The sequence below is a fragment of the Paracoccus luteus genome, from assembly GCF_004522155.1.
Taxonomy (GTDB): domain Bacteria; phylum Pseudomonadota; class Alphaproteobacteria; order Rhodobacterales; family Rhodobacteraceae; genus Paracoccus; species Paracoccus luteus.
This window is the reverse complement of the sequence record NZ_SDEA01000004.1, coordinates 167,908-223,487: the sequence shown is the minus strand read 5'-3', so window position 1 is coordinate 223,487 and position 55,580 is coordinate 167,908. Positions and strand designations below refer to the sequence as shown.

The window sequence follows — 55,580 nt, the reverse complement described above, 5'->3', positions numbered from 1 at the left end:
GCGTGGCGCCACATCTGGAACGCGATCCACAGCAGATAGATGCCGCCCAGGATCTTCAGCGCGACGAACAGCGACGGCATCCAGCGAAACAGCACCGTCAGCCCGAACAGCGCAAACAGGCACCACAGCGACGCCCCGACAGCCAGCCCCATCGCATAGGGCATCGACGCGCGCCGCCCGCGCGACGCGGCCGACTGGCTGGCCGCGATGATCGCGGGGCCGGGCGAGACGATGGCAAGGCCCAGCGTGGCCACGAACAGCGCCAGCTGCGGCAGGGTGATCGCGTCCATCGCGGGGCCTTCGGGGTGCTGCGCGGACCGGCGTCAGTCGGCCTTGCGGTTGGTGACGGCGTCGATGTCGGGCGCGTCCACCGCTTTCATGCCGACGATATGATAGCCCGCATCGACGTGATGCGTCTCGCCGGTGACGCCGCTGCCGAGGTCGGACAGCAGATACAGCGCCGACTTGCCCACGTCCTCGGTCGTGACGTTGCGGCGCAGGGGCGAGTTCAGCTCGTTCCATTTCAGGATATAGCGGAAATCGCCGATCCCCGACGACGCCAGCGTCTTGATCGGCCCCGCGCTGATCGCGTTCACGCGGATGCCGTCCTTGCCCAGATCCTCGGCCAGATAGCGCACCGACGCCTCGAGCGCGGCTTTCGCCACCCCCATGACGTTGTAATGCGGCATCACCCGTTCCGCGCCGTAATAGGTCAGGGTCAGCAGGCTGCCGCCATCGCGCATCAGGGCCGCTGCGCGCTGCGCCACGGCGGTGAACGAATAGACCGAGATGTCCATCGTCATCATGAAGTTGTCGCGCGTGGTGTCGACATAACGGCCGCGCAGCTCCTCCTTGTCGGAAAAGCCGATGGCGTGGACCAGGAAATCAAGCTGTCCCCACTGGTCCCGCAGGGCGGTGAACAGCGCATCGACCGACGCCATGTCGGCCACGTCGCACGGCAGGACGGTGTTGGACCCCAGCTGCTGCGCCAGCGGCGCCACGCGCTTTTTCAACGCCTCGCCCTGATAGGAAAAGGCCAGTTCCGCGCCTTGGGCGGCCAGCGCGCGGGCGATGCCCCAGGCAAGCGACTTGTCGTTGGCCAGCCCCATGATCAGCCCGCGCTTGCCGGCCATCAGCCCGCCGTCCGTCCGTCCGCTTGACATGCAATGATCCCCGCGTCTTCAACCTTTGGTGAGGATTAGGGCAAAGCCAGCGGGGCATCAAGATGACCGACCAAGAAGCATTGTTCGCCGGCGACGATCCCTTCGCCCTTGCCCGCGCGTGGCTGGCCGAGGCGCAGGCGGCCGAGCCGAACGATCCGAACGCCATCGCGCTGGCGACCGTGGACGCGGACGGCATGCCCGACGTGCGCATGGTGCTGCTGAAGGACATCGAGCCGGGCGCATTCGTGTTCTATACGAACTATGACAGCGCCAAGGGCCGCCAGATCGCGGCGTCGGGCAATGCGGCCTTTGTGATGCACTGGAAATCGCTGCGCCGCCAGATCCGTGTGCGCGGCCCCGTCGCGCGGGCCGAGGGCGCCGAGGCGGACGCCTATTACGCCAGCCGCGCGCTGCAATCGCGGATCGGCGCGTGGTCCAGCCGGCAAAGCCAGCCGCTGGAAAGCCGCGCGGCGCTGGTGGCCGAGGTGGCGCGACAGGGTCTGCGTCACGGGCTGAACCCGCCGCGGCCGCCGTTCTGGGGCGGGTTCCGCATCACGCCCGTCCAGATCGAGTTCTGGGCCGACGGCGCCTTTCGCCTGCACGACCGCTTCCAGTGGCGGCGCGAAAGGCCGGGCGCGCCGTGGACGGTCACGCGCCTGCAGCCCTGAGGGTGATTGCGTTTGCGCGCCCGCCCGGTCAGGCTTGCGCGCAAGGCAGCAGGGCAGGGGACGCGGCGATGCAGATGACTTGCTTTTCCCGGATGCGGGCAAACGCGGCCGCGGCCGCCCTGGCGCTGGCGGCCGCGGGACCGGCCGCCGCGGCGACGGTCTGCGCGCCCGGCACCGCGACGATCCTGCCCCCGACCGGGGACACCCCGCTGGCGCAGATCGCGGTCGAGATCGCCGACACGCCGCAGGCCCGCGCGCAAGGGCTGATGGGACGCGAGGCGCTGCCGCAGGGACAGGGCATGCTGTTCGTCTATGAGACGCCGCAGCCGACGGCGTTCTGGATGAAGAACACGCTGATCCCGCTGGACATGCTGTTCTTTGACGCGACCGGCGTCCTGCGCCGCATCCATGCCAAGGCCCGGCCGCACGATCTGACGCCGATCTTCGGCGCGGCAGCGGACGATCCCGATCCCGACCGGCTGCTGGTCCTGGAACTCGCCGGGGGCGAGGCCGCGCGGCTGGCCCTGACCCCCGGCGCAAGGCTGGCCCACCCGTCCGTTCCCCAGCAAGGCGCGGTCGCGCCCTGTCGGTGAAGTTTCCGCTTTCCGACCGCGCGCACCCCGCCTAAAAGGGCGGCGGTCCGGGGCGTGGCGCAGCCTGGTAGCGCGACGGTTTTGGGTACCGTAGGCCGGAGGTTCGAATCCTCTCGCCCCGACCAATGTTCCAGACAGATGCGGCATGTTTCGGCGGCGCGGTCCGACCGCCGCCTGGCTGGGTGGAAACCCATGGAAAAGGCGCGCCGGGTTTCCCCGGCGCGCCTTTTGCCTTTCGTCCGCCCGCTGCGCCTACGTCCTTGGCGCGGGTGTCGCCTCGACGGGGGCGTGGGCCGCGGGCTTCTTGCGCCCGAACAGCCGCAGCACCCACACGAAGAACACCGGCACGAAGAAGACCGAGAACACGGTCGCCGCGATCATGCCGCCGATGACCCCGATGCCGATGGCGTTCTGGCTGGCCGAGCTTGCGCCCGTCGCCGTGGCCAGCGGCACCACGCCCAGCGTGAACGCCAGCGAGGTCATCAGGATCGGCCGGAACCGCAGCTTCGCGGCCTCAAGCGCGGCGTCCCGCAGTGACTGGCCCTGCGCCCACAGTTCCTTGGCGAACTCGACGATCAGGATGGCGTTCTTGGCCGCCAGGCCCATGATCGTGATCAGGCCCACCTTGAAATAGATGTCGTTCGGCAGGCCCGCCAGCCACGCGGCCGCCACGCTGCCCGCCACGCCAAGGGGCACGGCCAGCATGACCGACAGCGGGATCGACCAGCTTTCGTAAAGCCCGGCCAGCAGCAGGAACACAAGCACGATGCTGAGCGCATAGAGCAGCCCTTCCTGCGCGCCGGCCTCGATCTCCTCCAGCGACTGGCCGGTCCATTCATAGCCAAAGCCCTGCGGCAGCGTCTGGGCGAGGCGCTCGATCTCGGCCATCGCCTCGCCGGTGGTGAACCCCGGCCCGGCGTTGCCCGAGATGCGGGCGGCCGGATAGCCGTTGTAGCCCACGACCTGCGTCGGCCCGTTCTGCCAGTGCACGGTCGCAAAGGACGAAAAGGGGACCATCCCGCCGTTCACGTTGCGCACGGTCAGGTCCAGCAGATCCTCGGCCGCCATGCGCGCCGTTTCGCCCGCCTGCACCACGACGCGCTGCAGCCGCCCCTGGTTCGGGAAGTCGTTGACATAGGACGACGCAAGGTTGTGCGAGATCGTGGCGTTGATGTCGGCGAAGGTCACGCCGAAGGTGTTGGCCTTTTCGCGGTCGATGGTCAGGATCACCTGCGCGGCCGCCGGCAGCCCCTCGACGCGGGCGCCCACGACGACGCCGGTTGCGGTCGCCTCGTCGATCAGCTGCTGGGTGGCGGCCTGCAGGGCAAGCTGGCCGTTGCCGCCACGGTCCTGCAGGCGGAAGCTGAAGCCCCCCGCGCTGCCCAGGCCCTGGATCGGGGGCGGCGACAGTGCGAATGCGCGGACGTCCTTGATGCCGAACAGCTGCCCGTTGGCCCAGTCCGCGATTTCCTGCGCCGACTGGTCGCGTTCGGCCCAGTCCTTCAGCGTGACGAACATCAGCGCCGCGTTGGTGCCCGACCCCGAGAAGCTGAAGCCGCGGATGGCGACGACGTTCTCGACGCCCTCGTGGCTGCCGAAGATCTGCTCGGCCTTCACGATCGCCTCGTCCGTGCGGTTGGCGGATGCGGCGGGCGGGGTCTGCAGGTCCACGAGGATGAAGCCCTGGTCCTCGTTCGGCAGGAACGAGCTGGGCAGCCCCGAGAACCCGTAGGCCATCGCGCCCACGATCCCCAGATAGACGACCATCACCAGCCCGCTGCGCCCGGTCATCCGCCGGACGGCGCCGGTATAGCCGCGCGTGGTCGCGTCAAAGCCGCGGTTGAACAGCCCGAACGGGCTGAAGCGGCCACGCTTTTCATGGTGCCCGGCGGCGATCGGCTTGAGGAAGCTGGCGCACAGCGCCGGCGTCAGGCTGAGCGCGAGGAACGCCGAGAACAGGATCGCCACCACCATCGTCAGCGAGAACTGGCGGTAGATGATCCCCGACGATCCGGGAAAGAACGCCATCGGGATGAACACGGCCGACAGCACCAGCGAGATGCCGACGATGGCCCCGGTGATCTGGCCCATCGCCTTGCGCGTCGCCTCGCGCGGGGGCAGGCCCTCGGTCGCCATGATGCGTTCGACGTTCTCGACCACGACGATGGCGTCGTCGACCAGGATGCCGATCGCCAGCACCATCGCGAACATGGTCAGCACGTTGACGGAAAACCCGACCGCGAACATGACCGCCAGCGTCCCCAGCAGCGCGACCGGCACCACCATCGTCGGGATCAGCGTATAGCGGACGTTCTGCAGGAAGATGAACATCACGACAAAGACCAGGGCCACCGCCTCGATCAGCGTCACCAGCACCTTCGAGATCGACTTCTCGACGAAGGGCGCGGTGTCATAGGGGATGGAATAGTCGATGCCCGGCGGGAAAAAGGCCGCCAGCTCGGCCATCGTCTCGCGCACCTCGGACGAGGTCGCCAGCGCGTTGCCCGTCGGCGACAGCTGGATGCCCACCGCGGCGCTTGGCTGGCCGTTCAGGCGCGAGGAAAAGCCATAGCTTTCGCTGCCCACTTCCACCTGCGCGACATCGCCCAGCCGCACGGTCGAGCCGTCGGGATTGGCCCGCAGGACGATGTTGCGGAACTCGTCCGCCGTGGTCAGCTGCCCCTTGACCAGCACGGTCGCGGTCAGCTGCTGGTTGATCGGGTTCGGGTCCGCGCCGATCTGGCCGGCGGCCACCTGCGCGTTCTGGGCGTTGATCGCGTTGGTGACATCGGCGCTGGTCAGGTTCAGGCCGGTCAGCTTGTCGGGGTCGATCCAGACCCGCATCGAGCGGCCGGCCGCGAACAGCTGGGCGTTGCCCACGCCCTCGATCCGGCGCAGTTCGCCCAGCACGTTGCGGGTCAGATAGTCGCCCAGATCGACCTCGTCGCGGGTGCCGTCCGACGAGGTCAGCGCGACCATCATCAGGAACCCCGACCCGGCCTGCTGGACGGTGATGCCGTTCTGCACGACCGAGCGCGGCAGGCGCGGCTCGACCCGGCTGACGGCGTTCTGCATGTCGACGGAGGCGGTCGCGATCTCGGTCCCGGCGGCGAAGGTGGCGGTGATCGTGATCATCCCCGACGCGTCCGAGGTGGATTCGAAATACCGGATCCCGTCGATGGTGTTCATCTCTTCTTCGATGGGCTGGGCCACGCCCTCGTACATCTCCTCGGGCGAGGCGCCGACATACATCGCGCGCACGGTGATCTGCGGCGGCGCGATGGACGGATACTGGCTGATCGGCAGGCCGGGCAGCGCGAGGATTCCCGCCAGCGAGATCAGGATGGCGATGACCCATGCAAGGATGGGCCGGCCGATGAACAGCTGTGCCATGTGCCGCCCCTCAGTTCGCGGCGGCGGGCGCGGGCGCCTCGTCCGACGGTTGATCGGGGGCGGGTTGCGCAGCGGGATCGGCCGGCGCATCGGTCGCAGGTTGGGCCGGGGCGGGTTGCGCGGCCGGTGCATCGGTCGCAGGCGTGGCGGCATCCGGCGCATCGGTCGCCGGTGTCGCGGGCGCTGCCGCGCCGTCGGGCGCGGCGGGCGTCGGCGTCGGATCGGCCGGGGCCACAGGCTCGGGCGCGACGGTCGCGCCCGGATACAGCTTCTGCGCGCCTTCGACGACCAGCGTGTCGCCGCTTTCCAGCCCGCTTCGCACCAGCCAGCGATCCTCGAGCGTGGCGCCCAGTTCGACCGGCCGCAGATCGACGGTGTTGTCGTCGTTCAGCACATAGACCTGCGCGTTGCCGCGCCCGTCGCGCAGCACCGCCTTTTGCGGGATCGCGACCGCGTGTTCGTTCACCGCCTGGATGATGCGCACGCGCACATACAGCCCCGGCAGCAGCTTGCCGTCGGGGTTGGGGAACTGGCCCCGCAGCGTGACCTGGCCGGTGGTCTCGTCCACGGCGGCTTCGGAAAACAGCAGCGTGCCCAGTTCCTCATAGGCGCTGCCGTCGTCGAACAGCAGCTGCACCGTCGCCTCGCCGGGCGCGGTGGCGGCCAGTTCGCCCGCGTCCAGCGCCCGGCGCAGGCGGAACAGTTCCGACGTGGACTGGGTAAAGTCGGCATAGACGGGATCAAGCTGCTGGATCAGCGCAAGATGCGGGCCGGCGCTGCTGACCAGCGCGCCCTCGGTCACAAGGGCGCGGCCGATGGTGCCGCTGATCGGCGCGCGCACCTGCGTGTAATCCAGGTTCAGCTGCGCCTCGGCCAGCGCCGCCTCGGCCAGCGCCACGTCGGCCTGGCCCTGCAGCACGACCGTCTCGGCGCGCTCGAACTCGACGGCGGCGGCGACGTTGCGGTCGCGCAGTTCGGTCTGGCGGCTCAGCTCGACCTCGGCGCTGGCCAGCGTGGCCCTGGCGCGCGCGACCGCTGCCTCGGCCGCCCTGACCTGCACCTCGAAGGGGGCGGCATCGATGCGGTATAGCACGTCGCCTTCCTTCACGGCGCTGCCCTGCTCGAACACCCGCTCTTCCAGGATGCCCGACACGCGGGGCCGCACTTCGGAAATCCGGGTCGCCGAGACGCGGCCCGGCAATTCGCTGATGATCGGCAGCGCCTCGGTCTGCACGGTCTGCACGCTGACGGGCGTCGGCGGCATCGCGGGTTGCTGGGCGCCGGCAGGGGCAGCCAGCCCGCACATCAGCATGGCGACGACGGCCAGGCGGGGGACGGGTTTGGTCATGTGTGGCTCGCTTCCTTGTCGGCGGCCTCGGGGACGGGCGCCAGATCGTTGAGATGGTCAGAGAGGCGTTCGATGATCGGCACCAGCGATTGCAGCCGCGCGGTGTCGTCGGGGCACAGCGCCTGTGCCATCAGGTCGGCGCGCGCCCGGTGGATGCGGTCCAGCGCCTCGCGCCCCGCGCGGCCGATGGCGATCATCCAGACGCGCCCGTCGGCCGGGTCGCGGTGCCGCTCGATCAGGCCGGCGGCCTCGAGCGTCTGCAGGCGGGGCGTGACGGTCGAGACCTCGACCCCGTGCAGCGCGGCGATGTCGCTGATGCGCATGGGGCCAAGCGTGTGGACGTAATCCAGCAGCGCCCACGATCCGGCGGGCAGCCGGTGGCCCGTCCCGCCCGCGATCTCGGCCACGATCCGGCGGTTGCCGAACCGTATGACCAGCGACCACAGCGCCCGTTCAAGCCGTGCGGTGTCCGAATCCGTCTTCACCCGTTCGCCTTTCGGAAACCGGGGCAGGGCCGCGGCTGCGGCCTCCCCAAGGGCGCAAATCTAGGGGCGCAGGGCGGAAATGTCCAGATGCTTTGGACTATCAAAGTAACTCGGGGGTCAGTTGGACCGCCACTTGAAGGGGCAGGGGCCGCAGAACCGAACGCTGCGGCCGTGCCGCCCGCTGCCGTTCAGGCCGCGTCCAGCGCCGCGACGATCTGGGCGAAATCCGCACCCTTCAGGCTGGCGCCGCCGACCAGCGCCCCGTCCACGTCGGGCAGGGCAAAGATCGTGGCGGCGTTCGACGGCTTGACCGACCCGCCATACAGCAGCCGCATGCCCGCCCCGTCGCCGAACCGCGCCACCAGGGCCGCCCGCATCGCCGCGTGGACTTCGGCGATCTGGTTGTCGGAGGGCGTGCGGCCGGTGCCGATGGCCCACACCGGTTCATAGGCGATGACGGTGTTGTCGGCGGTGGCGCAGTCCGGCACCGAACCGGCGAGCTGGCGCGCGATGACGTCCAGCGTCTCGCCCGCGTCGCGCTGCGCCTCGGTCTCGCCCACGCAGACGATGCTGCAAAGCCCGGCGCGGTGGGCAGCGGCCGCCTTGGCGGCGATGGCGGTGTCGGTTTCGGCATGATCGGCGCGGCGTTCGGAATGGCCGACGATGACATGGGTGGCGCCCGCGTCGCGCAACTGCTCGGCGGCGATGTCGCCGGTGTGCGCGCCGGCGCCTGCTGCGTGGCAGTCCTGTCCGCCGACCGCGATGCCGCCGCCCTTGATGCGCGCGACCATCGGGTGGATCAGCGTCGCGGGCGGGCAGATCAGGATTTCGCAGGCGGCGTCGGGGCAGGCCGCCGCCAGCGCATCCAGTTCGCCAAGGCCGGCCAGCGACCCGTTCATCTTCCAGTTTCCGGCGGCAAGCTTGCGCATCGTGATCTCTCCCCTTCGGCTGCCCGCCGGGCCTAGCCTGCCTGCGCGGGGCGGATCAAGGGGGCGTCAGCCGGCGGGTCAATCAACCGGCGGCGGGCGCGATCGGTTCGAAGCGGATCGACTCGCCGCAGCCGCAGGTGTCGGTGACGTTGGGGTTCACGAACTTGAACCCGCTGTCCAGCAGCCCGGTCTGATAGTCGATCTGGGTGCCGAACAGGAACATCTGCGCGGTGGGCGCGATCAGCACGCGGGCGGCGCCCTGTTCGACGACCTCGTCGCCGGGGGAGGCCGCGTCGGCCAGTTCCATCGTGTATTCCATGCCCGCGCAGCCGCCTTTTTTCAGGCCGATCCGCAGGCCCTGCGCCTGCCGTTCGGCCATCAGCCGCGCGATGCGCGCCTCGGCGGCCGGGGTGATGCTGACGGGGGGCTTGCCGGGGATCGAGAACATGAGGGGGGCCTTTCGCGCTGCCCTTCAAGATAGGGACGACGCGGCGCAGTCTCAAGTCGTGGCGGCCTGCGCCGCGCGCGCCTTCGTGCGCCCCGCTCCGTGCCCCGTTGATTTGTTCAGCCGGCCAAGATGCCTCATCGTCCGACCGCTGCCAGCCGCGGCAGGTCTGCCGCGCGTGCGGGATGCCGGCGGCTGGTCCTGGCGTTCAGGGAAGCGGGATGAACTCGTCGCGGTCGTCCGGGGGCAGATCGAACCGGCCCTCGCCCCAGCGGGCGGCGCGCCATTCCTCCTTGGCGGCCTGAAGCCGGTCGCGCGACGAGGACACGAAGTTCCACCAGATATGGCGCGGCCCGTTCAGCGTCGCGCCCCCCAGCGCCATCAGCCGCGCGCCCTGCGGCCCGGCGGCCACCGTGATCCGGTCGCCGGGGCGGAAGACCATCATCTGGCCAGCCTCGAACAGCTGCCCCGCGATGCTGACCGATCCCTCGGTGATATAAAGGCCGCGGTCCTCGTGATCGTCGGGCAGTGGAAAGCGCGCGCCGGGCATCAGCGTCACGTCCAGATAGAACGTCTCGGAATAGAGCGTCGCGGGCGCCTTCTCGCCATAGGCGGTGCCCAGGATCAGGCGCGCATCGACGCCGTCGGCCGTGATCTGCGGCAGCGCGCCCGCGCCATGATGCTCGAAGATCGGCTCCATCTCCTCACGGTCCTCGGGCAGGGCGATCCAGGTCTGGATGCCATAGAGGCTGTGCGGTCCCTGCCGCCCCGTGGCGCTGGTGCGTTCCGAATGGGTGACGCCCTTGCCCGCGACCATCCAGTTGACCGCGCCCGGCAGGATCACCTGATCGCTGCCAATGCTGTCGCGGTGGTGGAAGTCGCCGCGATAGAGATAGGTCACGGTCCCGAGGCCGATATGCGGATGCGGGCGGACGTCGATGCCCTGCCCGGTCAGGAACTCGGCCGGGCCGGCCTGGTCGAAGAAAATGAACGGGCCGACCATCTGGCGTTTCGGCGCGGGCAGGGCGCGCATCACCTCGAACCCGCCAAGGTCGCGGGCGCGCGGGATGATCAGGGTCTCGATGGCGTCCACGCCGACCTCGTCGGGGCAACCGGGCTCGAATGCGGGGTTCCAGCTCATCTGTCGATCCTTGTGACTATGGCGGGCAGTCAGGATGATATTCGTTCTTCTGAAACGATCAACATCCAAGGCGTTCTTGCTGGCCGAACGCTGCTTTCGGGGGGAAACTGCTGGACAAGCGCCGGCGACGATCCCACGCTGGCCGGGATTTCCCTGCGGGAGCGCGTTTCATGACGACATTCCGCCCAGGCGTTGACGCGGACGAGGCTGGCCGGTGACGACGGGCATCCACCACGTCACCGCGATCACCGGCAACGTTCAGCGGAACGTTGATTTCTACGCGGGCTTTCTGGGGCTGCGGCTGGTCAAGCAGACTGGCGGCTATGAGGATGCCGAGCAGCTGCACCTGTTCTATGGCGACCGGCTGGGCAGCCCCGGATCGGTCGCCACCTTCCTCGTCTGGCAGGACGGCGCGCGGGGCCGCGTGGGACTGGGACAGGTCAGCGAGATCGCCCTTGCCATCCCGCCCGCCAGCATCGGCGACTGGCTGCAACGCGCTATGGCCGCCGGGGTGCCCGTCACCGGCCCTGCGCGCGAGTTGGGCGAGACGGTGCTGCGCCTGCGTGACCCCGACGGGATCGTCGTCAAGCTGGTCGGCGCGGACCTGCCCGCCACAGCGCCCTTGCCCGATCCGATTGCGCCGACACGCATCCGTGCGGTCACGATCCTGACCGAGGATGCCGCGGCCACGGCCGGTTTTGCCGCACGCTTCGGCTATCGCGTGGTGCTGCGGGACGGCCCTTTCACCCGGATGCAATCCGACACGGACGTGATCGACCTGCGCCAGTCGGCGGGCTTCGTGACCGGCGGTCCGGGCGCGGGGGTGATCGACCATGTCGCCTTCCGCGCGCCGGACGCGGATGCCGTGCGACGGATTCGGCTGGACCTGCGCGGCCATGACGGCGCGACCAACGTCCACGACCGCAAGTATTTCCTGTCGCTCTATGTGCGCGAACCGGCGGGGACGCTGTTCGAATACGCGACCGATGGCCCCGGCTTCACGGTGGATGAAGACCCGGAGCATCTGGGCGAGGCCCTGATGATCCCGCCCCATGACGCAGCCCGCGCGGAGGATCTGCGCCTGATGCTGCCGCAATTCGCCCGGCCGGGCGAGGAAAGGATGCCGATGCGCGATCTGCCCTTCGTTCACCGCTTTCATGCCCCCGACGATCCCGACGGGACGGTGGTCGTGCTGCTGCACGGCACCGGGGGGAACGAGGCCGACCTGATGCCGCTGGCCGCGCGCCTGAACCCGCGCGCGACGCTGCTGGGGGTGCGGGGACGGTCCACCGAGGAAGGCATCACCCGCTGGTTCCGCCGCTTCGATGCCGTGACCTATGACCAGGACGACATCCGCGCCGAGGCCGAAGCCTTCGCCGGCTTCGTCGAGGGCGCGGTCAGGGGCTATGGCCTCGACCCGGCGCGAATGACCTGTCTTGGCTATTCCAACGGCGCCAATCTGCTGGGCGCGATTTTGCGGCTGCATCCGGGCGTGATCGGCCGCGCGATCCTTCTGCGCGGGATCGAGGTGCTGGAGGACGCACCCGCCGCCGAGCTGCCGGGCACGCAGGTGCTGCTGCTGACCGGCGCGCGCGATCCCTTCGCGCGCATGGCCCCGGCGCTGGAAGCCTCGCTGAAGGCCGCCGGCGCTGATCTGGACGCGCGGCTGATCGACGCCGGACACGAACTGTCTGCGCAGGATCTGGACATCGCCAAGGGCTGGCTTCTCACACAAGCCGGGACGGCGGGCGGGGCGACGCCATGATCCCGCCGACCCAGCGCAGGACCCCGCTGATCCTGCCCTTCTTGGGGCCGTTCTACGACTGGATCGCGCGGCCGCTGGCCTATGTCGCGCTGCGCGTGGTGGTCGGCGGAATGCTGGTGATCGAGGGATGGCCCAAGATCACGGCGCCCTTCGCGATGGCGGGGTTCACCGAAGGCATCGGCCTTTATCCCGGCTGGCTGTGGTCGGCGGCGCTGGCGGTGCTGCAGTTCGCGGGCGGGTTGATGATCCTCGCAGGCTTCCTGACCCGGCCGGTGGCGCTCGCCAGCGCGGTGATGCTGGCGGTGACGCTGTGGTTCCATGTCACGCATCCCTATGGCGCGGCGATCCTCTCGCCCGAGGGCGTGACCGCGCTTGGCGGCAACGCGGCGCTGTTCACCGCCGACGGGCTGCGCAACCTCGGTGCCGATGGCGGCGCGGGGTTCCTGCACCAGGTCCAGTTCAAGGCCGAGGGGTTCTCGGCGCTGTGGACCGTGGCGGCGCTGCTGCTTGCCGCCTTCGGCGCCGGTCCGCTGTCCGTGGACCGCACCCTTCTGAAACGGGAGTTCTGACATGGCCGACATCACCATCACCAAGGAGGACGGCGCCCGCCGCGGCCGTTATGCCGCGCGCGTTGGCGGCATCGATGCCGAGGCCGAGCTGACCTTCACCCATCGCGGCCCCGGCATCATCAGCGCCGATCACACCGGCGTGCCGGACGCCCTGGGCGGCCAGGGCGTGGGCAAGGCGCTGGTCGAGTTCATGGTCGAGGATGCGCGGCAGGCCGGGTTCCGCATCATCCCGCTGTGCCCCTTCGTGCGCAAACAGGCCGCGCGCCGCCCCGAATGGGCCGATCTGTTCACCACCCAGCCCGCCACAAACCCGTAAGCACATGATGGCCAAGTCCTGGCCGAACCGCTGCGCGACCCGGCGACCGATTTCCTGCTGACGCCCGAGAACTGCGCGTCGGCGGTGATCGACGATCCGGCGACACAATACGGTCGATGCGCGGACTTGGCGCATCATGACAGCTGCCGGGGCAGGGGCAGGCCGCCGGATCGCCCCGGCGGCCTTGGTTTCGTCAGATCAGACGAGCGGTTTCAGCCCGGCCTCGATCTGCGCGCGGCGCGGTTCAAGGAAGGGCGGCAGCGACAGCGCCTCGCCCATCGTCTCGAACGGCTCGTCCACGGCAAAGCCGGGGGTGTCCGAGGCGATCTCGAACAGGATGCCGTTCGGCTCGCGGAAGTAGAGCGAGCGGAAGTAGTAACGCTCGACCTCGCCCGAGGAGGGGATGCGGAACCTGTTCAGGTGCTGCGCCCAGTCGTGGATCGCGGCCGCGTCCGGCACGCGGAACGCGACGTGATGGACCGCGCCCGCGCCCTGCCGCGCGACGGCCAGGCCGGGCTGCACAGCCACGTGCAGTTCCGCCGCGGGGCCGCCCTCGCCCATCTCGAAGACATGGACCTGCCCCTGCCCGTCGAGACTGGCATAGTCGCGGACGCGGCGCATGTTCATCACCTGCGTCAGCACCGCTTCGGTCGGCGCGAGGTCGGGGACCGAGATGGTGATCGGCCCGAGGCCGCGGATCTGGTGCTCGGCCGGGACCGGGCTGCGGTGCCACGGGTGGCTTTCGCCGAGGCGGTCGGCGGTCAGGCGGAAGCGCTTGCCCTCGGAATCCTCGAAGTCGAGGCTTGCGCGGGTGTCCAGCGTCGCGATCTCGCCCACGGTCAGCTTTTCGTCACGCAGCCGCGCCGCCCACCAGTCGAGGCTGGCCTCATCCACGCGCAGCCCCGTGCGGCTGATCGAATGGGTGCCGCGCCGCTCGCGCGCCACGGGCCAGTCGAAGAAGGTCAGGTCCGTGCCGGGGCTGCCCGCGCCGTCGGCGAAGAACAGGTGATAGGCCGAGGTGTCGTCCTGGTTGACGGTCTTCTTGACCCGCCGCAGCCCCAGCCTCTCGGTATAGAAGCGGTTGTTGGCGGGCGCGTCGGCGGTGATGGCCGTCAGGTGGTGGATGCCGGTGAGTTGCATGTGGAACTCCTTTCGTTGCAGCCGATATCGGGGCGCGGCGTGCAAGCTGCCAGTCTGCGCGGGACGAAGCCGGCGTTCGGTGATTGCGAACGGCGGATGCGTCCGAAGCGGGCGGCGCCGATCCAGGAAATCTACACCGCCTTAAGGCACGCGGCGGATGGCTTCACCGACCGTCTGCGCGGAACCCGGCGGCGCGGGGTTTTCAGGCGCGCGGCGGGGCCGCTGGTGGCGGGGCGGGCGCGGATCGCGCCGCGGCTGCCCCACCGGATCAGCGACACCTTGCTGTTGCAAGACCACGTCCGGTACAAGCCCGTCGGGAACCCAAGGTCATTTCTCCCCCGACGTGCCGCGCGGGCTGGACACCTCTCGTGACAGCTCGATCAGATCGTCCAGATCGCGCCGAAGCTGTTCCAGCGCGAAGCCGATGCCGAACAGGCGGCCAAGATCGGCGGTCGGCAGGGTTTGCGTCAGGCCGGCGCGCTGCATCTCCTCCACGGCGATCCTGTAGTCCCGGACGGCCGAGGCGAGGGTGCTGAAGTCGTCCGGCACGTCCTGCCCGGCCAGCAGCCGGCAGATGCCCTGCAATGTCGCCGCGGCGCTCTCGACCGCGTGACGCCACGAGGCGGCGGCGCAATCGTGCAGGGCGACGTTGCCCGCCTCGCGCGCCGCGCGGCGGATCATGTCCACGTCATGGCGCACCCGCCTGAGGGTCCGCAACAGCCGCTGCCCGTCTGAAACCCGGGCGAGCCGCGCGCGCCTCTCGTGCTCGGCCTCGGCCACGAAGGCGTCAAGACGGATGAGGTTTTCCCGGATCTCCCCGGCCCTCCGGCCAAGCTCGGCCTGGCACCGGGCATCCCGCGATGCGAGTGTGCGGAGCTGTCCCGCCAGCAGCCGCGCCACCTGGCCCCCCGTCTCGACAACCGATCGGGACGCGCGGGCGGGCATGACCAGGATCGACACAACCAGTCCCACCGCGCATCCCAGGCCGACGCCCAGGATGCGGTCGGCGGCAAAGGCCAGCGGGCTGGTGTCAGGGTCGGGTCCGCCCAGAAGAACGATGGCCGCGGTGACGGGCGCGATCCGGTATCCGGGGGAAAGCGCCGCCAGCACCGCAAGAGGCGCCAGGGCGATCGCCAGCGTAAGCGCGCCGGACAGCGGATCATGCGCCAGGACCGCAAGGATGATCAGGGCCGCATAGACGCCGCCGGCCAGCGATCCGACGAACTGCTGGGTCGCCATCTTCAGCGAGCCGCCGACATTGCCTTGCGTCACCATGATCGCGGCAATGACCGCCGGAAGCGCCACCCGAAACCCGAGCGCATGGGCCGCGCCCAGTGCAAGGACGCTGGCGGTGGTCGTGCGCAGCGCATGGACCAGTTGCCAGCGATGCCGGGACAGCCAGCGTCTCATTTCGACTCAGGCGCCATGCAAGCGCCCGCACGCGGGTCAGGTCTTGTCGTGCCAAGGCTCGGGGCCGGATCGGTTTTCATCCTGGACCTTCTGAAGCGGGAGTTTCGCGGCAAGCCAATGGAATGCTCGCAGGGTTGTCGGTCTGCTCAGGCGATCAGCCGTCACGCTGGATTCGCCAGAGCTTACCCTCAACCCGTTTGCGCGACAGAGCGAGTGACATGATGTCGAAGAACACACAATATGGCCGCGAGACTCACGACTGCGAGCGGGAGGCATCGATGTTACTCAGCATGCATGAGCAGGAGCGGCTTATGGTCTACACGGCCGGCAAGCTCGCATTGGAACGCAAGGCCCGCGGCCTGAAGCTGAACCTTCCGGAAGCGACCGCGCTGCTGACGTCGTTCCTTCTCGAAGGCGCGCGGGACGGCGAGACGGTGACGGATCTGATGGAATGGGGGCGCAATGTCCTGAGCCGGGACGATGTCATGGAGGGCGTTCCCGAGATGATCGCCCAGATCCAGGTCGAGGCGACCTTTCCCGACGGGACCAAGCTTGTCACCGTGACGGAGCCGATACGATGACCAGAAAAGGCAATCCCTTCGCGGAGCTTTTGTCGGAAAACACGGGCGGCCCGAGGGCCAGGCACCCGACCGACGATCCGGGGCACGACTATGACCAGACAAGCGCCGAGGCCGAGGAGCGGACCAGGTCGTCCGGGGTCAGTTCCCCAAGCGAGCCACGCCGGCCCGGCGGCAATACGCGGCAGGCCCCCCGCCGGCATTCGGACGCGCCGCTGGATGACGAGGCCGAGCCGCTTATCCCCGGAGAGATCCTGTATTGCGAAGACGACGTCGTCATCAACGAAGGGCTGGAGGTCACGACCCTGCGCGTGACCAACACATCGGACCGACCGATCCAGATCGGGTCGCATTTCCACTTTGCCGAGGTGAACGCGGCGCTCGACTTCGACCGGGACGCCGCTTGGGGCAAGCGCCTGGCGATCCTGTCGGGCGGGGCCGAGCGGTTTGAACCTGGCGCGGTGGAGGAAGTGAAGCTGGTCCCGATCAGGGGGCGGCGCGTGGTGCTGGGCCTGCGCGGCCTCTGCGGCGGAGAGCTGGACAATGCAAAGGGTTGATCGTCGCGAATATGTCGCGTCCTACGGACCAACCAAAGGCGACCGGATTCGTCTCGCAGACACCTGCATCGTCATCGAGGTCGAGGAGGATCGCTCGGCCGGCGGTGACGAGGCCGTCTTCGGCGGCGGCAAGTCGATCCGCGAGTCGATGGGGCAGTCGGCCGCGACCCGCGCGCAGGGCACGCCGGATCTGGTCATCACCGGCGCGGTGATCCTCGATCACTGGGGAATCATCAAGGCGGACATCGGCATCCGCGACGGGCGCATCACCGGCATCGGCAAGGCCGGCAACCCGGATACGATGGACGGCGTCGATCCTGCGCTGGTGATCGGCCCCTCGACCGAGATCATGTCGGGAAACGGGCTGATCGCCACCGCCGGGGCGGTCGACACCCATGTGCATTTCGTCGGGCCGCAGATGCTGCAGCTGGCGCTGGCCTCGGGCGTGACCACCGTCACCGGTGGCGGCACGGGCCCGACGGAAGGGTCGAAGGCCACGCTCGCCACGCCCGGTTCGTGGTGGATGCAGCGGATGCTGGAAGGGTTCGATCCCTGGCCGGTCAACGTGCTGTTTCTCGGGCGCGGCAACACCATGTCCAAGGAGGCGATGTGGGAGCAGCTGCGCGGCGGCGTCGGCGGCTTCAAGGTGCATGAGGACTGGGGCTCGACCCCCGCGGTGATCGACGCCTGCCTTTCGGTGGCCGAAGAATCGGGCGTGCAGGTGGCGATCCACTCGGACACCCTCAACGAGGCCGGCTTCGTCGAGGACTTGCTTCGCGCCGTCGCGGGCCGCACCTTCCACGCCTTCCATACCGAGGGCGCGGGCGGTGGGCATGCCCCCGACATCATCAGGATTGCCGGTGAGCGGAACGTGCTGCCCGCCTCGACCAACCCGACGCGGCCCTTTACCCGCAACACGGTGGCCGAGCATCTGGACATGGTCATGGTGGCCCATCACCTGAACCCGCAGATCCCCAACGATCTGGCCTTCGCCGAAAGCCGCGTTCGCGCGGGCACCATTGCGGCGGAGGACATCCTCCAGGATCTGGGGGCGATCTCCATCATGTCGTCGGATGCGCAGGCCATGGGGCGTATCGGCGAGACGGTGATGCGGACCTGGCAGACCGCGCATCAGATGAAGAAGCTGCGCGGATCGCTGCCCGGCGACGGCCGCGCCGACAACCACCGCGCGCGGCGCTATGTGGCGAAATACACGATCTGTCCTGCCGTCGCGCATGGTCTGGAGCGCGAGATCGGCTCGATCGAGGTCGGCAAGAAGGCCGACATCGTGATGTGGCAACCGGCGCTGTTCGGGATCCGGCCTCATACGGTGTTCACCGGCGGCATGGTGGCCAGCGCGGCCCTTGGCGATCCCAACGCCTCGATCCCGACGCCGCAGCCGGTGCTGGCGCGGACCGGCTTCAACGTCCATTCCCCTGCGGCGGGGGCGACATCGGTCGCCTTCGTGTCGCAGGCGGCGATTGACGACGGGTTGCCGGACCGGATCGACACCAATCGCCGCTTCATCGCAATCGAGAACACACGTGGCCGCACCAAGGAGGACATGCCCGAGAACACCGCAATGCCGCGCATCGAGGTCGATCCCGACACCTATGCGGTCAGGATCGACGGCGAACTTGCCGATCACGAGCCTGCGGACGTGGTGCCGATGGCGCAGAGATACTTCCTGTTCTGAATGGAAAGCCTCGGGTCGGGAGGACAGGCGGCGCTTCTTCTGCTTGCCGACGGGCGCTTGCCGGCGGGTGGCTATGCCCATTCGGGCGGTCTGGAGCCTGCGGTCGCCGCGGGCCGGGTGGCGGATGTGGCCGGGCTGGAAAGGTTTCTGATCGGGCGCGTTGAGACTGCCGGATCGATCGCCGCCGCCTTCGCAGCCGCAGCTTGCGCGCGCGCGGGACGCGGCAACCTGTCTGATCTTGCCGAGTTGGAAGCGGAACTTGACGCGCGCATCCCGTCGCCGGAGCTGCGCAAGGTGTCGCGCGATCTGGGGCGTCAGCTTCGGCGCGCCATGAACGGCATCCATCCACACCCGCATTTCGCGGCACTCGGGGCCGCGCCGCATCAGCCCGTCGTGATGGGCGTCGCGGCGGCGGTTTTCGGCTTGGGGCCGCGGGCCGCCGCACTGGCGATCCTGCACGAGAACAATGCCGGGGCGGCGGCGGCCGCCGCCAAGGTCATGCGCGTCGATCCTTTCGAGGTGCATGCCATCCTGGCCCGCATGACGGATCGGCTGGACTGCCTGGCCGCCGAGGCGGCAAAGGCGGCGGACGGCCCCACAGCCGACCTGCCCGCGTCCGGCTCGCCGCTGACGGATATCGCGGCAGAGCATCACAGGAGAAGCGATGTACGCCTCTTCGCTTCGTAAGGCGGCCTCGGGACGCCCGGGCGCGATGACCGCCCGCGCGGTGCTGGCAAGCGAGCTTGCCGCCAATGGCCGCGGCAGCCGGGTGAGAACCCTGCGCTCGGACGGCCCGCTTGTGCTGCGCCCCTGCCACCCCAAAGGCCCCGAGCCGCTGACCGACCGCAGGCACGACGTCGCGCGTGTCGCCCTGGCGGCAGGAACTGCCGGACCGCTCGGCGGTGACAGCTATGCCCTGGATGTGCAAGTCGGGGCGGGCAGCACGCTGGTGCTGACAGAAATCTCGGCAATGCTGGTCCTGCCTGGCCCGAGGGAAGGCCAGTCGCGCATGTCGATCACGGTGCGGGTGGACGACGGCGCGACATTCGTCTGGTGGCCCCAGCCGATCATCGCGGCCCGGCGCTGCGATCATCGCCACGATGTGCGGATCACCCTTGCCGAAAGCGCGCGCATGATCCTGCGCGAGGAGATGCTGCTGGGCCGCCACGGCGAAGCGCCCGGCGATTTCAGCGGCCGTCTTCGCATCACCCGAGGCCGCGCGGCGCTCTACGATCAACAGCTGCGCTTCGGACAGGCCTGGGATGGTTGGAACGGCGCCGCCGTTCTGGGCGATGCGGCCGCGGTCGGATCGATCGTGGCGGTGGACCCGTGCTGGACGGACATGCGCCCTCCGGCCTTGCCGTTCCACAAGGACGCGGCGCTGATGCCGCTGGCTGGTCCCGGCGTCGCCATCGGCGCGGTGGCGCCCGACAGCCTGGCGTTGCGCCATCTGCTGACACGCGGCCTGCACCAGCTCGGCCCGCCCTGGGCAATCTGACATGAAGGAGGACGAGAGATGACCGACGACAGGCAACCGCAAGAAACCCGCGCGCTGCGGCTGGGCGTCGCCGGCCCCGTGGGCACGGGCAAAAGCTCGGTGATCGCCACGCTTTGCAGGCACCTGCGCGACGAGTTCGCGCTGGGAGTCATTACCAACGATATCTACACGGACGAGGACGCGCGCTTCCTCAGGTCCGAAGGCGTTCTGCCTGAGGAACGCATCCGCGCTGTCGAGACCGGCGCCTGCCCGCACACGGCGATCCGCGACGACGTGACGATGAACCTGATGGCGGTCGAGGATCTGGAGCGCGACTTCGCGCCGCTCGACATCGTGCTGGTCGAAAGCGGCGGCGACAACCTGACCGCGACCTTCTCGCCGGCGCTGGTCGATGCGCAGCTTTTCGTTCTGGACGTGGCCGGCGGCGGCGACGTGGCGCGCAAGGGGGGGCCCGGAATCGCGCGCGCCGACCTGCTGGTCATCAACAAGATCGATCTCGGGCAGCATGTCGACGTGGACGTGGCGCAGATGGTCGCCGATGCCGAGAAGGCGCGGAACGGCGCGCCGGTCCTGCCGCTCTCGCGCAAGCGGCCGGAAACCGTGGAAAAGCTGTGCGACTGGGTGCGGCAACTGCACGCCTCGTGGACCGCCGGCGGTCACACCCCCGTGGACCCCGGCCCGATGGCGCCGCATCATCACGCCCCCGGCGACACCCACGATCACGATCACGGACACCGGCACGCCCCCGGCGACACCCACGATCACGATCACGATCACGATCACGATCACGGTCACGGACACACGCACGCCCACGGACACGCGCATTCGCATTCCCATTCGCACGACTGAGGATGCGACGCCACGACCTGCACTCCCTCGAGAAAGGACCATGACGATGAAACGACTGCTTCCCGTCCTCTGCCTCGGCCTCGCGGCGACGCCCGCGCTGGCCCATCTTCCGCATGGCCAGTATGGCTCTGTCGCGGCGGGCTTCTCGCACCCGCTCTTCGGGCTCGATCACATCCTCGCCATGATCACCGTCGGCCTCTGGGCCAGCCTGCTGGGCGGGGGGGCGATCTGGGCCGTGCCGGCCGCCTTTGTCGCGGTGATGATCGCGGGGTTCGGTCTGGCGCTGACCGGCGTCTCGCTGCCGCTGGTCGAGCCCATGATCCTTGCCTCGATCGTGGTGCTTGGCCTCGTGGTCGCGATGGCGGTGCGGCTGGACGTGCGGACCTGCGCCGCCATCGTCGCGGTTTTCGCGCTGTTCCACGGCTTTGCCCACGGCACCGAGCTTGGCGGCGCGGGGTCGCTGCGGTTCGGAACGGGCTTCGTGCTGGCGACGGTCTTGCTGCATGCCGTCGGCGTGGCGGTGGGGCTGGCCGCAGCCCTGATCGCAAGGCGCGGCGACGCGCGCGGCCGGGTCGTGACACGCGGCCTGGGGGCCGGCGCCGCGCTTGCAGGCGTCGCGCTGGCCTTCGGCTGAGGGCGGAGACGCCGGGACTGGCCGCGCGGCAAGCCGGTCGGCGTCCGATCGGCCGTCCTCGCGGGCGACCCCGCGTTCGGACGCGCTGTGAAAGATGCGGCCGACGTCCGGTCCCGGCAGGAAAGGAAATCCCGCGCAAGGGCAGTCCGCTATCATCCGCTTGGACCAATGATTCACCCCGCCTCCCCCCGAGGTCTGGGTAGCCCGGAACCAACAGCAAGGCTGGGCGATTAAGCAATGTTACAGCCAAGGAGATCCGAGATGCGTATTTTTGCCGCTGTCCTGCTGGGGGCCCTGCTTCCCACCACCGTCCTGGCCGCCGACACCCCGCCGCCTGCGGGGGCAATGAAGCTGTCTGCCGTGCTTGCTGCCCTGGAATCTCGCGTGGGCGACCAGCTTGCCTATATCGATGAGGCCGATTGGGACGACGATGGTTATTGGGAGGTCGAATACCGTGGCGCCGACGGAGCCGAGGTGAAAGTGAAGCTCGACGCGATGACCGGAGAGCCGCGACCCTGAAGCTGTCCCGTGTCCCTGCCTTGCAAGGCGGCGGCAAGGAACAAGGCGGATCGGGGCGGATAGTGTCTGCCCCGGTCTTCTTTGCGGGCCCGCACAAGACGTCTGGCGGCGCTGCTGGATGGGGTGAACGGCCCTGTCGAGGATGATGAAGTGTGGCGCTTTCGAGCCGATAGCCGAACATCTTCGCCATCCCGACACTGTCCGCCCCTGTCGGCTTGCCAACGACGTGACCTCGAGGGTCCAGGTCTCGGATCGCTTCCCTCGGCAGCCGCTGCTTCGCGCGACGACATTCTCGCATCCGGCCTTAACCCCCCGCGGCCACGCGGTGCGGCTGGGTGGATTCCAAGGCGACCTTCGCCCTGACGCGATCAAGGTTCCGATGCCCAAGGACGCGGCCTCAGCCCGCAAGTCCACACGAAACGACCGTTCCGCAAGCCGGCGGGTTCATGGATCAGGATTGCAGCACATGCCCGAAGCATCAGCCACCCGGCGCGGACTTGTCGTTGCCGGCAAGGGGGACTGATGCCCGCCACCACTGATCTGACCCTGACATTCCGGCGCGGCAGCCCTGACGACATCGTTGCCCGGCTGAACGACGGACATCCCGCGGACGTCGCGACCGTGCTGCAGCCGTTGCAGCCGCAAAGACGGTGGGAAATCCTCAAGGACGTCAGCCCCGACCGGCAGGCCGACGTGCTCTGCTATCTAAACCCCCGGTCCCGCGCGGCCATGATCCAGGTGATCCCGCAAAAGGATCTGGCCGCGATCCTTGCGGAAATGGACCCGGACGACCGGGCGGACGTCTATCATGAGCTGCCGGCCGGGTTACGCGAAGCGGTCATGCCGGCGCTTGCGCAGGCGGAACGCGAGGATGTCCGCCGGCTTGCTTCGTTCAAGGAGGGCACGGCGGGCGCGATCATGACCTCGGCCTATGCGGCGCTTTCGCCGGAACTTGACGCGGCCGACGCCCTGACCATGCTGCGCCACGAGGCTCCGGCAAAGGAAACGATCGACCCGGCCTATGTTATCGACGCGGACCGCAGACTGCTGGGTTCGGTGCGGCTGCGCGATCTCATCACCGCGCCCCCGGGCGGGACTGTTTCCGATCTCATGGACCGCAACACCCATGCCGTGGCGATAGACGAGGACATCGAGAATGCCGCGCGCCTGATCGCGCGCTATGACATCGTGGCGCTGCCGGTGATCGACAGCGAGGGGCGGCTTGCCGGCATCATCACCCATGACGATGCCCTCGACGTGATGGAAGCCGAGGCGACCGAGGATTTCCACAAGGTCGGCACCGTCGGGAAGATCGGCTCCAGCGTCGCGGATGCAACGATCCTGATGCTTTACCGGGCGCGGATCGGATGGCTGATGCTGCTTGTCTTCGGCAACATCTTTTCGGGCGCGGGCATTGCCCATTTCGAGGACACGATCGCCGCGCATCTTGCGCTGATGTTCTTTCTTCCCATCCTGATCGCTTCGGGCGGCAACGCCGGTTCGCAGTCCGCGACCCTGATGGTGCGCGCCCTGGCGACGGGCGACATCGGTCCCCGGGACTGGACGCGTGTGCTGGGGCGCGAGTTGGCGGTCGCTGTCCTTCTGGGGGTCAGCATGGCTGCAGCCATCGCCCTGATCGGCGTGGTCCGCGGCGGACCTCAGATCGCGCTTGTGATCTCGCTGTCCATGATCCTGATCGTGATCGTGGGCAGCCTGATCGGCATGGCCTTGCCCTTCATCCTGAGCAGGTTCGACATGGACCCCGCAACGGCAAGCACGCCCCTGGTCACATCCATCGCGGACGCGACAGGCGTGGTGATCTATTTTTCCATCGCTCAAACGATCCTGCCGCTGCCATGAGGGGGGCGAAACCGCGGCCGGGTTTCGCCGCGATCAACGTGCGATCCTTTCCGCCCTGGCACGGCCGCGACGGCCCGTTCAGCGGCAGTTTGCCGGGCAGGGCAGGGCGCGTCCGCCGCGCCGCAGGACATGGCCGGTGCCGCGCTGTTCTTGTGCCGCCCGGCGCCCGGTTGACCGTGTCGGCCGGCGGACCACGGGGGACGGGACTGACGCGGCTGCACACGCTGCGGCGTGGTCCTTCCCCGTTGAAAGGGAAAACGCCGGCCCCCCGAAAGGGCCGAAGACGCCGTTCCTGCCGCTGGCACGGCCGTTGTCCTGCCGCGCCGGCGCGGGAACCAGACGACCTTCTCGAACATCGCCGAAGTCAGGTCATGGAAGAAGTGTTTCTGGCGGCAGCGCGCAAGTCTGGGCACAGTGCGTGAACATCCGTGGACAGATCCCCGAAGCATATACCGCGCGCCAGACGGGTCGAAGGCCCCCCTCTGCCCGAGGCGGCGCGGACAGGACAAAGGAACGCAACATGAAACACCTGATCGGCCCGGCCTTGGTCGCGGCCCTCACATTCGGAGGCACGGCGATGGCCCAGCAGACCGAACCGCAACCGGCCGAGCCCCTCTCAGCCCAAGCCTCGGACCCCGGCGTGCTGGGTTGGATGCAGGGCCAGCCGCCCGCACCGGACAAGACCATCCGCCCCGGCGATCCCGACTTCTTCGCCTTTCCCAAGTTGCGCTGGACCGTCTGCCACTTCAGCCAGATGATGCCGGTGGTTGCCGTGGACCGGGGCCCCGAGGCCACTGTCGACCTGCCCGAGGCGCTGGACCCCGCCATCGAAAACGTCGCCTTCACCCCCTCGGGCGGCGGCGAGCGGATGACATGGGACGCGGCCTTCGACGTGAACTACAGTGACGGCGTGATCGTGCTGCACCACGGCCGCGTCGTCTATGAACGCTATGGCGGCTGCCTGGGGCCGGATGGCCTGCACGGCGCCATGTCGGTCACGAAAAGCCTGACCGGCCTGATGGCCGAGGCCCTGATCGCCGACGAGCTGCTGGACGAGGCCGCGCCCGTGGCCAGCGTCATCCCGGAACTGGACGGCAGCGCCTTCGGCGACGCCACCGTCCGCCAGGTGCTGGAGATGACCACCGCGCTGGATTATTCCGAGGATTACGCCGACCCCGATGCCGATGTCTGGACCTATTCCGCCGCCGGCAGCGCATTCCCCAAGGGGCCGGACTACAGCGGGCCGCGCGGCACCTTCGAGGCGCTGCAGGGGATCGAGAAGGACGGCGCCCACGGCGAGGCCTTCGGCTACAAGACCCCCAACGCCGACGTGGCGGGCTGGCTGGTGGCAAAGGTGACAGGCCAATCGGTGGCCGATCACCTGTCGCAGACCGTCTGGTCCAAGCTGGGCCAGCGGCGCGAGGGCTTTTACACCGTCGACGCGCTCGGCACGCCCTTCGCGGGCGGCGGCTTCAACGCGAACCTGCGCGACATGGCGCGGTTGGGGCAGATGATCCTGGACGGCGGCCGGGTGGGCGACGAGCAGGTCATCCCCGAGGCTGCCATTGCCCGCCTGCGGCAGGGGGGCGACCCGGCCAAGTTCGCCAAGGCCGGCTATGACCTGCCGGGCTGGAGCTATCAGAGCCAGTGGTGGATCACCCATGACGATCACGGCAGCTTCGCCGCCCGCGGCGTCCACGGCCAGACGATCTGGATCGACCCCAAGGCCGACATGGTGATCGCGCGCTTCGCCTCGCACCCGGTGGCGGCCAACGCGGCCAGCGACCCGACGTCGCTGCCCGCCTTCCGGGCGGTGGCCGATTACCTGATCGCCCATGACGACCAGCCCCTGCTGGGCGCGGAATGGGTGGTCGAGGACATCGGCGGGCAGGGCGTGATCGACAACAGCCACGTTACCCTGCGCTTCGGGGCCGACGGGCGGCTGGACGGCAGCGCCACCTGCAACCGTTTCTTCGGCGGTTATCGGGCGGACGGCCCGCGCCTGACCCTGGAACCTGCGGCCGTGACCCGCATGGCGTGCCCGGAGGCGCTGATGAATCAGGAGCGCCGCTTCCTGGACACGCTGGCCCGCGTGGACGGCTATCGGATCGACGACACCGGCGCGTTGGTCCTGACCGGCGCCGACGGCGCCGCGATCCGCGCCCGGCGCTGAGCGGCGCAGCTTGTCATCCCGCGTCCGGATCGGGCAAGCCGGGGCGGACGGTGGATGGTAGAGGAAACGCTTGCATGCAGGGCAGACGCTTTTTCGGGGTATCGCTGCTGCCGCTCTATCTGGGGCTGGTCCTGTTCGCAGCCTCGCTCACGCCCTCGCTGATCCCGCGGGACTGGCTTGTCCAGGGGGTGCTTGGCGGGCTGGTGGCAGCCCTGGGATACATGATCGGCCGCTTCGTGCTGACGCTGTGGCGTGCGGTCCAGCTACCGGTCCTGCGCGGGCGGGCCGCGGCGGCGGCGCATCTGCTTGCAAGCCTGCCGGTGCTGGCGGTTCTGGTCTTGTGCCTGGCGCAGGCCCGCGACTGGCAGAACGGCATCCGCAGCCGCATGGGGATGGACCTGATCGACAGCGTGGACGTGCCCAGCATGGCGATGGTGGCGCTGCTGGTCTTTGCCGCGCTGATGCTGGCGGGGGCGCTGGTGCGGTGGGCCTTCGACCGGCTGCGGGGATGGCTTTACCGCCACATGCCGCGGCGGACGGCGGATGTGTCGGGGCTGATCGTGGTGACGCTGGCGCTGGTGGTGGTCACGCGCGACGGCGTGCTGGACCGCGTGATCCGCGGACTGGACCAGTCCTATACCGTGGCGCAGGATCTGTTCGACACCGCGCCCCCGCCGCCTGTGGACCCCCGCACGCCCGGGGCCGCGGCATCCATGATCGACTGGGGCGCGATGGGCCAGCCGGGGCGGGACTTCGTCACCGGCGGGCCGGACGCGAAGGATATTGCGGCCTTCACCGGGCGGCCGGCCCTTGATCCGATCCGCGTCTATGCGGGTCTGGCCGAGGCCGACAGCGCGCAGGAGCGCGCCGAGCGCGCCCTGGACGAGCTGCTGCGCCTTGGCGCCTTCGACCGCAAGGTGATGATCGTGGCCATGCCCACGGGGACCGGCTGGCTGGACCCCGGCAGCTTCGACGTGGTCGAATACATGCACGGCGGCGACATCGCGACGGTGGCCGTCCAGTATTCCTATCTGCAGTCACCTCTGGCGCTGCTGCTGGAAACGCAGGCGGGGCTGGAACAGGCGCGGGCGCTGATCGGCGCGATCCACCGCCACTGGCGCGAACTTCCCCGGGACCGCAGGCCCCGCCTTTACGTCCACGGGCTCAGCCTGGGCGCCTGGGCCTCGATGTATGGCACCGACCTGTTCGCGCTGCTCGACAACCCCATCCACGGCGCGCTGTGGGCCGGCCCGCCCTTCCCCTCGGCGCGCTGGAACGAAGCGATGGCCGAGCGCGACCCGGGCAGCCCCTATGTCGCCCCGCAGGTCGGCGACGGGCGGCTGATCCGCTTTGCCAGCCACACCCGGGACGCGGGCGGCGCGCAGGGCTGGGGCGACATGCGGCTGATGTTCCTTCAGTATTCCAGCGATCCGATCGTCTTCTACGAACCCGCCTCGTTCTGGCGCCGGCCGGCCTGGATGCGCGAGCCGCCCGCCCCGGACGTGTCGCCTGATCTCAGCTTCACTCCGATGGTGACGCAGTTCCAGCTGGTCGTGGACATGATCCTTGCCACCAGCGCCCCCGAAGGGCACGGCCATTCCTATTATGCGCGGGACTACATCGGCCCTTGGGTCGCCCTGACCGCGCCTGCGGGCTGGACCGCCGACGACAGCGCCCGGCTGGCTGCGCATTGCGACAGGGGGTTCCAGCAGGGATGCGACAACGGCTGAAACGGGCGGCATGGATCGCGGCCGCGCTGGTGGTCCTTGTCCTGGCGGGGATCGGGGCGAACACCGCGCGGCAATGGGCGGGGCTGACGGCGTCCTCCGACGCCCCGGCGCAGCGCCGGGCGCAACTGGCGCCCTTCTGGCGCGTCCTGCCGGCCGCCGAGGGCAGCGCCGGGGCGGGCGATGCGGTGCTTTTGTCCGGCTGCGACGGTGTCCACGACAACATGGATTTCTGGGCGGGCCGCTTTGCCGAGCAGGGCCGCCGCGCGCTGATCCTGGACAGCCACGGGCCGCGCGGGCTCGACCAGCTTGAATCCTGGCGGCTGGTCTGCGTGGGGCAGGTGCTGGCCGGGGCGGAACGCGCGGGCGACCTGGCGGTGGCCTTGGCCGACCTGCCGACCCCGCCGCAGGGAACGGTGGTGCTGGGCGCCTCGCACGGGGGGTGGACGGCGATGGAGTTCCTGCGCCTGGCGCTGACCGGCCAGCTGCCCCCCGGATTGCGCCGCTGGCCCGCCGATCCGGCACGGCTGCTGCAAGGGCTGCAGGCGGTCGTCCTGCTTTACCCCTATTGCGGGCTGCTGAACGGGGCGGACGAGGGCGACTGGACCGCCGCGCCCCCGGTCCTGATGATCCTTGCAGCCGAAGACCGGATCGTCAGCACACCGGCCTGCCTTAACCTGGCCGACCGCCTGCGCACGCGCGGCGCGCGGATCGCGGTCAGCGTCATCGAAGGCGCCGACCACGCCTTTGACCAGCGCGAGCGGGCCGCCCTGTCGCCCCTGTCCTTCGATGCCGCCCTGCGCGCCCGCGCGGCGCAGGAGGTGGACACCTTCCTGGCCGCGCTGGACTGACAGGAACACCTGTAAGAGGATGTGCGGATTGCTTTCCTGGCGGCGGCTATTCCCCAAATTGCCGCTGCGCTGCGCAGGTTGGTCTCGACCTCGGCAAAGCCCCCCCGCATGTCGAAAAAGACCTTGCCGGGCTTTGCCCTTATCGAGGACGCCACGGCCTGCGGCGGCTTTCAGGCCGCCGCCGCAGAGAAGGAACAGGTCGCCGGGTTGGCCGCCCCTCGGCGTCGCGGCTGAAGACCCGCGCGATGGGCCGCGGCGAGACAGTCGCGGCAACGGGGTCGTGCCGCAGCCCGCGCTCCTCCTCGATCCGGTGGAACATGCCTGCGGTCCCCTGTGGTGGCCGATCGGTCAGAGCGTCTGCAACCACCCTGCGATATCCGCCGCGTCCGTCACATCGCCATATTTCTGGCCGATGTCATAGAGGTTCGCGTCATGGGGCGCCTGCGCGCGGTCGGCGCAGCAGTCGGCGGGCACCAGCACGTTGAAGCCCGCCTGCACCGCATCCACCGCCGAGGCGCGCACGCAGCCCGAGGTGGTCGCCCCGGTCAGGACCAGCGTGTCCACCCCCGCCCCGGTCAGCAGCATGGCCAGATGGGTTCCGGCAAAGGCCGAGGCGCCCTTTTTGGTGATCACCGGATCGCCCGGCTGGATGCCGGTGCGGGCATCGACCTCGGCCAGGCGCGAGCCCTCCAGCAGCGCCGCCATCCCCGACGCCTTGCGCAGCCAGGGCAGCATGGCGATCTCGCCGGGCTGATAGGCGATGACCGTGTAGATGACCGGAAAGCCCTTCGACCGGGCAAGGTCGGTCAGCCGGCGGGTGGCCGCGATCTGCGCCGTCATGTCGGCGGCGGTGGGATAGCTTCCGGGGTCGGTGAAGCCATAGGTGTAATCGATGACCAGCACCGCCGGGCGGGTGCCACGCGGCACCGCGCGGCCGAAGCCCGCGGCGTCATAGACCGCTTCCTGCGACATTCTCGTCTCCATTCAAGGGATGGCGGCCCCGGCTGCGGGGGCCGCCCTGGGGATCAGCGGCTCAGCTGGATCTCTTTCACGACGATGTCGCCGTCGATCACGATCGGCTCGTCGTCGAGGAACAGCGAGCAGTTCCGCATCGGGATATCCAGATGGCAGGCGGTGTCGTTCGGCCCGCCCAACTCGTTGTTCGGGCCGGTCGAGAACATCACGTTGCCGTAGAAGCTGCGCGGTTCCATCCCCATGCCGCCGGGGAACTCTCCGGGGACGAAGTTGTGCCACTTGGCGTTCGGGTTCATGCCCCAGCCGACATGGCTCATCCCCTTGCCGCGGTTGTCCTTAAAGCTGTCCATGTAGGACTTGACGATCTGCGCCTCGAGCCCGCCGCGGATGTCGCTGATCCAGCCCTTCTCGATGGTGTAGGTGATCGGCTCGCGCACCATCAGGTTCTGGGGCAGCAGGATGTCGCCCGGCGCCACGACGATCTGGCCGTCCACCCCGTCGTCGTCCCCGCCGGTGAAGACGAAGCCCGAGGGCCAGTGGTCCCAGCGGCCGGGTTCGTCGGTGCAGGCGTATTCGGCGACGGTCGGATAGGTGTTCAGCTTGTAGGTGACATCGGTCCCGTGCGGCGAGGTGATCCGCATCACCTTGGCGCGGTCCAGCATCCCGGCCGCAATCGTCACCTTCTCGCGCAGTTCCGGATAGGGCAGCATCCGCGCCAGCAGGGAGGGCGGCTCGACGGCGGTCAGAATGCGGGTGCCGGCGTCCTGGATGGCGAATTGCTCGGGCGAGAACAGCAGGAAGACGCAGTCGATCAGCATGTCGCAGTTCTTCAGCGCCTCGACCGCGTCGGGCATGGCGGCAAGGCCGGTGACGCCCACCGACCAGCCATCGGTCGGCAGCGGCGCAGGCAGGCGCATGTGGTACATCTTCGCGCCGAGCCGCTGGCCCGCGGCCATGAAGGCATCGGCATAGTCCAGCCGGTCGTTGCCCTGGGTCAGGACGACAAGGCGTTCGCCGTCCCTGACGCCCGACATCTTCAGCTGATGCAGGCAGATCTCGGTGAAGCTGGCGTGATCCATCGGATGAGTTTCCCTGTGTCGGTTGGAAGTCAGGCGGTGAAGTCCATGACGGCGTTCAGGAAGCCGTCGAGGTCGTCCCACGGGATCATGTGCCCCGCGCCTTCGACGCGGCCGATCTCGATCTGCGGCATCAGGCGGCTGATCTCCTCGGCATCCTCGGGCAGGATCACCGTCGCGCCGCCGGCGATGACCAGCCGGGCGGGCAGGCTGATCTCGGGCAGGTCGGCGTGGATGTCGTCGGTCGAGAAGCCGTCGAAGGCCTGCCGGATCGCGCCCCACTGGCAGGTATGCAGCCATTCGGCCCGCAGCGCGCGCTGTTCTTCCGTCCAGGTCGGGCAGAACTTCAGCATGTCCTCGGCCGAGCAGCCCTGTTCGGCCATGCGGATGGAATCGCCATACCAAGCCCAGTTGGCCGGGTAAGGGCGGCGGTTCGGCCCCGAGACGGGCGGATCGACCAGCACCAGCCCGGCGAAGGGCTGCGGGTCCTTGCGGGCGGCGCGGATGGCGATGCGCGCGCCCATCGAATGGCCCAGCACGACGGGCCGGTTCATCCCCTGCGCCAGCGCCACCGCGTCATCGGCCATCGCGTCCAGCGTATAGTCCAGATCGCCCGACTGGCTGAGCCCGCGCCCGCGCACGTCCAAGATATGGACGTCGAAGCGTTCCGCCATCCGCTCGCCCACGAAGCCCCAGGTGACGGCGGGCGAGGTGATGCCGGGGATCAGCAGCAGTTCCGGCGCGCCTTCCGGGCCGGGGTAGCGGATCAGGTGCTGGCGGATGCCGTTGGCATGGACGTTGTAGCCGAAAGCCATTGCCGCGGCCCCTCAGTAGGCGCCCGACAGCAGCGTGCCGCCGCCGGGGACGCGGGTGTTAAGGCCAAGCTCGCGCAGCATTGACCAGGTGGTGGCGACGGCGGCCGACAGGACCGGCTTGCGCGCCTGCGCCTCGACCGTGGTGATCGCGGCCAGCGAGGGCATCTGGACGCAGGCCGACAGCACGATCGCATCCACGTCGTCGGTCTTCATGCCCGCGACGATGCCCGGCAGGTTCATCGGGTCATGCGCCGCGACCTTGAGGTTGTCCGAGATTTCCAGCGCGCGATAGTCGCCGACCTCGATGCCCTCGTTGCGGATATAGTCCACGACCATCTCGGTCAGCGGCTTCATGTAGGGGGTGACGACGGCCACGCGCTTGGCGCCGATGGCCTTGATCCCCTCGACCAGCGCCCCGGCCGAGGTGATGACCGGCGCGGGCGCGCCGTTCCCGCGCGTGACGCCGTGCAGGCGCTCGCCCGAGGCGCGGTGATAGCCGTGGCCCATCGACATGATCGCGACGAGGCAGGCATAGCCCATCACGTCCACCCGCGCGTCCGACAGTTCCAACGCGCAGCGGTCGCTGTCGGCGTCCATCTTCGCCAGTTCATCCTTGGTCACGTGCTTCATCCGCATCCGCGAAGAATGGAAGGTGAAGCGTTCGGGCGCGATCGCCTCGCGGGCCCGCAGAAGCGCGGGAATCTCGGTCTCCATGGTGACGTTGGACGAGGGAACGATCTGTCCGATGCGGATCGGGGTCATGGGGTGGCCTTTCTGTGGATTCAAACGGGCAGAACCAGGGCGTTCGGCACCAGCAACGTGTCGTAGATCGCGATGCGCGACGACAGCAGCAGGCGCCCGTCATCCTGACGGCGGAACTTGTCGATCATCCGGCCGGCCTGGTGCAGGCGCCCCTCGGGAAGCTCGGCGCGCACCTCGACCAGCATGTAGTTGTTGCCAGCCAGAATCGTGCCGTCTTCCTCGATCCCCATGACGCGGGTGTTCGTCATGTAGTGGCGCAGATATCGCGGCCCGAACATTGACGTCTTGGCAATCGCCAGGGCGCGGTCCTTGATCATGCCAAGGCCTTCGCAATAGACCAGCCCGACCGGCAGGTTGCCGTCCCAGTTCTCGCGGCTGGTGATGGTATAGAATGCGTCCTCGGTGAAGAAAGCGGGCCAGTCCATCAGGTCGCCATCGTCCAGCACGGCGCAATACTCCGCGTTGAACTCCTCGATCTCGAGCCGCGCATCGCGCCGCGCCTCGCGCGTGTCCCGCGCCGAAATTGCCGTGAAACCGTGCTTGAGGTCGTTCATAGACCCATCTCCTGACGCCAGTGCTTGTACATCGCCCGGATCGCGGCTTCCGAGATCAGGGTGTCGGAGGTGCCGGCCGGAACCTTGGGATCGAGCGCGACCAGATGGGCCCCGCCGGTCGAGTTCAGCATCCCGTCCTGCACGAACTTCATCGCCTCGTTGTCCTCAAGCCCGAGGAAGCCGGCGGGGCCCATCAGGTTGCCCTGCCGCAGGCGGTGGCGGGTCATCTCCTCGTCGTCGTCCTCATACCCGAACATCGTCCAGATCATGGTGAACTCGTTCGGGCCGTTGGGCACGATCTGGCGGACGCCCAGCGTGTTCATCTCGCGCTGGACGATCAGCCCGGGCCACACCACCTGCATCGTCACCGACCAGGGGCTGTCGAACTCGGGGTAGAAATCCATCAGCCGCGGATCGGACAGGACCATGCCGTCCCGATAGGCGCGCATCTCGGCCTTGTTCTCGGCCGAAACGGTCGCGCCCTCGCTTTTGGCCGACGCCATCGTCGAGTGGCGGCCCTTGGGATCGACGATCATCGCCGACTTGTTGCCCGCGACCAAGAGGCCGAAGGTCACGAGGAACGTGTGCAGCAGCGTCGCGTGATAGGGATCCTTGAGGTTTTCAGGGTAAAGCTTCCAGTTGCCCATCAGCGTGTGGCGGTAATGCCCCAGCACCCTCAGCTTGCGGCCCGAAAACACCGTGTCGAAGTCCTTGAGCATTTCCTCGCCCAGGTAATCCTCGAACGAGTCCATGTTTTGGGCGAAGGTGGCGAAGACGGCGCCGTTGCGTTCGGTCACCTTCAGCTTCTTGACGCCGTGGTTCTCGGGGCGGAAATCCGGTCCCATGCCGCCCTTGCCATCGACCCCGCGGCGGAAGGGAACGCCCGCAAGGTTGCCCTTCAGGTCATAGCTCCACTGGTGGTAGGGGCAGACGAACTCCTCGGCATTGCCGCGCAGCTCGCGGCAGAACTCGGCGGCGCGGTGGGCGCAGCGGTTCTCGAACACGTTGATTTCGCCATCATGGTCCCGCACCATGACCACAGGCGTCGGCCCCACGAAGGACCGCACGAAGTCGCCTGCATCGGGGACTTCGGCCGCCAGCCCCACATAGTTCCAGGTGCGGCCGTGGAAGATCTTCTCGATCTCGCGTTCGTGGATCTCGTTGCTGGTATAGACCCAGTCGGGGACGCGATCGAGGCCGGAAGCCGGCCAGACGTATCGCTTCTCGATCGGCAGCATCTTCATTTCATTGTCCTCGAGCGTTGACAGGTCGGTGGAAGGATCGGCCAGCTTCGCCGGATCGACCGGATGGGCCGACGCGATCAGGCCTCGCGCCGCACGCAGCAGCGATGCATCGCCAAAGTCGATGCAGGCGGTGACGCGGTTCGCTTCATCAAGACAGAAGAAGGCGGGCGCTTCTCCGTCGCGGCGCACGACCCTGGCATCCGGCCGGGGATCGCCCACGATCTGCAGGGTGCCGCCGAACAGGTCAGACCAGAACCACGGCAGTTCCTGCTCGACCGGCTCTTGCCCGGCAATGGCGCGCGCAACGCGATCAGCCGACAGCCGCGCGTTCTGCCAGCTTTCGACGCGCCGCTGCTGGCCCGAGATCTCGTTGCGCACGACCGCGACGTCGCCCACCGCGTAGATCGCCGGGTCCGAGGTCTGGTTGCGAGAGTTCACCACGATCCCGCCGCCGGGCGCGGTTTCCAGCGCGGCGCCGTTCGCGAGCTGGTCGCTGGGGACGGCGCCGATGCCGACGATGATGCAGTCGGCTGCGATCCGGGTGCCGTCGGCCATCGTCACGCCCCCGGCCGAGACCGACTGGACCGCTTCGCCGATGTGCAACGCCACATCGTTCTGCCGCGCAACCCAGGCGAGGAACTCTCCCGGCTCTTCCGGCAGCAGACGCTTGAGCAGTCGGTCCTGCACCTCGATCAGGGTGGCCTCGATCCCCAGCGAACGGGCCGCGGATGCCAGCTCCAGACCGATGAAGCCGCCCCCGATCACGGCGACGCCGCGTGACCGTGACAGCACCTCGCCCAAGGTCTGCGAGTCGGCCACCTCACGAAGGTAATGCAGATGAACCTCGTCCGAGCCGGGCAGCAGGATCCGGCGCGGCGCGGCGCCGGTCGCGAGAACGAGCATGTCGTAGGGCACCGTCTCGCCGCCGGTCAGGACGACATGGCGGGCCTCGCGGTCGATGCAGTGGACCCGCGTGCCCAGACGCAGCTCGATGTCCAGATCCTCGATTTCACCGGGCTGGAAGATATGGGCGCTGGTCAGGGTCGTGCGGCCCAGCAGCATATCCTTGGACAGCGGCGGCCGTTCATAAGGCGGATGCTCCTCCTCGCCCAGAAGGATCACCTTGCCTGCAAAGCCGTGCGTGCGCGCGGCCCGCGCGGTCTCGGCCCCGGCCTGACCGGCCCCAACGATGACCATGCGGCGAAAGTCGGCAACGGCCCCGCCTGCGCCCTTGGCTGCGCCCGCGCTGGCTGCCGCCCGAGGCTGGGTGTCGATCCAGACGACGCCATCCTCGATCCTGGTGTCATAGGTGGCGATGTCGCGGGTGACGGGCGGCCCCACCGCGCGGCCGGTGCGGATGTCGAACAGGCCCTGGTGCAGGGGACATTCGATGCAGCCATTCTCGACGTGGCCTTCGGTCAGGATGGCGAAGGCGTGGGTGCAGATGTTGCCGGTCGCGTGGATCTCGCCGTCCAGCGAGAACAGCGCAAGGCGCAATCCGTCAACCTCGACCCCGACCGAGCCCTTGGCGTGGACCTCGTCCGCGGGAATTGAAGAATGCCAGCTCATGTCGCCTCCTATGCCGCCTCTGCCAGCAGGGGCAGCCCCAGAAGGGCGGCCGCCGTGTCGTGACACACCTTGCGCCGCGCCTCGTCGTCCAGAGGCGCGGTCTCGATGAAGTCCACGGCCGCCGCCGTGTCCTCGTAGGGATAGTCGACCGAGAACATCACGCCGTCGGCGCCCATCTCGCCCACAGCGCCCATCAGCGACGCGTGCGAGCAGACGCCGGACGTGGTGATGACGATGTTGCGGGTGAAATACTCGGACGGGGCAAGCCGAAGATCGACCCCCTGGGGATAGGCCCTGAAGCGGGAATCGAAGCGCCAGCGCAGGAAGGGCAGCCCTTCGCCCATGTGACCCAGCACCACCTTGACGCCGGGAAAGCGGTCGAAGACGCCGCCGAACAGCAGCCGCAGCGCGTGGCTTCCGGCCTCGACGCCCCAGCCCCAGACCGCGCCCTGCAGCACCGGCACGTCGCGGATCACGTAAGGGTCGGCATGGGCGTTGATCGGGTGCAGATAGAACGGCACGCCCAGCCGCTCGAGTTCGGCCCAGAACGCATCATATTCCGGCCCGTCGTAATAGGTGCCGTGGGTGTGGCCGTTCACGAGGCAGCCGAGGAATCCCATGTCGCGCACCGTCCGCTGAAGCTCGGCGATGGCCGCATCGGGGTCGTGCATCGGCAGCGAGGCAAAGCCCGACAGCCGGTCCGGTTGGGCGGCGATCTTCTCGGCAAGAAAGTCGTTTGCGCGGCGCGCGGAATCGACTGCCCGGTCCAGGCTTTCGCTTTGCGCTCCGGGGCCGGTCAGGGACAGGACGGTGCGGACGATCCCGCCGCGGTCCATCAGCTCGATTCTCTCACCATCGAAGCCGTTGAGCCGCTGGACCAGCTGCCCGGACTGGTCGGCCGGCATAAGCTTCAGGAAAGCTTCGGAATACTTCTCGAATCCCGGTGCCATGAAATGTTCTTCGAAAGTGATCTTGGGCGTCATGCGCTATCCTGTCGTGCTCCCCGAAAGGGGCTTATTAGTCAGTATACGTCTTATTTTGGCCGGGCAAGCCTTATCCTTGCCAGGCCGCGACTAGAGCAGAAGATCGGGAACGAAGGTCGCGAGGCCCGGCACATAGGTGACCAGCAGCAACACGACGAGGTTCACGGCGATGAACGGCCAGACACCCGCGATGATCTCTCCGACCGGCTTCTGCAGGGTCGAGGAGGCCACGAAGAGGTCCAGGCCGAAGGGCGGCGTCACCATTCCCAGCGAGATGTTGACGGCGACGATCATCCCGAAGTGGATCGGGTCGATGCCGAGGTTGGTGGCGACCGGATAGAGCGCCGGCACCAGGATCAGCTGGATCGAGTTCGGGTCGATGAACATCCCGGCGATGATGAAGGCGATGTTGGCGATCATCAGGAACACGATCGGCCCGGCGTTCAGATACTCCACCCCCGAGATCAGAAGCTGGGGGATCTGCGCCAGCGTGATGAAGTAGGACAGCGCCGTCCCGAAGGCGAGCAGCAGGAAGATGACCGAGTTCTGGATGGCGGTCTTTTCGGCGATTGCGACCAGTGACCGGAACGTCAGGCTGCGATAGACGAATCCTTCGACGAGGATTGCATAGACCACGCTGGCGATGGCGGCCTCGGTCGCCGTGAACAGGCCGCTGTAGATCCCGCCGAGGATCAGCACCGGCATTCCCAGCGCCCAGCCGGCACGGCGGAACGCAAGGCCGACCTCGCGCAGGCTGGCGCGAGAGTCCCCATGAACCCCCGTGCGCCGCGCCTCGATCCAGGTCAGGACGGCGAAAGCCGCGCCCAGCAGGATTCCGATCCCAAGCCCTGCGGCGAACAGCGTCGCAATCGAGGTGCCGGTGATCCAGCCATAGACGATCAGCGTGATCGACGGCGGGATGAGCAGCGCGGTTTCCGCCGAGGACACGATCAGCCCCAGCGAGAACTTGTCCCGGAATCCCGCCCGGCGCAGTTCGGGGTAAAGGATCTTGCCCATCGCCGCGACGGTGGCGGGGGCCGAACCCGACACGGAACCAAAGCCCATCGCGCCCCCGATGGTCGTATAGCCGATGCCGCCGCGCAGATGCCCCACAAGCGCCCGGACCAGCCCGGTCAGGCGCCGGGCGATCTGGCCTTGGCCCATCAGTTCCGCCGCGAACAGGAAGAACGGGATCGCCAGCAGCAGCGACTGGTTGACGCCGCCGACCATGCGCTGGGGAATGATGACCTCGGGAAGGGCCGGAAAATACCCGGCCTTGATGGCCAGCATGGGGATGCCCAGGACCATGAGCATCTCGAAGCCGGTGATCAGCAGGACAAAGGCCAGCAGGATGATGGCAATCGCGAGCATCACTCATCCACCTCGGAACGCAGGGAAAAGCGGTCGACCAGTCCCGCGAAGCTGGCGCCATACCGCAGCGCGAGCAGCACGAACCCGATGCACGGCGCGACATAAAGCCAGCCGATCGGGATCCCCACCGTGGCGCTGGTCTGGCCGGTGGAGAAGACGAAGGCCGCCATCCTCGTCGACAGCCATGCCATGTAGAGCGAAAAGACAACGCCCACCGCGTCGATCATGCGGGTCAGCGGCAGGCCGGTGGACGCCATGATCCGGGACTGAAAGCTGTCGACGGCCACCTGCTTGCCCCGTTCAAGGGCAAGTCCCGCCGCCAGGAAGACCAGGAAGATGTTCATCATCCGCACCACCTCGTCGATCCAGCCGAAGGATGCCGCATGACTTCCGCCGAACAGCCGCATCAGCACGTTGAAGGCGAACAGAAACGACATCCCCAGCAACAGGGCGACAAGACTGGTGCGTTCGACGACGCGGATGGCTGACAGGATTGTTTGCATGGAGTCCTCGGTGTGCTGCGATCCCGGCCGCGCTCAGTTCATGACGCTGTCGTAGGCGGCCTGATAGGCGTCCAGCAGCTGCTGCCCTTCGGAACCGGCCCCCCTGAGGAAGGCGTCACGGGCTGCGGGGAACATCCGCTCTCGCAGGTTGTCGAGCAGTTCGGGGCTGGGCTCGGCCACATCGACGCCCGCGGCACGGATCTCTTCCAGCGACTTTTCCGCCGCGGCGCGCTTGTGCTGGATCATGTCCGGCGTCACCTCGCGCAGCGACGACGTGATCGCGTCCTGGTATTCCGGCTTCAGCCCCGACCAGACCGCCGGATTGAACAGCACCACGTTTTCGATGGCGCCATGACGGGTCAGCATCAGGTGGCTCTGCACCTCGAAGAACTTCATGTTGTAGATGGTGTCGATAGGGTTCTCCTGCCCATCGACAACCCCGGTCTGCAACGAGGTGTAAAGCTCGCCGAACGGAATCGGCACACCGGTCACGCCGATGGGCTTCAGCGAATCGACCAGCACGGCGGATTCCATGACCCGGAACTTCTGCCCCGAAAGATCGTCGAGCGTCGCGATCGGGTTGTTCGACGTGAACTGCTTGGTGCCGTTCGGATAAAGCCCGATGCAGGTGAAGCCGCGGCTGTCAAAGGTCTTGCAGAATGCGTCCGCAAAGCCGCCGTCGCGGACCTGCTGGGCCTTCGCCGGATCAGCCGGATACAGGAACGGAATATCCATGATCGCCGCAAGCGGATTGAACCCGCTCATGAAGGCGGTGGGCCCGGCCGTGGCGTCCAGCGCGCCGAACTGCACCGCCTCGGTCATCTCGCGCTGGCCGCCGAGCTGGCTTTGCGGAAAGATCGCCATCTCGACCGCGCCGCCCGTCTTTTCCGCCACCTTTCCGGCGACCGCTTCCAGCAGCACCTGGGTTGTGGAACTGGGGGCCTCGACATGGCCGATACGCAGGGTGACGTCCTGCGCGGTCGCGGGGCCGGCGGCGACGGCCGTGGCGATGGCAAGAGCAAGAGGTTTCATGAGCGTCATCGAAGAACCTGCCTTGTGTGGGATGTTGCGGTGCGGTGCAGCAGAGACGAAAGCGAGCGACGAAGGGGTATTTCTGCGTTGAGGGAGTGCCGGCCGGCAGGCAGCGCCGTGCCGGCCGGGCGCGATCACTGGAACGGGCTGTCGGTGCCGAAGCCGGAACCCTCGACGGTCATCTCGATCGTCGCCGGATCGACCTCGGACAGGGCGGAACGGTAGTGCGTGACAAGCTGCGGTATCAGCATCACCAAGGCGACGCTGACGATCTGGATCACGATGAACGGGATCGATCCCCGATAGATCTGGCCGGTCGTGACCCTTGCGATCCTCTGGCCGGTCACCGCGTCCTTGTAGTCTGCATCGGGTGCGACCGACCGCAGGTAGAACAGCGCCAGACCGAACGGCGGGTGCATGAACGACGTCTGCATGTTCAGGGCGATCAGGACGCCGAACCAGACCATGTCCACGCCCATCGATTCCGCGACCGGCCCCAGCAGCGGGATGATGATGAAGGCCAGTTCAAAGAAATCCAGGAAGAACGCGGCGACGAACACGAACACGCTGACAAAGATCAGAAAGCCCCACTCGCCGCCCGGCAGGCTGACCAGCAGATGCTCGACCCACAGGTCGCCGTTCACCGCGCGAAAGGTCAGCGCGAAGATGGTCGAGCCGACGAGGATGAACACCGCGAAGCTGGTCAGGCGCATGGTCGTTTCCATTGCCTGCTCGACCCGGGACAGGGTCAGCCGCCCCTTGGCAAGCGCCAGCAGCAGTGCCCCCACCGCGCCCATCGCGCCACCCTCGGTTGGCGTGGCCAGACCGATGAAGATCGTTCCCAGCACAAGGAAGATCAGCGCCAGCGGCGGGATCATCGCAAAGATCGTCCGTTGCGCGATGCGTGACAGCAGGTTCAGGCCCAGCAGCCTGTCCACCGCCGCCATCAGGAACGCGATCACGCTCCACGAGGTGAAGCCTGCGACCACCCGCACGTCGCGCGGCTGGCCGTCCATGAGGAACCGGACGCCGAGATAGCTGACGATCGCGGCGAGGGCGAAGCTGACGATCAGCGACACCGCGCCTGACCTTCCATTCGGTTCGCGATAGGCCAGCACCTCGGGCGGCATGGCCGGAACCTTGCGCGGGCTGAAGATCGTCAGCCACGCGACATAGAGCATGTAGAGCCCGGTCAGCATCAGGCCCGGAAGGATCGCGCCCTTGTACATGTCGCCCACCGGGCGGCCCAGCTGGTCGGCCAGAATGATCAGCGTCAGTGAGGGCGGGATGATCTGGGACAGCGTCCCCGAGGCCGCGATGACCCCGGTCGCAACCGAGCGATCATAGCCATAGCGCAGCATGATCGGCAGCGAGATCAGCCCCATCGAGATCACCGAGGCAGACACCACGCCGGTCGTCGCCGCCAGCAGCGCGCCCACCGCGACCACCGCAAAGGCAAGGCCGCCGCGGATCGGCCCGAACAGCTGGCCGATGGTTTCAAGCAGATCCTCGGCCATGCCGGACCGTTCCAGCAGCAGCCCCATGAAGGTGAAGAACGGCAGCGCCAGCAGCACGTCGTTCAGCATGATGCCGAATATGCGCTGCGGCAGCACCTGCAGCAGCGCGGGCGACAGCAGCCCCAGCTCGACCCCGACGAACGCGAAGATGATTCCGTTCGCCGCCAGCGCGAAGGCCACGGGAAACCCCAGCAGCATCAGCCCGATCAGGCTGGCGAACATGATCGGCGCGATATTCGCGATGATAAAGGCCGTCATTTCGCCCCCCGGCTGTCGTTGTTTTCGTTTTCCAGGTCGGCGCGCAGGCTTTCGATCAGCTGCGCCTCTTCGGTGGCCTCGGTCTTTTGCGTCGGGTCGGGGCTGATGCCGCGCAGAAAGCCGATGCACTTGATGAGGTGCGAGATCCCGGCAAGGAACAGCAGCGCGAACCCCACCAGCACGATCAGCTTGCCTGGCCACAGCAGCAGCCCGCCGGCGTTCGACGATCTCTCGGCGCTGTCGAGGGACGACCAGAACAGCGGCCAGGCATAGATCAGGATCAGCGTCACCGCCGGGAACATCAGGAACAGCAGGCCGAAGATTTCGATCCAGATCTGGACCCGCTTGGGCAGGCGCGAGGCGAGGATGTCCACGCGGACATGGCTGTTTTTCAACAGCGTATAGCCGGCGGGCAGCAGGAACAGCACCCCGAACAGGTAAAGCTGCACCTCGAGCCAGGCGTTGGAGCTGAGACTGAAGAACTTGCGGCTGAGCGCGTTGCCCGCGCTGATCACCACGACGACGATGACCACCCAGGAGACGATCCGGCCGACGGCCAGGTTCAACCGGTCAATGGCCCGTGAGATGTGAAGCATGAGACTCTAACTGTCGTGAGGCATCGGGGCATCGATCCACCGCCCCGCAAGGGGGGCGGCGGTTCGGGCGAGACGGGCCTTCTTTCGGCCGTGTTACGACTTCTGGTTCAGGGCGCTGCTGGTATAGCCCGACAGCGCATTCTCGGCGATGCGGAACCAGGCGACCTGTTCTTCCTGGAACTGCTTCCACTGCGGATAGATTTCCGCGAAATGCGGGCTGCTGTCGGAAAGCTCGGTCCACAGCTGTTGCGACGCCTGGAAGGCCGCATCCATCAGATCCTTGGGGAAATACGCAATCTTGGCGCCTTCAGCGATAAGCTTGCGCAGCGCGATCGGGTTCAGCGCGTCATAGTCGGACAGCATCGTCCGGGCCTGTTCGGCGCAGGCGACCGCGAACATCGCCTGGAACTCGGGCGACAGCCGGCCCCACGCGTCCTGGCCGACGGCGCAGGTGATGGCGGCGCTGCCCTCCCACCAGCCGGGCGAATAGTAATAGGGGGCGACGCGGTGCAGCCCCAGGCGATAGTCGTCGTGCGGCCCGATCCATTCAGCGGCGTCGATAGCCCCCTTTTCCAGCGACGGATAGATGTCGCCAGCGGCGATCTGCTGCGGAACGGCGCCCAGCTTGGACAGCACCATCCCGCCGATGCCACCGATCCGCATCGTCAGGCCCTGAACATCGGCGGCCGACTTGATCTCTTCGCGGAACCAGCCGCCCATCTGCACGCCGGTGTTGCCGCAGTTGAAGTTGATCAGCCCGAACGAGCCGTAGAGATTGCGCAGCAACTCGTCGCCGCCGCCCTTGTGCAGCCATGCGGCCTGCTGGCGCGCGTTCAGGCCGAACGCCATGCCGGCATCGAACGCCAGGGCGGGATCCTTGCCGATGTGGAACGAAGCCAGCGTGTGGCAACATTCGACCGAGCCGTTCGACACGGCGTCGAGGTTCTGGGGCGGCGGCACGATCTCGCCCGCCGGAAAGGCGCGGATCTCGAATCGGCCGCCCGAAAGCTCGCCGACGCGGGCGCACAGGGCCTCGGCCGATCCGTACATCACGTCAAGCGTCTTGGGCCAGCTGGTCGACATCCGCCAGCGAACGACGTCCTGCGCCTGCACGATCGCCGGTGCAGCAAGGGCGCCTGCCGCCGACAAGCCAGCGACGCTGGCCAAGAATTTCCTGCGTTCCAATGTCTCTCTCCCTGACATCCTGCTGCGAGCTTGTGCCCTTCGGCTGTATATGCTCCGCATACTGAACATTTATTCCGTGGTCGTGGAAGTGCGTCAAGGAAAAGGTTCGGGGCAGATGAAAAGGACAGGTGTGATGGGCAGCGTGCAGCCAGTTTGCCGGGGAAAACGGCAGTTGCGGGACGCGGGACGGAAATGTCCTTGCGACACCCGGGGCAAAAACGTGATGACGCGAACACGAGTGACTGCATTGTGATCGGGCGCACTCGCGCCGTTCCGACCCCCGCGACCGATCCGTGTGCGGACAACCTCAATCAGGAGTGACCACCATGAATTCCCTTCCCGCGCGGGCCGAATCGCTGCCGATCGACGAAGCCGAGCTGGCAAAGCAGATCCTGCTGGGGCGTCCCGGCTATCTGATCCGGCGGCTGAACCAGATCCACTATGCGATGTTCTTCGAAGAGTGCGGGCACGAGAATGTGACGCCGGTGCAATACGGTGTCCTGACGGCGGTCAAGGTCAGGCCGGGCGTCGACCAGACCGAGATCGGCGCCTATCTGGGGCTGGACCGCACCACCACGGCCGACGTCGTCAGGCGGCTGGAAGGCAAGGGCTATCTGCGCCGTCAGGTCGATCAGCGCGACCGCCGGTCGCGTCAGGTCTTCATCACCGATGAGGGGCTGCGAATCACCCAAGAGCTGCTGGCCGGCATGCGCGCCGCCTCGGACCGGCTGCTGCAGCCGCTGGACGCTGGAAAGCGGCGGCAGTTCCTGGAGCTTTTGGCGGAGCTGGTCGAGGCCAACGACGCCTATGGACGCGGACGCCAGTCGCGGGTGTGAGTTCGGGCACGCGCTGGCGCGGTCGCGGACCAGCCATCCTTCGGCCCGAGGTTTCTGGTTTCCGCAACCACCAGCGACTTGTTCGGTCAGAATTATGACGTATACTGACTAATCAAGGCAGGGGGCGCAGGTCTGGTGAGGGCCCGCACCCCGGACCGGCTCAACGAGGTGGGGAGAAGGCTTCCAGATGCATTCGGGAATTGGGGCGCCAGTCACTCGCAAGGAAGATGCCCGGCATCTCAAGGGCAAGGCCGCGTTCGTCGGCGACATCAAGCTGCCCGGCTGCTGGGAAGCGGCCTTCGTCCGCAGCCCGCTTGCCCATGCACGGCTGCGCGGGATCACCAAGCCGGACGGATACGAAGGCTGCATCTTCACCGCTGCGGACATGCCGGACCTGCGGCCGATCCGGGCGCAGTCGACGCTGCCGTCCTACAAGGTGTCGGATTATCCGGCGCTGGCGCAGGACAAGGTGCGTTATGTGGGCGAATGCATCGCGATCTGCATCGCGCCCACGCGGGCAGAGGCCGAGGATCTGGCCGAGGCGGTGATCGTGGATCTCGAGCCGCTGCCGGCTGTCCCCAACGCCACCACGGCGCTGGAGAAGGACGCCCCGTTGCTGCACGAGGCATGGGGCGACAACCTGTTTCTGACCACCCGGCACGACGGCGACCTGACCGAGGCGCGCGAGCAGGCGACCATCGTCATCGAGCGGCGCTATCAGACGGCCCGCCAGGCGATGAACCCTATGGAAGGCAAGGGCGTCCTTGCTCACTGGGACCACAAGGCCGACCAGCTGATCGTGCATACCTCGACGCAAGTTCCGCATCTGATCCGCACGGGCATCTCGGAGTGCCTTGGCCTCGATCAGGCGAACGTCCGCGTGATCGCGCCCGACGTCGGCGGCGGGTTCGGCTATAAATGCGTGCTGCAGCCCGAGGAACTGTCTGTCGCCTGGGTCGCGCGCAAGACCGACCGGCCGATCCGCTGGACCGAAGACCGGCGCGAGCACCTGACGGCAGGCGCCAACACGCGCGAACACAGCTATCGCATCACCGCCTATGCCGACGACGACGGCCGCCTGCTGGGGCTGGATGCCGACATCTGGGTGGATATCGGGGCGTATTCCGTCTGGCCCTTCACCGCCTGCCTCGAGGCGGCGCAGGCCGGCGGCAACCTGCCCGGCCCCTATGTCGTGCCGGCCTATGCGTGCCGCACCTATTCGGTGGCCACGAACAAGCCTGCCTTCACGCCCTACAGGGGCGTCGCCCGTCCCGGCGTCTGCTTTGCGATGGAACTGACGATGGACGCCATCGCCCGCGCCGCGGGCAAGAACCCGCTGGAGGTGCGCTGCCTGAACCTCGTGCCCGGCGCGGCCATGCCCTATGTCAACGTCACCGGAAAGTTCTACGATTCCGGCGATTATCCGCAGGCGGCCCGCGAGGCGGCGAAGATGATCGATGCCGCCAGTTTCCGCGAGCGGCAGAAGGCCGCCGCCGCCGAGGGCCGCTATATCGGCCTGGGCTTTTCCAGCTTTACCGAGCAGTCGGCGCACGGAACCAAGGTCTTTGCAGCCTGGGGGCTGCCGCTGGTGCCCGGATACGAGCAGGCGATGGTGAAACTGGTGCCCTCGGGCGCGGTCGAGGTGCGGTCGGGCAACCACAGCTTTGGGCAGGGGCTGGAAACCGGCATCGCGCAGGTCGCCTGCGAATGGCTCAAGGTCGATATCTCGCGCGTGAAGGTGACGATGGGCGACACCGGGCTGACGCCCTATTCGACCGGCGCCTATGCGTCGCGCGGGATGGTGATGGCGGGCGGGGCGGTGTCGAAGGCCGCCGAGGAACTGGCCCGCCGCATCCGCATCCACGGCGCCCATCTGCTTCAGTGTGAACCCGAGGATGTCGAGATCCGCGACGGCCACGTGTTCCACAACATGGCGTCGGTTTCGTTCGCCGATATCGCCTCGGCCTGGTATCTGCATCCCGACCGCCTGCCCGAGGACGTGAACACCGCGGGCCTTGAGGTGACCGAAGGATACAAGCCCGACATCGACACCGGGGTGTTCACCTACGCCACCCATGCCGCGATCGTCGAGGTCGATCCGGGCACGGGACGCACCCAGATCCTGGACTATGTCATCTTCGAGGATTGCGGCCGGCGCGTTAACCCGCTGATCCTGGACGGCCAGTCCTATGGGGGCGCTGCCCAGGGGATCGGCACGGCGCTGTTCGAGGAAACGATCTACGACGCCGCGGCGCAGCCTTTGACGTCGACGCTTGCCGACTACATCCTGCCCGGACCGGCCGAACTGCCGAGCTTTCGGCTGGGACATTCCGAAACGCTGTCGCCCTATTCCCGCCACGGCATCAAGGGCGTCGGCGAGGGGGCGGCCATCGCCCCCGCCGGTGCCATCGTCAACGCCATCAACGATGCGCTGGCGCCGCTGGGCGTCGAAATCAACCAGGTTCCCGCGACGCCCCATCGTGTCCTGTCAGCGATCCTTGATGCCCGCGCCAAGCAGAGGGCTGCCGAATGAAGCCAGTTCCCTTCGATCACCTGCACCCCGAAACGCCCCGCGAGGCCGCCCGCGCCTTGTCGGATACGGCCAAGATCATCGCCGGCGGCCAGTCGCTGGGGCCGATGTTGAACCTGCGGCTCGCGCGGCCCTCGACCCTGCTGGGCGTCGGCGGCATCCCGGCGTTGAAGGAAATCAGCGAAAGCAATGGCGTCCTGAGCATCGGCGCCGCTGTCACCCATGCGCGGATCGAGGATGGCGACAGCCCGGTGCCGCTGCCGCCGATGCTGCGCAACGTCGCGCGTGGCATCGCCTATCGCGCGGTGCGCAACAAGGGGACGGTCGGCGGCTCGATGGCCCATGCCGATCCCGCCGCCGACTGGGTCACCGCCATGACGGCGCTGGATGCCACGATCGTGCTGATGGACACCGGCGGCAAGACGCGCCGGGTGCCGGCCGCCGGCTTCATGCTCGGCGCCTATCGGACCACGATCAAGCCCGCGGAAGTCATCACCGCCGTGGAAATCCGCAGCGAGATGCGCGCGGCGCTGTGGGGCTATTACAAGGTGACCCGCAAGGTCGGCGAGTTCGCGGACGCGATCGGCGCCTTTGTCGTGCATCCGCCGTCCGGCTATGTCCGGCTGGTCGCGGGGGCCACGGGCGGGCGCCCTGTGGTCCTGACCGACCTGGCGGCCACGATTGCCGGAACCGCCGGTTGCCCTGCGGACGAGGAGATCCGGGCCGCCCTGGCTGAAAGGCTGCACGGCCTTGATCCGGTAAAGCTGCATCTGCTGACGACCGCGCTGTCGCGCGCCATCAAGAAGGTGATCCCCGAATGACCGACCAAAGCCGGATCGACGTCAAGACCGCCACCAACGCGCCCCGTCCGGTGCAGATTCGCCTGACCGTCAATGGCGAGGCCCGCGACGTCGTGGTGTCACCGCGCACCCAGCTGGCCGAAATCCTGCGCGATCAGCTGAACCTGACGGCCACGCATCTCGCCTGCGAACAGGGCGTGTGCGGGGCCTGCACGGTGATGGTCGACGGACGCCCGGTGCGATCCTGCCTGACCTTCGCGCGTGACTGCGACGGCATCCGGGTCGAGACGCTGGAGGGCTGGAGTGGTGACGAGATGATGGACCGCCTTCGCGCGGCCTTCACCCGCAATCACGCGCTGCAATGCGGGTTCTGCACCCCCGGGATGCTGGCGACCAGCCGCGACCTGGTGGAACGGCTGGAAACCTCGGACGAGACGCGCATCCGCAACGAGTTGTCGGGGAACCTTTGCCGCTGCACGGGCTATGTCGGGATCGTCAGGTCCATCTGCGATGTGATCGACGAACGCAACGCGGCAGGCATTCCCGCCAAGTCCCCGCCGCCCATGCCGCAACTTGCAGCGCAGGGTTTCGCCCCATTCGCGGCGCGGGTCGACGACACGGCCGAGGCGCAGCCCGCCGCCGCCGGGGACACCAGCGTCGAGGACGGCTGGACCGTCGTGCGCCGGAACGTGACCTTGGGCCATTCCGTCGACGCGGTCTGGAACCTGTTCCGGGATCTGCGTGGCGTCGCGCGCTGCCTGCCGGGGGCGCAGATCGAGAACACCGACGGCGAAACCTTTTCGGGCAACGTCAGCGTCCGCTTCGGCCCGATCGCCGCACGGTTCGAGGGGAGCGGGACTTTCGAGACCGACGACGCGACGCGTGAAGGCCAGGTCACCGGCCGCGGCAAGGACCGGGGCGGCCAGTCCAACATCGAAGGACGGCTGGGCCTTTCGGTCAGGCCGGGTTCCCGGCCGGACAGTTCGGACGTTGGCGTGGTGTTCCGCTTTCGCATCGAGGGGATGCTGGGCCAGTTCAACCGCCCCGAACTGGTGAATGGACTGGTCGACTACATCCTCGGAAAGTTCGTCGCCAACTGCAACGCGGTGCTGGCGGGGGGCGAGGTCCGGGAAAGCAGGGGCGTCAGCCTGTGGGCCGTCATGCGCGCGATCCTGATGGGCTTTTTCCGTCGCAGACGGTGATGTGATTTGCAACGGGAACTGACCTGCCGGCGAGCGATGCTCGTGGGTCAGTCTTGGGTCACGGCATGGGCGCCCCTTCTTGCCTGCCGGGCTTTTGCGGCTGGAAGCACTGGGGCCAGGTTCGTCACGGGATTGCCACGACCACGCGCGCTGTCATGGCTGCAATACAATGATCGCAAGCGTCGCGTGCGACGCCGGGCAGCGGAGTGAGGAGGATCAGAAAACGGTCCGGTGGACTGCTTTCCCTACGAACCCGAAGGTGGTGGCAAAGCGGCGCAAGCGGGCGGCGGTCGAGGATATGACGCCGGGGCCGAAAGAGCTGCCCTTATCGATCCCGTCCGAGGCCGAGGACGTCAGAGTTGCCTGAAAAGGTGATCCAAAAGGGCCGCAATCGCGGCAGTTCATAGCCAAAGCCCATGCTTCGCCAGACGCGATCAGAGCTTTCTGATGCGGCTTTCATACAGCAGTCCCGCAGCCTGGATCGAGGGATAGCCGGACGAGGCGATGTGGGAATTGATCCGGTGCAGGTCGCGCACGATATCGATGAACAGCGCGCTTTTCCGCAACGACATGGGACCGGCCGCCGCGCTGCCGAGGTGCTCGCTCACCACCTTGTCCTCGATCCGGCGGAAGCGGTCCTTTTGCGTGGCAAGGCGGGCCGCCGCGCCCACATCGTTCGACGCGACCGCGGCCGGAACCAGCCGCAGGGATTCCGTGGTGATCGCGCACAGATCGGACAGCGCGGTCTGCTGGTCAGGGGTGAAGCCGACGTTCAGCTTGACCTTGGTCCTGATCCGGTCGGCAAGGCTGAACTTTATGACGTCGCCCGCGTGTTCCAGGTGGCTGGCGTAAAGCATGATGTCCAGCGTCCTGCGGCCCTCCTCGGGGCCGAGCCGGGTTTGCGCCAGCCGCCCCAGATAGCCGTGGACCGACCGCAGATAATGGCCGAGACGCAGATCGTTCGCCTCGATCTCCTTCAGGCCCTCAAGCCGCTGCGTGGCCAGCACGTCCAGCGCGGTCGTGAACATGCGCTCGAGAAGCTCGCTCATCCGCGCGGTTTCGGTGGCGGCGTTCGACAGCGCAGCGGCGGGGGACGCGAAGGCGGCCGTGTCAAGATAACGGGGTGCGGCCAGCGTGTCGTTCAGGACCGGCGCGTCGGGCAGGATTCGTGAGACCAGCGCGACCACCTGCCCGGACAAGGGCAGGAAAATCGCGGCGACGCACAGGTTGAAGGCTGCGTGCAATCCCGCCGCCACGTGAACGGGGTCAAGGGGCAGCCGCTCGACCAGGCCGACCAGCGGATGCACCGCAGCAAGGAGGGCAAGCGCGACCGTGCCCCGGCAGACCAGGTTCGCCAGCGGCAGGCGCCGCGCCTCGGGCGGCTGGTCCAGCGTCGCGGTCACGGCGGGCAGGCCGCCGCCGAAGTTGATCCCCAGGATGACCGGCAGCGCGCCCTCCACGTCCAGGCTGCCGTTCAGCAGGAACGAGGCGACCAGCAGCACCACCGCAAGGGTCGAATGGCAGGCCCAGGTCAAAACGACGCCGAGGAGAAAGCCCAGCACAGGCTCGCGGGTCAGCGCGGTCAGCACCTCGTGGAACAGCGCCGCGTCGCGCAGGGGGGCGGTCGCGCCGACAATGCCCTTCAGGGCCAGCAGCATCAGCCCCAGCCCCATCAGCAGACGGCCGATGTTGCGGGGCCGGAACTCGGTCGAGGCGCTGAAGGTGACGTAGCCCGCAAACAGGAACAGCGGCGCCAGGCTGGCCGCGGCCGTCGATCCAGACGCGAACAGGCCCGACACAAGGGCCGACCCGACGTCGGCGCCCAAAAGCACGGCAAGGCCCGCCGCCGCGCCGATGGCGCCGCTGCCCGCCAGCCCCGCGACGATCAGCGCCATCGCCGTGGCGCTGCCCAGGACGGCCGTGACCACCATCCCGCCGCCGAACGCGGGCAGACTGTTCGACAGCCGCTGCTCGATAAAGCCCTTGAGACGCTCGCCCCAGCCGCGCATGACGGCCGTCCTGACCATGCGGACACCCCAGAGAAGCAGGGCTATCCCGCCCAGCAGCTCGACGATCATGAGCGTTCCCGAGGTCATGGCGGTGTTCCATCGCGGACAGGGCTGCCTGCCCCATGCTGGCCAAGCCTTGATCTTGGGGCCTGCGCGCGCAAAAGGCTCATCTTCCCAGGCATGACGCCATCAATCGGCATCAGTCGGCAACCGAGATGTCGGGTGCCACGGCGCCGATGTTATAGGCCTCCAGCCGCGCCGCGCCGTTCGCGGCGGGGTCGAAATGCAGGATGGTCGCGGTTCCCGGCGTGACCGGCACCAGCATGGATGGCGGCAGGCCCAGAAATTCGTGGCAGGCCGCGCGGACGACGCCGCCGTGGACGATGGCCAGCAGATCCCCCTTGCCGCGCGCCAGCCAGTCCCGCAGGCCCGCGCCGATGCGCGCCCGGAAGTCCCCCCAGGTCTCGCCCAGCGGCGGCGTGAACGAGCCTGCGCGCCAGCTGTGATAGTTGTCCGAGTGGAGCGCGATCAGGTCGGGCTTGGTCTGCCCCGTCCATTCGCCCATGTGCAGTTCGCGCAGGCGCGGGTCGCAGGGCGCGTCGTGGTGGCCGATCAACTCGGCGGTCTGGCGCGTGCGCCCCAGGTCCGAACAGACGACGCGGGCCGGCGCGAGGGTGCGCAGATAGGCGGTGAAGGCCCTGGCCTGGCTGATCCCGCGCTGGGACAGCTGCGAGTTGTCGTGCCCCTGCAGGCGTTGCTCGGCGTTCCATTCCGTTTCGCCGTGCCGCATCAGTATCAGCCTCATCGGGCAAGCCTTTCACCGTTGGTGGCGAACACCGCATCCGGGTCGCCAATCAGAGAGAGTTCAAGAGGGGCGCCCGGCTCGGCCGTGAAATAGCCGTCGGCGATCCCCGTCACGCGCAGATCGCCCACCATCGCCGTCACCATCGTCTGGCCGGCGATGGGCGCGGCTTCTGCGAAGCGCGCGGGAAGGACAGGGCGGCCATCGACGCGGCCGATGGCGACCTGCTGGGGGCGGTAGAGCAGCCGGGCTTCGGTCAACTCGCCAGCGACACTCGCCGGTGCGATCGACACGTCGCCCAGAACCAGGCTTGCGCCCCGCCGCACCACCGGCAGCAGGTTGGCAGGCGGGGTGCCCAGGAAGGTGGCGACAAAGGTCGTCTGCGGGTGGCGCAACAGCTCGATGGGCGGGCCGAACTGCTCGACCCGGCCTTCGTTCAGAACGGCGACGTGGCTTGCCATAGTCATCGCCTCGACCTGGTCGTGGGTGACATAGACCGAGGTGGCCCCCGTGGCGCGGTGGATGCGCATCAGCTCCGCGCGCATCTCGACGCGCAGCTTGGCATCGAGGTTCGACAAGGGTTCATCGAACAGCAGGATGCTGGGCTGGGGCGCAAGCGTGCGGGCGATGGCCGTGCGCTGCTGCTGCCCTCCCGAGATTTCCGCCGGATAACGTCCGGCCAGCGCGGTGATGTCGAGCAGGCGCAGGACTTCGGCCACGCGCTCGGCCCGCCGCTGCCGGGGCCAGCGGGCGACCTTCAACGGAAACTCGATGTTCTGGGCCACCGTCATGTGCGGCCACAGCGCATAGGACTGAAAGACCAGCCCGGCATCGCGCGCCCCCGCGTCGGCGATCACGCCGCCCGCGCCGCTGGACATGGTGCGGCCCATGAAGCGGATCTCGCCCTCGCTGGGGCCCTCCAACCCCGCCAGCATCCGCAAAAGCGTGGACTTGCCGCAACCCGAGGGACCGACAAGGACGAGGAAGGCGCCCTTGGGCACCACGATGTTGACGTTGTTGACCGCAGTGAATCGGCCGAAACGCTTGCAGAGGCCGCGGATTTCGATGGCGGCCGTCGTGACGGACGATTGGGCGTTCATGGTTGCTTCCACTTCTGCACACGGGTTTGCAAAAGATGTGCCGCGACCGACGCGCCGAGGCACATGACGAGGATCAGAAGGGTGATGGCGTTGGCGAACTGCATGAAGCCTTCGGACGCATAGCGATAGGCGACCATCGACAGGACCGGAGAGCTTGCGCTGAACAGCAGCACCACCAGCGACAGGTCGCGCACCATCTTGACGAAGACGAGGATCGCCCCGGCCATCAGACCGCGCACCGCCAGCGGGAAGATGATGAAGGCCATGCGGGTGAAGATGCCCGCGCCGGTCAGCCGCGCGCTTTCATCCAGGTCGGCCGACACCTGTCCCAGCACCGAACGGCCCGACTGGACGGCGAAGGGCAGCGTATGGGCGGTCGCCGCCAGCACCAGCAGCGCAAAGGTTCCGTAAAGCGACGGCAGCGGCCCAATCGGCGCCCCGAACAACGCGATATAGGCCGCGGCAAAGGCGATGCTGGGCACCAGCAGCGGCAGAAAGGCGATCTGGCTCAGCAGGTTGGCGATCAGCGTGCCCTTGCGCTGGACGATGACCCAGGCAAGCGCCAGCCCCAGCAGCATGGTGGTGAAGGCCACCACCAGCCCCAGCCGCAGCGTGGTCCAGAGGGCTTCCAGCAGGACGGGGTTGCGGAACAGGCCCGCCTGTCCCTGCGCGATCTGGCCGCCGCCCTCGCCGATCCAGAAATGCAGCGTCCAGTTGGAAAACAGCGCGCCGCTTTGCGGGGCAAGGCTCGACGCCGCCAGCACCAGCACCGGGACGACGGTGGTCAGGCAGCCGAGAAGGAAGGCCACGGCAAACAGCGGCCAGCGCCAAGGCCCGAGCGCGAACCGCTTGGTGCGTCCGCCCTTTCCCGTCACCGTCGTGAAGGCCCGGCGCCCCGACACCAGCCGGTCTGACAGGAACAGCAGCGACGCCGACACCGCGATCAGCAGCAGGGCGATCACATAGCCGCGCTCGTTCTGCCCCGTCTCGATCATGCCGAACAGGCGCGTGGACAGCGTCTGCATCCGCACCGGCAGGCCGAGCAGGGCGGGCGCTGCAAAGTTCGACACCGCCCCCGCGAAGGTCAGCGAGGATGCGGCGACCAGCGCCGGCGTCACCACCGGCAGGATGATGGAAAAGAAGATGCGCGCGCGCTTGGCTCCGGCCATCTGCCCGGCCTCGACCAGGTCGGCGCCGACCGAGGACAGGGCCGCCGCGATGATCGTGTAGGCCAGCGAATAGTAATGCGCGATCAGCACGATCAGCGTCGGCACCAGCCCCCAGGCCAGCCAGTCCGGGATCGGGATGCCATTCGCCTCGAAGAACCCCAGCGAACCGCCCAGCCGCGCGTTGCGGAACAGCGTGCCCCAGGCCAGCGCCGCCGCAAAGCTGGGGATCATGTAGGGCAGGGTGGACATCAGGTTCAGCAGGTTCCGCCCCGGCACGTCCGTCAGCACCACCAGCCAGGCGAGGAACCCGCCGATCAGCAGGCAGCCGGTCGCCACCCCCAGCCCCAGCAGCATGGTGTTCAGCAGCGGCTTCCAGAACAGGTTTTCCGACAACCGGCTGGCCAGCACCGCCGTCCAGGCGTCCATACCCTCGGGCGTGAGCGTGGCGAACAGGATGCGGCCAAGCGGCGCGATCACCAGCAGCGACACGAGCGCGAGAAGGAAGGCGGGCATGAGGACGCCCGAGCGGAGCCACCGGCTTCTGCGCGGCATGGGGACCGACAGCGATGTCATGGCGAAAATCCCTGAGGGGGCTGGCGGCCGGCACGCCCCCGCGCGCCGGCCGGTTGCGTCACTGCAGCGTGATGATCAGGTCCGCGATCTTCTGGCGGGCCGCCGCCGTCCGTGCGGGGTCGATGGTCCAGGCCTTCATTTCGTCCAGGGGGACTGAATCCGGGTCGTCGGCGACGGTTTCGCGCGTGGCATAGTCGCCCGGCACGTTGAACGGCTCGAAGGCCGGGCCGCCGGTGGGCGAATCGTCGCCGAACATGAAGTCGATCAGCAGCCGTGCGGCCGCCGGATGCGGCGCGTCCTTGGCGATGGCAAGAACGGCGGGGAACAGGATGCCGTTCGCGGGTTCGACGTCGTTGGCGATCTGCAGCGCCCAGCCTTCCTCCTCGTTGTCGCGGCGGTCGGAATAGGTGCCGAAGCCGACCGGCGGGTTCCGGGCGGTCTTGTCGCCGATCGCCTTGTTCAGCACGTCGCTGTTGGGCAGCAGGATCAGGTCGTTGGCAAGCAGATCCTGGATGAACTGCTCGCCCGCGCCGTCCAGCCCGTCCTCGACTTCGATATCCTTTCCGAACTGCGCCTTGTAGGCCGCGGCCATCTCGTCGGGATGCAGGGCGATCTCGGTCAGCAGGTCCAGCAGTTCTCCGCGCTGCGTCGGGTCCACCATCATGACCCGGCCCTTCCATTCGGGCAGCGTCAACTGCCACAGGTTGGTGATGGGCGAGCCGTCGGGATAGGCGGCCTCGTTGTACATCAGCACCTTCGTCGAAAGGCGATGGGCGAGCATCGGCGCCTGGAAGGCTGCAGGGATTTCCCCCGCGACGCGCGGCGGCACATAGTTCTGGACCCGGCCCGCTTCCAGCAGGGCGGTAAAGGCGACCGGCGTGTCGGCCAGATAGACCACATCGACCTCGTGGACCCCGGCCTGCTGCTCGGCCTCGATCCGGGCGATCTGCTTGACCGAGCTCATGTCGGTGCCGACCAGGTCGATGCCCGGATAGGCTTCCTCGAAGGCCTTTTCGACGCGCGCGATGCGGCTGGACAGCGAGAAGACCACGACCTTGCCTTCCCTCTGGGCCAAGGGCAGCAATTCTTCGGGCGTCATGCCGTCGAGATCGGGCGTCTGCGCCATCGCCGCGCCTGCGCCGACCAGCGCGGTCAGGCATGTCGGAAGCAGAAGTCTGTGCAGCATCGTTTCCTCCCTTGATGCTTTTCGTTGTCAGTCAAAGCGTCCGAAAAGGTCGGACAGGCGGTCCAGCCGACCGATGATTTCCCCTTCGTGGCGGCCCGCGATGGTCAGCAGGATGCCGTTGACGATCGCAAAAGGGACCGTCGGCGTCTGGAACTCGGCCCCCGAGCGACCCCGCGGCGCGGCGAGCAGAAGGTCCGCCCTCGGCTCCATCGTAGGGCCTGCCAGATCCGAGATGAGGATGCTGCGCGCGCCCACCTCGCCCGCATGGCGGACAAGCGCGCCATAACTTGCCGGCTGCTTGCGAAACGCGAGCGCCAGCACAAGGTCGCCGTCCTGCATGGCGACCAGCCGTTCCGCGATGTCGCGTCCACGTCCCGACAGCGCGGTGGTGGTCATGCCGAAGCGGTCGAGCCTGCGCTGCAGGAAAGCCTGCAGCGATTGCGCGTGTCCTTGGGCGAAGATGAACACCCGGCGGGCCGCCACGATCATATCGGCGGCTTGGTCGATGTCCGACTGCGGCACGCAGCGCGTCAGATTTTCCAGCGCGGCCAGTTCGGCCGCAACGATGTCGGCGAGATAGGCGCCGCGTTCCACCTTGGCCACGGACCGGCGCATGCGTCCGGCGG

General features: G+C 68.0%; 53 protein-coding genes and 1 tRNA gene (2 of these 54 only partly in view). 25 read left to right on the top strand and 29 right to left on the bottom strand.

Going from position 1 to position 55,580, the window contains the following annotated elements; all coding sequences use genetic code 11:
• Both EPA64_RS07705 and fabI read right to left on the bottom strand, forming a co-directional pair.
• On the bottom strand, nucleotides 1–290 hold the 5' portion of the coding sequence (locus EPA64_RS07705; RefSeq protein ID WP_134725692.1) for a LysE family translocator. The gene continues 322 nt to the left of window position 1, outside the view; 290 of the gene's 612 nt are visible here — the first part of the coding sequence; the start codon lies at nucleotides 288–290; its stop codon lies off the left edge, out of view.
• 33 nt (nucleotides 291–323) lie between these two features.
• On the bottom strand, nucleotides 324–1,163 hold the full coding sequence (gene fabI, locus EPA64_RS07700) for an enoyl-ACP reductase FabI (RefSeq protein WP_134725691.1): 840 nt from the start codon (nucleotides 1,161–1,163) through the stop codon (nucleotides 324–326).
• Between the two features lie 62 nt (nucleotides 1,164–1,225).
• Here fabI and pdxH point away from each other — a divergent pair, with 62 nt between their 5' ends.
• The 3 genes from pdxH (at nucleotide 1,226) to EPA64_RS07685 (ending at nucleotide 2,549) form a co-directional block, all read left to right on the top strand.
• Entirely contained in the window at nucleotides 1,226–1,831 is a 606-nt protein-coding gene (gene pdxH, locus EPA64_RS07695; RefSeq protein WP_134725690.1) for a pyridoxamine 5'-phosphate oxidase, read from the top strand.
• A gap of 68 nt (nucleotides 1,832–1,899) precedes the next feature.
• Entirely contained in the window at nucleotides 1,900–2,424 is a 525-nt protein-coding gene (locus EPA64_RS07690; protein ID WP_134725689.1) for a DUF192 domain-containing protein, read from the top strand.
• Between the two features lie 48 nt (nucleotides 2,425–2,472).
• Nucleotides 2,473–2,549: transfer RNA gene (locus tag EPA64_RS07685), tRNA-Pro, on the top strand.
• 127 nt (nucleotides 2,550–2,676) lie between these two features.
• On the opposite strand, the gene EPA64_RS07680 is transcribed toward EPA64_RS07685, so the two are convergent.
• From EPA64_RS07680 to EPA64_RS07655, 6 genes are all read right to left on the bottom strand, one after another.
• Nucleotides 2,677–5,817: an efflux RND transporter permease subunit gene (locus tag EPA64_RS07680; RefSeq protein ID WP_134725688.1), complete on the bottom strand. Its 3,141-nt coding sequence runs from the start codon at nucleotides 5,815–5,817 to the stop codon at nucleotides 2,677–2,679.
• 10 nt (nucleotides 5,818–5,827) lie between these two features.
• Nucleotides 5,828–7,165, bottom strand: coding sequence for an efflux RND transporter periplasmic adaptor subunit (locus EPA64_RS07675; RefSeq protein ID WP_134725687.1), 1,338 nt, complete (start codon nucleotides 7,163–7,165; stop codon nucleotides 5,828–5,830).
• Nucleotides 7,162–7,650: a MarR family winged helix-turn-helix transcriptional regulator gene (locus tag EPA64_RS07670; protein WP_167626619.1), complete on the bottom strand. Its 489-nt coding sequence runs from the start codon at nucleotides 7,648–7,650 to the stop codon at nucleotides 7,162–7,164. Before EPA64_RS07670 ends, EPA64_RS07675 begins: the two co-directional genes overlap by 4 nt.
• Nucleotides 7,651–7,838: 188 nt before the next feature.
• A complete protein-coding gene (gene tpiA / locus EPA64_RS07665; protein WP_134725685.1) occupies nucleotides 7,839–8,579 on the bottom strand; it encodes a triose-phosphate isomerase in 741 nt (246 codons plus the stop codon).
• Between the two features lie 82 nt (nucleotides 8,580–8,661).
• Nucleotides 8,662–9,027, bottom strand: a complete 366-nt coding sequence (locus EPA64_RS07660) for a HesB/IscA family protein (RefSeq protein ID WP_134725684.1) — start codon at nucleotides 9,025–9,027, stop codon at nucleotides 8,662–8,664.
• Between the two features lie 205 nt (nucleotides 9,028–9,232).
• On the bottom strand, nucleotides 9,233–10,165 hold the full coding sequence (locus tag EPA64_RS07655) for a pirin family protein (protein ID WP_134725683.1): 933 nt from the start codon (nucleotides 10,163–10,165) through the stop codon (nucleotides 9,233–9,235).
• A gap of 214 nt (nucleotides 10,166–10,379) precedes the next feature.
• Between EPA64_RS07655 and EPA64_RS07650 the strand changes: the two genes are divergently transcribed.
• From EPA64_RS07650 to EPA64_RS07640, 3 genes are read left to right on the top strand one after another with little or no spacing between them, the layout of a single operon-like run.
• Nucleotides 10,380–11,930: a VOC family protein gene (locus tag EPA64_RS07650; protein WP_134725682.1), complete on the top strand. Its 1,551-nt coding sequence runs from the start codon at nucleotides 10,380–10,382 to the stop codon at nucleotides 11,928–11,930.
• Nucleotides 11,927–12,499: a DoxX family protein gene (locus tag EPA64_RS07645; protein ID WP_134725681.1), complete on the top strand. Its 573-nt coding sequence runs from the start codon at nucleotides 11,927–11,929 to the stop codon at nucleotides 12,497–12,499. Before EPA64_RS07650 ends, EPA64_RS07645 begins: the two co-directional genes overlap by 4 nt.
• Nucleotide 12,500: 1 nt before the next feature.
• The gene (locus EPA64_RS07640; RefSeq protein WP_134725680.1) at nucleotides 12,501–12,815 is read left to right on the top strand and encodes a GNAT family N-acetyltransferase; all 315 of its coding nucleotides are present in this window, start codon (nucleotides 12,501–12,503) and stop codon (nucleotides 12,813–12,815) included.
• A 198-nt stretch (nucleotides 12,816–13,013) separates the two neighbouring features.
• On the opposite strand, the gene EPA64_RS07635 is transcribed toward EPA64_RS07640, so the two are convergent.
• Together EPA64_RS07635 and EPA64_RS07630 are read right to left on the bottom strand one after the other, a co-directional pair.
• Nucleotides 13,014–13,955 carry a ring-cleaving dioxygenase gene (locus EPA64_RS07635; protein ID WP_134725679.1) on the bottom strand — a complete coding sequence of 314 codons (942 nt, stop codon included), beginning with the start codon at nucleotides 13,953–13,955 and terminating at the stop codon, nucleotides 13,014–13,016.
• A 327-nt stretch (nucleotides 13,956–14,282) separates the two neighbouring features.
• A complete protein-coding gene (locus EPA64_RS07630; protein ID WP_134725678.1) occupies nucleotides 14,283–15,365 on the bottom strand; it encodes an FUSC family protein in 1,083 nt (360 codons plus the stop codon).
• A 278-nt stretch (nucleotides 15,366–15,643) separates the two neighbouring features.
• Here EPA64_RS07630 and EPA64_RS07625 point away from each other — a divergent pair, with 278 nt between their 5' ends.
• The 13 genes from EPA64_RS07625 to EPA64_RS16895 all read left to right on the top strand — a co-directional run bounded on the left by EPA64_RS07625 (nucleotide 15,644) and on the right by EPA64_RS16895 (nucleotide 28,541).
• Nucleotides 15,644–15,946 carry an urease subunit gamma gene (locus EPA64_RS07625; RefSeq protein ID WP_134725766.1) on the top strand — a complete coding sequence of 101 codons (303 nt, stop codon included), beginning with the start codon at nucleotides 15,644–15,646 and terminating at the stop codon, nucleotides 15,944–15,946.
• 212 nt (nucleotides 15,947–16,158) lie between these two features.
• The gene (locus EPA64_RS16270) at nucleotides 16,159–16,500 is read left to right on the top strand and encodes an urease subunit beta (protein ID WP_167626627.1); all 342 of its coding nucleotides are present in this window, start codon (nucleotides 16,159–16,161) and stop codon (nucleotides 16,498–16,500) included.
• Nucleotides 16,487–18,196, top strand: a complete 1,710-nt coding sequence (locus EPA64_RS07615) for an urease subunit alpha (RefSeq protein ID WP_134725676.1) — start codon at nucleotides 16,487–16,489, stop codon at nucleotides 18,194–18,196. The genes EPA64_RS16270 and EPA64_RS07615 overlap by 14 nt, the downstream gene beginning before the upstream one ends.
• 126 nt (nucleotides 18,197–18,322) lie before the next feature.
• Nucleotides 18,323–18,883: an urease accessory protein UreF gene (locus EPA64_RS07610; protein WP_246026662.1), complete on the top strand. Its 561-nt coding sequence runs from the start codon at nucleotides 18,323–18,325 to the stop codon at nucleotides 18,881–18,883.
• Between the two features lie 25 nt (nucleotides 18,884–18,908).
• A complete protein-coding gene (locus EPA64_RS07605) occupies nucleotides 18,909–19,694 on the top strand; it encodes an urease accessory protein UreD (RefSeq protein WP_167626618.1) in 786 nt (261 codons plus the stop codon).
• A gap of 18 nt (nucleotides 19,695–19,712) precedes the next feature.
• A complete protein-coding gene (gene ureG / locus EPA64_RS07600) occupies nucleotides 19,713–20,543 on the top strand; it encodes an urease accessory protein UreG (protein WP_134725673.1) in 831 nt (276 codons plus the stop codon).
• Between the two features lie 46 nt (nucleotides 20,544–20,589).
• On the top strand, nucleotides 20,590–21,177 hold the full coding sequence (locus tag EPA64_RS07595) for a HupE/UreJ family protein (RefSeq protein WP_134725672.1): 588 nt from the start codon (nucleotides 20,590–20,592) through the stop codon (nucleotides 21,175–21,177).
• Nucleotides 21,178–21,438: 261 nt separating this feature from the next.
• Complete coding sequence (locus tag EPA64_RS07590) at nucleotides 21,439–21,696, top strand: PepSY domain-containing protein (protein ID WP_134725671.1); 258 nt, start codon at nucleotides 21,439–21,441, stop codon at nucleotides 21,694–21,696.
• Nucleotides 21,697–22,218: 522 nt separating this feature from the next.
• Nucleotides 22,219–23,556 carry a magnesium transporter gene (gene mgtE, locus EPA64_RS07585; protein ID WP_134725670.1) on the top strand — a complete coding sequence of 446 codons (1,338 nt, stop codon included), beginning with the start codon at nucleotides 22,219–22,221 and terminating at the stop codon, nucleotides 23,554–23,556.
• A 520-nt stretch (nucleotides 23,557–24,076) separates the two neighbouring features.
• On the top strand, nucleotides 24,077–25,729 hold the full coding sequence (locus EPA64_RS07580) for a serine hydrolase (RefSeq protein ID WP_134725669.1): 1,653 nt from the start codon (nucleotides 24,077–24,079) through the stop codon (nucleotides 25,727–25,729).
• 74 nt (nucleotides 25,730–25,803) lie between these two features.
• Nucleotides 25,804–27,459 carry an alpha/beta hydrolase gene (locus tag EPA64_RS07575; protein WP_134725668.1) on the top strand — a complete coding sequence of 552 codons (1,656 nt, stop codon included), beginning with the start codon at nucleotides 25,804–25,806 and terminating at the stop codon, nucleotides 27,457–27,459.
• Nucleotides 27,444–28,307, top strand: coding sequence for a dienelactone hydrolase family protein (locus EPA64_RS07570; RefSeq protein ID WP_134725667.1), 864 nt, complete (start codon nucleotides 27,444–27,446; stop codon nucleotides 28,305–28,307). The genes EPA64_RS07575 and EPA64_RS07570 overlap by 16 nt, the downstream gene beginning before the upstream one ends.
• A 108-nt stretch (nucleotides 28,308–28,415) precedes the next feature.
• Entirely contained in the window at nucleotides 28,416–28,541 is a 126-nt protein-coding gene (locus EPA64_RS16895) for a hypothetical protein (RefSeq protein WP_281278555.1), read from the top strand.
• A 114-nt stretch (nucleotides 28,542–28,655) separates the two neighbouring features.
• On the opposite strand, the gene EPA64_RS07565 is transcribed toward EPA64_RS16895, so the two are convergent.
• From EPA64_RS07565 to EPA64_RS07505, 13 genes are all read right to left on the bottom strand, one after another.
• The gene (locus EPA64_RS07565; RefSeq protein WP_134725666.1) at nucleotides 28,656–29,279 is read right to left on the bottom strand and encodes an isochorismatase family protein; all 624 of its coding nucleotides are present in this window, start codon (nucleotides 29,277–29,279) and stop codon (nucleotides 28,656–28,658) included.
• Between the two features lie 53 nt (nucleotides 29,280–29,332).
• Nucleotides 29,333–30,361: a 2,5-dihydroxypyridine 5,6-dioxygenase NicX family protein gene (locus EPA64_RS07560; protein WP_134725665.1), complete on the bottom strand. Its 1,029-nt coding sequence runs from the start codon at nucleotides 30,359–30,361 to the stop codon at nucleotides 29,333–29,335.
• Between the two features lie 29 nt (nucleotides 30,362–30,390).
• Nucleotides 30,391–31,173, bottom strand: a complete 783-nt coding sequence (locus EPA64_RS07555) for an alpha/beta fold hydrolase (RefSeq protein ID WP_134725664.1) — start codon at nucleotides 31,171–31,173, stop codon at nucleotides 30,391–30,393.
• A gap of 12 nt (nucleotides 31,174–31,185) precedes the next feature.
• On the bottom strand, nucleotides 31,186–31,935 hold the full coding sequence (locus tag EPA64_RS07550) for a maleate cis-trans isomerase family protein (protein WP_484217446.1): 750 nt from the start codon (nucleotides 31,933–31,935) through the stop codon (nucleotides 31,186–31,188).
• A gap of 20 nt (nucleotides 31,936–31,955) precedes the next feature.
• Entirely contained in the window at nucleotides 31,956–32,489 is a 534-nt protein-coding gene (locus EPA64_RS07545) for an aromatic-ring-hydroxylating dioxygenase subunit beta (protein WP_134725663.1), read from the bottom strand.
• The gene (locus EPA64_RS07540) at nucleotides 32,486–35,302 is read right to left on the bottom strand and encodes an FAD-dependent oxidoreductase (RefSeq protein WP_134725662.1); all 2,817 of its coding nucleotides are present in this window, start codon (nucleotides 35,300–35,302) and stop codon (nucleotides 32,486–32,488) included. The genes EPA64_RS07545 and EPA64_RS07540 overlap by 4 nt, the downstream gene beginning before the upstream one ends.
• A gap of 8 nt (nucleotides 35,303–35,310) precedes the next feature.
• Nucleotides 35,311–36,285 carry an amidohydrolase family protein gene (locus tag EPA64_RS07535; protein WP_134725661.1) on the bottom strand — a complete coding sequence of 325 codons (975 nt, stop codon included), beginning with the start codon at nucleotides 36,283–36,285 and terminating at the stop codon, nucleotides 35,311–35,313.
• 90 nt (nucleotides 36,286–36,375) lie between these two features.
• Nucleotides 36,376–37,656, bottom strand: a complete 1,281-nt coding sequence (locus EPA64_RS07530) for a TRAP transporter large permease (RefSeq protein ID WP_134725660.1) — start codon at nucleotides 37,654–37,656, stop codon at nucleotides 36,376–36,378.
• The gene (locus EPA64_RS07525) at nucleotides 37,656–38,159 is read right to left on the bottom strand and encodes a TRAP transporter small permease (RefSeq protein ID WP_134725659.1); all 504 of its coding nucleotides are present in this window, start codon (nucleotides 38,157–38,159) and stop codon (nucleotides 37,656–37,658) included. The genes EPA64_RS07530 and EPA64_RS07525 overlap by 1 nt, the downstream gene beginning before the upstream one ends.
• Before the next feature lie 33 nt (nucleotides 38,160–38,192).
• Nucleotides 38,193–39,329, bottom strand: coding sequence for a TRAP transporter substrate-binding protein (locus EPA64_RS07520; RefSeq protein WP_220443723.1), 1,137 nt, complete (start codon nucleotides 39,327–39,329; stop codon nucleotides 38,193–38,195).
• Nucleotides 39,326–40,966 carry a TRAP transporter large permease gene (locus EPA64_RS07515; RefSeq protein WP_134725658.1) on the bottom strand — a complete coding sequence of 547 codons (1,641 nt, stop codon included), beginning with the start codon at nucleotides 40,964–40,966 and terminating at the stop codon, nucleotides 39,326–39,328. The genes EPA64_RS07520 and EPA64_RS07515 overlap by 4 nt, the downstream gene beginning before the upstream one ends.
• Nucleotides 40,963–41,562 (bottom strand): TRAP transporter small permease subunit, encoded by a 600-nt coding sequence (locus EPA64_RS07510; RefSeq protein WP_134725657.1) that lies wholly within the window; start codon nucleotides 41,560–41,562, stop codon nucleotides 40,963–40,965. Before EPA64_RS07510 ends, EPA64_RS07515 begins: the two co-directional genes overlap by 4 nt.
• 93 nt (nucleotides 41,563–41,655) lie before the next feature.
• On the bottom strand, nucleotides 41,656–42,645 hold the full coding sequence (locus EPA64_RS07505; RefSeq protein WP_220443722.1) for a type 2 periplasmic-binding domain-containing protein: 990 nt from the start codon (nucleotides 42,643–42,645) through the stop codon (nucleotides 41,656–41,658).
• On the opposite strand from EPA64_RS07505, the gene EPA64_RS16450 reads away from it, so the two are divergent.
• From EPA64_RS16450 to EPA64_RS07480, 6 genes are all read left to right on the top strand, one after another.
• On the top strand, nucleotides 42,626–43,000 hold the full coding sequence (locus EPA64_RS16450; RefSeq protein WP_220443721.1) for a hypothetical protein: 375 nt from the start codon (nucleotides 42,626–42,628) through the stop codon (nucleotides 42,998–43,000). The genes EPA64_RS07505 and EPA64_RS16450 overlap by 20 nt on opposite strands.
• Before the next feature lie 73 nt (nucleotides 43,001–43,073).
• Nucleotides 43,074–43,583, top strand: coding sequence for a MarR family winged helix-turn-helix transcriptional regulator (locus EPA64_RS07500; RefSeq protein ID WP_134725655.1), 510 nt, complete (start codon nucleotides 43,074–43,076; stop codon nucleotides 43,581–43,583).
• Between the two features lie 187 nt (nucleotides 43,584–43,770).
• On the top strand, nucleotides 43,771–46,116 hold the full coding sequence (locus EPA64_RS07495; RefSeq protein ID WP_134725654.1) for a xanthine dehydrogenase family protein molybdopterin-binding subunit: 2,346 nt from the start codon (nucleotides 43,771–43,773) through the stop codon (nucleotides 46,114–46,116).
• Entirely contained in the window at nucleotides 46,113–46,934 is an 822-nt protein-coding gene (locus EPA64_RS07490) for an FAD binding domain-containing protein (protein ID WP_134725653.1), read from the top strand. The genes EPA64_RS07495 and EPA64_RS07490 overlap by 4 nt, the downstream gene beginning before the upstream one ends.
• Nucleotides 46,931–48,115, top strand: a complete 1,185-nt coding sequence (locus tag EPA64_RS07485; protein ID WP_134725652.1) for a 2Fe-2S iron-sulfur cluster-binding protein — start codon at nucleotides 46,931–46,933, stop codon at nucleotides 48,113–48,115. The genes EPA64_RS07490 and EPA64_RS07485 overlap by 4 nt, the downstream gene beginning before the upstream one ends.
• Nucleotides 48,116–48,284: 169 nt before the next feature.
• Nucleotides 48,285–48,482 carry a hypothetical protein gene (locus tag EPA64_RS07480; RefSeq protein WP_134725651.1) on the top strand — a complete coding sequence of 66 codons (198 nt, stop codon included), beginning with the start codon at nucleotides 48,285–48,287 and terminating at the stop codon, nucleotides 48,480–48,482.
• Between the two features lie 67 nt (nucleotides 48,483–48,549).
• Here EPA64_RS07480 and EPA64_RS07475 read toward each other — a convergent pair whose 3' ends face one another.
• The 6 genes from EPA64_RS07475 to EPA64_RS07450 all read right to left on the bottom strand — a co-directional run.
• The gene (locus EPA64_RS07475; protein WP_134725650.1) at nucleotides 48,550–50,211 is read right to left on the bottom strand and encodes a Na/Pi cotransporter family protein; all 1,662 of its coding nucleotides are present in this window, start codon (nucleotides 50,209–50,211) and stop codon (nucleotides 48,550–48,552) included.
• A 112-nt stretch (nucleotides 50,212–50,323) separates the two neighbouring features.
• Complete coding sequence (locus EPA64_RS07470; protein WP_134725649.1) at nucleotides 50,324–50,929, bottom strand: histidine phosphatase family protein; 606 nt, start codon at nucleotides 50,927–50,929, stop codon at nucleotides 50,324–50,326.
• Nucleotides 50,926–52,026 (bottom strand): ABC transporter ATP-binding protein, encoded by a 1,101-nt coding sequence (locus tag EPA64_RS07465; protein WP_134725648.1) that lies wholly within the window; start codon nucleotides 52,024–52,026, stop codon nucleotides 50,926–50,928. Before EPA64_RS07465 ends, EPA64_RS07470 begins: the two co-directional genes overlap by 4 nt.
• Nucleotides 52,023–53,708, bottom strand: a complete 1,686-nt coding sequence (locus tag EPA64_RS07460) for an ABC transporter permease (protein WP_134725647.1) — start codon at nucleotides 53,706–53,708, stop codon at nucleotides 52,023–52,025. Before EPA64_RS07460 ends, EPA64_RS07465 begins: the two co-directional genes overlap by 4 nt.
• Before the next feature lie 118 nt (nucleotides 53,709–53,826).
• Nucleotides 53,827–54,954 (bottom strand): ABC transporter substrate-binding protein, encoded by a 1,128-nt coding sequence (locus EPA64_RS07455; protein WP_134725646.1) that lies wholly within the window; start codon nucleotides 54,952–54,954, stop codon nucleotides 53,827–53,829.
• Between the two features lie 27 nt (nucleotides 54,955–54,981).
• A protein-coding gene (locus EPA64_RS07450) for a MurR/RpiR family transcriptional regulator (RefSeq protein WP_246026661.1) crosses the window boundary here: on the bottom strand, nucleotides 54,982–55,580 show its 3' portion. It continues 508 nt past the right edge of the window; only the last 599 of its 1,107 coding nucleotides appear in the window; the start codon falls outside the window, past its right edge; the stop codon is at nucleotides 54,982–54,984.

What these genes read in the sequence shown, in the direction of transcription:
- fabI (WP_134725691.1), bottom strand. Translation starts at nt 1,163, where the DNA reads ATGTCAAGCGGACGGACGGACGGCGGGCTGATGGCCGGCAAGCGCGGG.
- pdxH (WP_134725690.1), top strand. Translation starts at nt 1,226, where the DNA reads ATGACCGACCAAGAAGCATTGTTCGCCGGCGACGATCCCTTCGCCCTT.
- EPA64_RS07690 (WP_134725689.1), top strand. Translation starts at nt 1,900, where the DNA reads ATGCAGATGACTTGCTTTTCCCGGATGCGGGCAAACGCGGCCGCGGCC.
- EPA64_RS07680 (WP_134725688.1), bottom strand. Translation starts at nt 5,817, where the DNA reads ATGGCACAGCTGTTCATCGGCCGGCCCATCCTTGCATGGGTCATCGCC.
- EPA64_RS07675 (WP_134725687.1), bottom strand. Translation starts at nt 7,165, where the DNA reads ATGACCAAACCCGTCCCCCGCCTGGCCGTCGTCGCCATGCTGATGTGC.
- tpiA (WP_134725685.1), bottom strand. Translation starts at nt 8,579, where the DNA reads ATGCGCAAGCTTGCCGCCGGAAACTGGAAGATGAACGGGTCGCTGGCC.
- EPA64_RS07660 (WP_134725684.1), bottom strand. Translation starts at nt 9,027, where the DNA reads ATGTTCTCGATCCCCGGCAAGCCCCCCGTCAGCATCACCCCGGCCGCC.
- EPA64_RS07655 (WP_134725683.1), bottom strand. Translation starts at nt 10,165, where the DNA reads ATGAGCTGGAACCCCGCATTCGAGCCCGGTTGCCCCGACGAGGTCGGC.
- EPA64_RS07645 (WP_134725681.1), top strand. Translation starts at nt 11,927, where the DNA reads ATGATCCCGCCGACCCAGCGCAGGACCCCGCTGATCCTGCCCTTCTTG.
- EPA64_RS07640 (WP_134725680.1), top strand. Translation starts at nt 12,501, where the DNA reads ATGGCCGACATCACCATCACCAAGGAGGACGGCGCCCGCCGCGGCCGT.
- EPA64_RS07635 (WP_134725679.1), bottom strand. Translation starts at nt 13,955, where the DNA reads ATGCAACTCACCGGCATCCACCACCTGACGGCCATCACCGCCGACGCG.
- EPA64_RS07630 (WP_134725678.1), bottom strand. Translation starts at nt 15,365, where the DNA reads ATGAGACGCTGGCTGTCCCGGCATCGCTGGCAACTGGTCCATGCGCTG.
- EPA64_RS07625 (WP_134725766.1), top strand. Translation starts at nt 15,644, where the DNA reads ATGTTACTCAGCATGCATGAGCAGGAGCGGCTTATGGTCTACACGGCC.
- EPA64_RS07615 (WP_134725676.1), top strand. Translation starts at nt 16,487, where the DNA reads ATGCAAAGGGTTGATCGTCGCGAATATGTCGCGTCCTACGGACCAACC.
- EPA64_RS07605 (WP_167626618.1), top strand. Translation starts at nt 18,909, where the DNA reads ATGACCGCCCGCGCGGTGCTGGCAAGCGAGCTTGCCGCCAATGGCCGC.
- ureG (WP_134725673.1), top strand. Translation starts at nt 19,713, where the DNA reads ATGACCGACGACAGGCAACCGCAAGAAACCCGCGCGCTGCGGCTGGGC.
- EPA64_RS07595 (WP_134725672.1), top strand. Translation starts at nt 20,590, where the DNA reads ATGAAACGACTGCTTCCCGTCCTCTGCCTCGGCCTCGCGGCGACGCCC.
- EPA64_RS07590 (WP_134725671.1), top strand. Translation starts at nt 21,439, where the DNA reads ATGCGTATTTTTGCCGCTGTCCTGCTGGGGGCCCTGCTTCCCACCACC.
- mgtE (WP_134725670.1), top strand. Translation starts at nt 22,219, where the DNA reads ATGCCCGCCACCACTGATCTGACCCTGACATTCCGGCGCGGCAGCCCT.
- EPA64_RS07580 (WP_134725669.1), top strand. Translation starts at nt 24,077, where the DNA reads ATGAAACACCTGATCGGCCCGGCCTTGGTCGCGGCCCTCACATTCGGA.
- EPA64_RS07575 (WP_134725668.1), top strand. Translation starts at nt 25,804, where the DNA reads ATGCAGGGCAGACGCTTTTTCGGGGTATCGCTGCTGCCGCTCTATCTG.
- EPA64_RS07570 (WP_134725667.1), top strand. Translation starts at nt 27,444, where the DNA reads ATGCGACAACGGCTGAAACGGGCGGCATGGATCGCGGCCGCGCTGGTG.
- EPA64_RS16895 (WP_281278555.1), top strand. Translation starts at nt 28,416, where the DNA reads ATGTCGAAAAAGACCTTGCCGGGCTTTGCCCTTATCGAGGACGCCACG.
- EPA64_RS07565 (WP_134725666.1), bottom strand. Translation starts at nt 29,279, where the DNA reads ATGTCGCAGGAAGCGGTCTATGACGCCGCGGGCTTCGGCCGCGCGGTG.
- EPA64_RS07560 (WP_134725665.1), bottom strand. Translation starts at nt 30,361, where the DNA reads ATGGATCACGCCAGCTTCACCGAGATCTGCCTGCATCAGCTGAAGATG.
- EPA64_RS07555 (WP_134725664.1), bottom strand. Translation starts at nt 31,173, where the DNA reads ATGGCTTTCGGCTACAACGTCCATGCCAACGGCATCCGCCAGCACCTG.
- EPA64_RS07550 (WP_484217446.1), bottom strand. Translation starts at nt 31,935, where the DNA reads ATGACCCCGATCCGCATCGGACAGATCGTTCCCTCGTCCAACGTCACC.
- EPA64_RS07545 (WP_134725663.1), bottom strand. Translation starts at nt 32,489, where the DNA reads ATGAACGACCTCAAGCACGGTTTCACGGCAATTTCGGCGCGGGACACG.
- EPA64_RS07540 (WP_134725662.1), bottom strand. Translation starts at nt 35,302, where the DNA reads ATGAGCTGGCATTCTTCAATTCCCGCGGACGAGGTCCACGCCAAGGGC.
- EPA64_RS07535 (WP_134725661.1), bottom strand. Translation starts at nt 36,285, where the DNA reads ATGACGCCCAAGATCACTTTCGAAGAACATTTCATGGCACCGGGATTC.
- EPA64_RS07530 (WP_134725660.1), bottom strand. Translation starts at nt 37,656, where the DNA reads ATGCTCGCGATTGCCATCATCCTGCTGGCCTTTGTCCTGCTGATCACC.
- EPA64_RS07525 (WP_134725659.1), bottom strand. Translation starts at nt 38,159, where the DNA reads ATGCAAACAATCCTGTCAGCCATCCGCGTCGTCGAACGCACCAGTCTT.
- EPA64_RS07515 (WP_134725658.1), bottom strand. Translation starts at nt 40,966, where the DNA reads ATGACGGCCTTTATCATCGCGAATATCGCGCCGATCATGTTCGCCAGC.
- EPA64_RS07510 (WP_134725657.1), bottom strand. Translation starts at nt 41,562, where the DNA reads ATGCTTCACATCTCACGGGCCATTGACCGGTTGAACCTGGCCGTCGGC.
- EPA64_RS07505 (WP_220443722.1), bottom strand. Translation starts at nt 42,645, where the DNA reads ATGTCGACCAGCTGGCCCAAGACGCTTGACGTGATGTACGGATCGGCC.
- EPA64_RS07500 (WP_134725655.1), top strand. Translation starts at nt 43,074, where the DNA reads ATGAATTCCCTTCCCGCGCGGGCCGAATCGCTGCCGATCGACGAAGCC.
- EPA64_RS07495 (WP_134725654.1), top strand. Translation starts at nt 43,771, where the DNA reads ATGCATTCGGGAATTGGGGCGCCAGTCACTCGCAAGGAAGATGCCCGG.
- EPA64_RS07490 (WP_134725653.1), top strand. Translation starts at nt 46,113, where the DNA reads ATGAAGCCAGTTCCCTTCGATCACCTGCACCCCGAAACGCCCCGCGAG.
- EPA64_RS07485 (WP_134725652.1), top strand. Translation starts at nt 46,931, where the DNA reads ATGACCGACCAAAGCCGGATCGACGTCAAGACCGCCACCAACGCGCCC.
- EPA64_RS07480 (WP_134725651.1), top strand. Translation starts at nt 48,285, where the DNA reads ATGATCGCAAGCGTCGCGTGCGACGCCGGGCAGCGGAGTGAGGAGGAT.
- EPA64_RS07475 (WP_134725650.1), bottom strand. Translation starts at nt 50,211, where the DNA reads ATGACCTCGGGAACGCTCATGATCGTCGAGCTGCTGGGCGGGATAGCC.
- EPA64_RS07470 (WP_134725649.1), bottom strand. Translation starts at nt 50,929, where the DNA reads ATGAGGCTGATACTGATGCGGCACGGCGAAACGGAATGGAACGCCGAG.
- EPA64_RS07465 (WP_134725648.1), bottom strand. Translation starts at nt 52,026, where the DNA reads ATGAACGCCCAATCGTCCGTCACGACGGCCGCCATCGAAATCCGCGGC.
- EPA64_RS07460 (WP_134725647.1), bottom strand. Translation starts at nt 53,708, where the DNA reads ATGCCCGCCTTCCTTCTCGCGCTCGTGTCGCTGCTGGTGATCGCGCCG.
- EPA64_RS07455 (WP_134725646.1), bottom strand. Translation starts at nt 54,954, where the DNA reads ATGCTGCACAGACTTCTGCTTCCGACATGCCTGACCGCGCTGGTCGGC.